The organism is Amycolatopsis sp. NPDC045836, from assembly GCF_056431745.1.
The window spans coordinates 241,135-297,115 of sequence record NZ_JBWKKF010000002.1 but is presented as its reverse complement, the minus strand read 5'-3'; the positions used below and the strand labels follow the sequence as shown (position 1 = coordinate 297,115).

The 55,981-nt window shown below is 72.0% G+C and carries 55 protein-coding genes and 1 riboswitch (2 of these 56 running past the window's edge); of the genes, 28 read left to right on the top strand and 27 right to left on the bottom strand.

The features are described 5' to 3' along the window. From AC07EG_RS04195 to thiE, 3 genes are all read right to left on the bottom strand, one after another. Positions 1 to 31: the beginning of an HIT family protein gene (locus AC07EG_RS04195; protein ID WP_478251536.1), read on the bottom strand. The gene continues 452 nt to the left of window position 1, outside the view; only the first 31 of its 483 coding nucleotides appear in the window; the start codon lies at positions 29 to 31; its stop codon lies beyond the left edge, outside the window. Next, positions 28 to 690: a (d)CMP kinase gene (gene cmk, locus AC07EG_RS04190; RefSeq protein ID WP_478251535.1), complete on the bottom strand. Its 663-nt coding sequence runs from the start codon at positions 688 to 690 to the stop codon at positions 28 to 30. Before cmk ends, AC07EG_RS04195 begins: the two co-directional genes overlap by 4 nt. Positions 691 to 1,046: 356 nt before the next feature. Next, positions 1,047 to 1,712 carry a thiamine phosphate synthase gene (gene thiE, locus AC07EG_RS04185; RefSeq protein WP_478251534.1) on the bottom strand — a complete coding sequence of 222 codons (666 nt, stop codon included), beginning with the start codon at positions 1,710 to 1,712 and terminating at the stop codon, positions 1,047 to 1,049. Positions 1,713 to 1,747: 35 nt separating this feature from the next. Further along, a riboswitch (TPP riboswitch) is annotated at positions 1,748 to 1,853 on the top strand. On the opposite strand from thiE, the gene thiO reads away from it, so the two are divergent. The 4 genes from thiO (at position 1,847) to AC07EG_RS04165 (ending at position 4,483) form a co-directional block, all read left to right on the top strand. Next, positions 1,847 to 2,935 (top strand): glycine oxidase ThiO, encoded by a 1,089-nt coding sequence (thiO, locus tag AC07EG_RS04180; RefSeq protein WP_478251533.1) that lies wholly within the window; start codon positions 1,847 to 1,849, stop codon positions 2,933 to 2,935. (Overlaps the previous riboswitch by 7 nt.) Further along, positions 2,935 to 3,135, top strand: a complete 201-nt coding sequence (gene thiS / locus AC07EG_RS04175) for a sulfur carrier protein ThiS (protein ID WP_478251532.1) — start codon at positions 2,935 to 2,937, stop codon at positions 3,133 to 3,135. Before thiO ends, thiS begins: the two co-directional genes overlap by 1 nt. 1 nt (position 3,136) lies before the next feature. Then, positions 3,137 to 3,901: a thiazole synthase gene (gene thiG, locus AC07EG_RS04170; protein WP_478251531.1), complete on the top strand. Its 765-nt coding sequence runs from the start codon at positions 3,137 to 3,139 to the stop codon at positions 3,899 to 3,901. Positions 3,902 to 4,045: 144 nt separating this feature from the next. Next, positions 4,046 to 4,483 (top strand): MarR family winged helix-turn-helix transcriptional regulator, encoded by a 438-nt coding sequence (locus tag AC07EG_RS04165; RefSeq protein ID WP_478251530.1) that lies wholly within the window; start codon positions 4,046 to 4,048, stop codon positions 4,481 to 4,483. A 480-nt stretch (positions 4,484 to 4,963) separates the two neighbouring features. Here the strand turns inward: AC07EG_RS04165 and AC07EG_RS04160 are convergent, their stop codons facing one another. From AC07EG_RS04160 to AC07EG_RS04145, 4 genes are read right to left on the bottom strand one after another with little or no spacing between them, the layout of a single operon-like run. After that, on the bottom strand, positions 4,964 to 5,086 hold the full coding sequence (locus AC07EG_RS04160; protein ID WP_478251529.1) for a hypothetical protein: 123 nt from the start codon (positions 5,084 to 5,086) through the stop codon (positions 4,964 to 4,966). 37 nt (positions 5,087 to 5,123) lie between these two features. After that, a complete protein-coding gene (locus tag AC07EG_RS04155; protein ID WP_478251528.1) occupies positions 5,124 to 5,924 on the bottom strand; it encodes an ion transporter in 801 nt (266 codons plus the stop codon). Further along, complete coding sequence (gene thiD / locus AC07EG_RS04150) at positions 5,921 to 6,757, bottom strand: bifunctional hydroxymethylpyrimidine kinase/phosphomethylpyrimidine kinase (protein WP_478251527.1); 837 nt, start codon at positions 6,755 to 6,757, stop codon at positions 5,921 to 5,923. Before thiD (AC07EG_RS04150) ends, AC07EG_RS04155 begins: the two co-directional genes overlap by 4 nt. 22 nt (positions 6,758 to 6,779) lie before the next feature. Further along, positions 6,780 to 7,250: a nitroreductase/quinone reductase family protein gene (locus AC07EG_RS04145; protein WP_478251526.1), complete on the bottom strand. Its 471-nt coding sequence runs from the start codon at positions 7,248 to 7,250 to the stop codon at positions 6,780 to 6,782. Between the two features lie 58 nt (positions 7,251 to 7,308). Between AC07EG_RS04145 and AC07EG_RS04140 the strand changes: the two genes are divergently transcribed. Next, positions 7,309 to 7,797, top strand: a complete 489-nt coding sequence (locus tag AC07EG_RS04140; RefSeq protein WP_478251525.1) for a MarR family winged helix-turn-helix transcriptional regulator — start codon at positions 7,309 to 7,311, stop codon at positions 7,795 to 7,797. Here the strand turns inward: AC07EG_RS04140 and thiD (AC07EG_RS04135) are convergent. Then, positions 7,768 to 8,589 (bottom strand): bifunctional hydroxymethylpyrimidine kinase/phosphomethylpyrimidine kinase, encoded by an 822-nt coding sequence (thiD, locus tag AC07EG_RS04135; RefSeq protein ID WP_478251524.1) that lies wholly within the window; start codon positions 8,587 to 8,589, stop codon positions 7,768 to 7,770. The genes AC07EG_RS04140 and thiD (AC07EG_RS04135) overlap by 30 nt on opposite strands. Then, positions 8,586 to 10,229: a phosphomethylpyrimidine synthase ThiC gene (gene thiC / locus AC07EG_RS04130; protein ID WP_478251758.1), complete on the bottom strand. Its 1,644-nt coding sequence runs from the start codon at positions 10,227 to 10,229 to the stop codon at positions 8,586 to 8,588. The genes thiD (AC07EG_RS04135) and thiC overlap by 4 nt, the downstream gene beginning before the upstream one ends. Before the next feature lie 272 nt (positions 10,230 to 10,501). Between thiC and AC07EG_RS04125 the strand changes: the two genes are divergently transcribed. Then, entirely contained in the window at positions 10,502 to 12,661 is a 2,160-nt protein-coding gene (locus AC07EG_RS04125; protein WP_478251523.1) for a glycoside hydrolase family 15 protein, read from the top strand. Between the two features lie 22 nt (positions 12,662 to 12,683). Here AC07EG_RS04125 and AC07EG_RS04120 read toward each other — a convergent pair whose 3' ends face one another. Continuing rightward, a complete protein-coding gene (locus tag AC07EG_RS04120) occupies positions 12,684 to 13,253 on the bottom strand; it encodes a peptide deformylase (RefSeq protein ID WP_478251522.1) in 570 nt (189 codons plus the stop codon). A gap of 130 nt (positions 13,254 to 13,383) precedes the next feature. On the opposite strand from AC07EG_RS04120, the gene AC07EG_RS04115 reads away from it, so the two are divergent. Both AC07EG_RS04115 and AC07EG_RS04110 read left to right on the top strand, forming a co-directional pair. After that, positions 13,384 to 13,689, top strand: a complete 306-nt coding sequence (locus tag AC07EG_RS04115; protein WP_478251521.1) for a DUF3263 domain-containing protein — start codon at positions 13,384 to 13,386, stop codon at positions 13,687 to 13,689. Next, complete coding sequence (locus tag AC07EG_RS04110; RefSeq protein ID WP_478251520.1) at positions 13,686 to 14,345, top strand: LytR C-terminal domain-containing protein; 660 nt, start codon at positions 13,686 to 13,688, stop codon at positions 14,343 to 14,345. The genes AC07EG_RS04115 and AC07EG_RS04110 overlap by 4 nt, the downstream gene beginning before the upstream one ends. A gap of 213 nt (positions 14,346 to 14,558) precedes the next feature. Here AC07EG_RS04110 and AC07EG_RS04105 read toward each other — a convergent pair whose 3' ends face one another. The 4 genes from AC07EG_RS04105 to moeA all read right to left on the bottom strand — a co-directional run bounded on the left by AC07EG_RS04105 (position 14,559) and on the right by moeA (position 19,946). Continuing rightward, the gene (locus AC07EG_RS04105; protein WP_478251519.1) at positions 14,559 to 16,838 is read right to left on the bottom strand and encodes an AAA family ATPase; all 2,280 of its coding nucleotides are present in this window, start codon (positions 16,836 to 16,838) and stop codon (positions 14,559 to 14,561) included. A gap of 10 nt (positions 16,839 to 16,848) precedes the next feature. After that, a complete protein-coding gene (pssA, locus tag AC07EG_RS04100) occupies positions 16,849 to 17,808 on the bottom strand; it encodes a CDP-diacylglycerol--serine O-phosphatidyltransferase (protein ID WP_478251518.1) in 960 nt (319 codons plus the stop codon). Continuing rightward, entirely contained in the window at positions 17,805 to 18,509 is a 705-nt protein-coding gene (locus AC07EG_RS04095; RefSeq protein WP_478251517.1) for a phosphatidylserine decarboxylase, read from the bottom strand. The genes pssA and AC07EG_RS04095 overlap by 4 nt, the downstream gene beginning before the upstream one ends. 222 nt (positions 18,510 to 18,731) lie before the next feature. Next, positions 18,732 to 19,946, bottom strand: a complete 1,215-nt coding sequence (gene moeA, locus AC07EG_RS04090) for a molybdopterin molybdotransferase MoeA (RefSeq protein WP_478251516.1) — start codon at positions 19,944 to 19,946, stop codon at positions 18,732 to 18,734. A gap of 74 nt (positions 19,947 to 20,020) precedes the next feature. Between moeA and AC07EG_RS04085 the strand changes: the two genes are divergently transcribed. From AC07EG_RS04085 to groL, 5 genes are all read left to right on the top strand, one after another. Then, the gene (locus AC07EG_RS04085) at positions 20,021 to 20,698 is read left to right on the top strand and encodes a TIGR00266 family protein (protein WP_478251515.1); all 678 of its coding nucleotides are present in this window, start codon (positions 20,021 to 20,023) and stop codon (positions 20,696 to 20,698) included. Positions 20,699 to 20,707: 9 nt separating this feature from the next. Further along, positions 20,708 to 21,301, top strand: coding sequence for an AIM24 family protein (locus tag AC07EG_RS04080; protein WP_478251514.1), 594 nt, complete (start codon positions 20,708 to 20,710; stop codon positions 21,299 to 21,301). Positions 21,302 to 21,396: 95 nt separating this feature from the next. After that, complete coding sequence (locus AC07EG_RS04075) at positions 21,397 to 21,603, top strand: cold-shock protein (protein ID WP_113694765.1); 207 nt, start codon at positions 21,397 to 21,399, stop codon at positions 21,601 to 21,603. Positions 21,604 to 21,681: 78 nt separating this feature from the next. Next, positions 21,682 to 23,178 carry a serine/threonine-protein kinase gene (locus tag AC07EG_RS04070; protein ID WP_478251513.1) on the top strand — a complete coding sequence of 499 codons (1,497 nt, stop codon included), beginning with the start codon at positions 21,682 to 21,684 and terminating at the stop codon, positions 23,176 to 23,178. 231 nt (positions 23,179 to 23,409) lie between these two features. Next, on the top strand, positions 23,410 to 25,038 hold the full coding sequence (groL, locus tag AC07EG_RS04065) for a chaperonin GroEL (RefSeq protein ID WP_478251512.1): 1,629 nt from the start codon (positions 23,410 to 23,412) through the stop codon (positions 25,036 to 25,038). A 468-nt stretch (positions 25,039 to 25,506) separates the two neighbouring features. Here groL and AC07EG_RS04060 read toward each other — a convergent pair whose 3' ends face one another. After that, complete coding sequence (locus tag AC07EG_RS04060) at positions 25,507 to 25,722, bottom strand: PspC domain-containing protein (RefSeq protein ID WP_478251511.1); 216 nt, start codon at positions 25,720 to 25,722, stop codon at positions 25,507 to 25,509. Positions 25,723 to 25,817: 95 nt separating this feature from the next. Here AC07EG_RS04060 and AC07EG_RS04055 point away from each other — a divergent pair, with 95 nt between their 5' ends. Further along, on the top strand, positions 25,818 to 26,612 hold the full coding sequence (locus AC07EG_RS04055) for a transporter substrate-binding domain-containing protein (RefSeq protein ID WP_478251510.1): 795 nt from the start codon (positions 25,818 to 25,820) through the stop codon (positions 26,610 to 26,612). Here AC07EG_RS04055 and AC07EG_RS04050 read toward each other — a convergent pair. Beyond that, complete coding sequence (locus AC07EG_RS04050) at positions 26,579 to 27,556, bottom strand: o-succinylbenzoate synthase (RefSeq protein WP_478251509.1); 978 nt, start codon at positions 27,554 to 27,556, stop codon at positions 26,579 to 26,581. The two genes, AC07EG_RS04055 and AC07EG_RS04050, sit on opposite strands and share 34 nt — an antisense overlap. Here AC07EG_RS04050 and AC07EG_RS04045 point away from each other — a divergent pair. Both AC07EG_RS04045 and AC07EG_RS04040 read left to right on the top strand, forming a co-directional pair. Continuing rightward, complete coding sequence (locus tag AC07EG_RS04045; RefSeq protein WP_478251508.1) at positions 27,555 to 30,365, top strand: AfsR/SARP family transcriptional regulator; 2,811 nt, start codon at positions 27,555 to 27,557, stop codon at positions 30,363 to 30,365. The two genes, AC07EG_RS04050 and AC07EG_RS04045, sit on opposite strands and share 2 nt — an antisense overlap. Positions 30,366 to 30,515: 150 nt before the next feature. Continuing rightward, entirely contained in the window at positions 30,516 to 31,487 is a 972-nt protein-coding gene (locus tag AC07EG_RS04040) for a zinc-dependent alcohol dehydrogenase (protein WP_478251507.1), read from the top strand. Here the strand turns inward: AC07EG_RS04040 and AC07EG_RS04035 are convergent. The 3 genes from AC07EG_RS04035 to AC07EG_RS04025 form a co-directional block, all read right to left on the bottom strand. Beyond that, positions 31,475 to 31,747: a helix-turn-helix domain-containing protein gene (locus AC07EG_RS04035; protein WP_478251506.1), complete on the bottom strand. Its 273-nt coding sequence runs from the start codon at positions 31,745 to 31,747 to the stop codon at positions 31,475 to 31,477. The genes AC07EG_RS04040 and AC07EG_RS04035 overlap by 13 nt on opposite strands. Before the next feature lie 213 nt (positions 31,748 to 31,960). After that, positions 31,961 to 32,854 (bottom strand): DUF72 domain-containing protein, encoded by an 894-nt coding sequence (locus AC07EG_RS04030; RefSeq protein ID WP_478251505.1) that lies wholly within the window; start codon positions 32,852 to 32,854, stop codon positions 31,961 to 31,963. A 35-nt stretch (positions 32,855 to 32,889) separates the two neighbouring features. Next, positions 32,890 to 34,527, bottom strand: a complete 1,638-nt coding sequence (locus AC07EG_RS04025) for a DNA repair helicase XPB (protein ID WP_478251504.1) — start codon at positions 34,525 to 34,527, stop codon at positions 32,890 to 32,892. 101 nt (positions 34,528 to 34,628) lie between these two features. Between AC07EG_RS04025 and AC07EG_RS04020 the strand changes: the two genes are divergently transcribed. Beyond that, positions 34,629 to 35,267 (top strand): TetR/AcrR family transcriptional regulator, encoded by a 639-nt coding sequence (locus tag AC07EG_RS04020; protein WP_478251503.1) that lies wholly within the window; start codon positions 34,629 to 34,631, stop codon positions 35,265 to 35,267. Here the strand turns inward: AC07EG_RS04020 and AC07EG_RS04015 are convergent. From AC07EG_RS04015 to AC07EG_RS04005, 3 genes are all read right to left on the bottom strand, one after another. Beyond that, a complete protein-coding gene (locus tag AC07EG_RS04015; RefSeq protein WP_478251502.1) occupies positions 35,264 to 35,836 on the bottom strand; it encodes a TetR/AcrR family transcriptional regulator in 573 nt (190 codons plus the stop codon). The two genes, AC07EG_RS04020 and AC07EG_RS04015, sit on opposite strands and share 4 nt — an antisense overlap. Positions 35,837 to 35,856: 20 nt before the next feature. Further along, on the bottom strand, positions 35,857 to 36,399 hold the full coding sequence (locus AC07EG_RS04010; RefSeq protein ID WP_478251501.1) for a hypothetical protein: 543 nt from the start codon (positions 36,397 to 36,399) through the stop codon (positions 35,857 to 35,859). Positions 36,400 to 36,512: 113 nt separating this feature from the next. After that, positions 36,513 to 37,487, bottom strand: coding sequence for an ABC transporter substrate-binding protein (locus AC07EG_RS04005; protein WP_478251500.1), 975 nt, complete (start codon positions 37,485 to 37,487; stop codon positions 36,513 to 36,515). 185 nt (positions 37,488 to 37,672) lie between these two features. On the opposite strand from AC07EG_RS04005, the gene AC07EG_RS04000 reads away from it, so the two are divergent. Together AC07EG_RS04000 and AC07EG_RS03995 are read left to right on the top strand one after the other, a co-directional pair. Then, positions 37,673 to 40,225 (top strand): sensor histidine kinase, encoded by a 2,553-nt coding sequence (locus AC07EG_RS04000; protein ID WP_478251499.1) that lies wholly within the window; start codon positions 37,673 to 37,675, stop codon positions 40,223 to 40,225. Beyond that, a complete protein-coding gene (locus AC07EG_RS03995) occupies positions 40,222 to 40,887 on the top strand; it encodes a copper homeostasis protein CutC (protein WP_478251498.1) in 666 nt (221 codons plus the stop codon). The genes AC07EG_RS04000 and AC07EG_RS03995 overlap by 4 nt, the downstream gene beginning before the upstream one ends. Here the strand turns inward: AC07EG_RS03995 and AC07EG_RS03990 are convergent. From AC07EG_RS03990 to AC07EG_RS03975, 4 genes are read right to left on the bottom strand one after another with little or no spacing between them, the layout of a single operon-like run. Next, the gene (locus AC07EG_RS03990; protein ID WP_478251497.1) at positions 40,873 to 42,045 is read right to left on the bottom strand and encodes an MFS transporter; all 1,173 of its coding nucleotides are present in this window, start codon (positions 42,043 to 42,045) and stop codon (positions 40,873 to 40,875) included. The genes AC07EG_RS03995 and AC07EG_RS03990 overlap by 15 nt on opposite strands. Before the next feature lie 35 nt (positions 42,046 to 42,080). Then, positions 42,081 to 42,908: an amino acid ABC transporter permease gene (locus AC07EG_RS03985; protein WP_478251496.1), complete on the bottom strand. Its 828-nt coding sequence runs from the start codon at positions 42,906 to 42,908 to the stop codon at positions 42,081 to 42,083. Then, the gene (locus AC07EG_RS03980) at positions 42,905 to 43,549 is read right to left on the bottom strand and encodes an amino acid ABC transporter permease (protein ID WP_478251495.1); all 645 of its coding nucleotides are present in this window, start codon (positions 43,547 to 43,549) and stop codon (positions 42,905 to 42,907) included. The genes AC07EG_RS03985 and AC07EG_RS03980 overlap by 4 nt, the downstream gene beginning before the upstream one ends. Before the next feature lie 55 nt (positions 43,550 to 43,604). Further along, a complete protein-coding gene (locus AC07EG_RS03975) occupies positions 43,605 to 44,537 on the bottom strand; it encodes a glutamate ABC transporter substrate-binding protein (protein ID WP_478251494.1) in 933 nt (310 codons plus the stop codon). Positions 44,538 to 45,292: 755 nt separating this feature from the next. Between AC07EG_RS03975 and AC07EG_RS03970 the strand changes: the two genes are divergently transcribed. From AC07EG_RS03970 to AC07EG_RS03945, 6 genes are all read left to right on the top strand, one after another. After that, on the top strand, positions 45,293 to 48,274 hold the full coding sequence (locus tag AC07EG_RS03970) for a sensor histidine kinase (RefSeq protein WP_478251493.1): 2,982 nt from the start codon (positions 45,293 to 45,295) through the stop codon (positions 48,272 to 48,274). A gap of 2 nt (positions 48,275 to 48,276) precedes the next feature. Continuing rightward, positions 48,277 to 48,756 carry a roadblock/LC7 domain-containing protein gene (locus AC07EG_RS03965; RefSeq protein WP_370468951.1) on the top strand — a complete coding sequence of 160 codons (480 nt, stop codon included), beginning with the start codon at positions 48,277 to 48,279 and terminating at the stop codon, positions 48,754 to 48,756. A 30-nt stretch (positions 48,757 to 48,786) separates the two neighbouring features. Continuing rightward, positions 48,787 to 49,578, top strand: a complete 792-nt coding sequence (locus tag AC07EG_RS03960) for a DUF742 domain-containing protein (RefSeq protein WP_478251492.1) — start codon at positions 48,787 to 48,789, stop codon at positions 49,576 to 49,578. Then, a complete protein-coding gene (locus tag AC07EG_RS03955; protein WP_113694746.1) occupies positions 49,559 to 50,167 on the top strand; it encodes a GTP-binding protein in 609 nt (202 codons plus the stop codon). The genes AC07EG_RS03960 and AC07EG_RS03955 overlap by 20 nt, the downstream gene beginning before the upstream one ends. A 107-nt stretch (positions 50,168 to 50,274) precedes the next feature. Next, a complete protein-coding gene (locus AC07EG_RS03950) occupies positions 50,275 to 50,691 on the top strand; it encodes a roadblock/LC7 domain-containing protein (protein WP_478251491.1) in 417 nt (138 codons plus the stop codon). 641 nt (positions 50,692 to 51,332) lie between these two features. Then, a complete protein-coding gene (locus tag AC07EG_RS03945; RefSeq protein WP_478251490.1) occupies positions 51,333 to 51,731 on the top strand; it encodes a DUF742 domain-containing protein in 399 nt (132 codons plus the stop codon). Between the two features lie 9 nt (positions 51,732 to 51,740). Here the strand turns inward: AC07EG_RS03945 and AC07EG_RS03940 are convergent, their stop codons facing one another. Then, positions 51,741 to 53,978: a helicase-associated domain-containing protein gene (locus AC07EG_RS03940; protein WP_478251489.1), complete on the bottom strand. Its 2,238-nt coding sequence runs from the start codon at positions 53,976 to 53,978 to the stop codon at positions 51,741 to 51,743. A 54-nt stretch (positions 53,979 to 54,032) separates the two neighbouring features. Between AC07EG_RS03940 and AC07EG_RS03935 the strand changes: the two genes are divergently transcribed. The 3 genes from AC07EG_RS03935 to moaC form a co-directional block, all read left to right on the top strand. Then, the gene (locus tag AC07EG_RS03935) at positions 54,033 to 54,230 is read left to right on the top strand and encodes a hypothetical protein (RefSeq protein WP_478251488.1); all 198 of its coding nucleotides are present in this window, start codon (positions 54,033 to 54,035) and stop codon (positions 54,228 to 54,230) included. A 98-nt stretch (positions 54,231 to 54,328) separates the two neighbouring features. Then, complete coding sequence (locus AC07EG_RS03930; protein WP_478251487.1) at positions 54,329 to 55,723, top strand: NAD-dependent malic enzyme; 1,395 nt, start codon at positions 54,329 to 54,331, stop codon at positions 55,721 to 55,723. Then, positions 55,720 to 55,981 carry the 5' portion of a cyclic pyranopterin monophosphate synthase MoaC gene (moaC, locus tag AC07EG_RS03925; protein ID WP_478251486.1) on the top strand. It continues 224 nt past the right edge of the window, so 262 of the gene's 486 nt are visible here — the first part of the coding sequence; it begins with the start codon at positions 55,720 to 55,722; the stop codon falls past the right edge of the window. Before AC07EG_RS03930 ends, moaC begins: the two co-directional genes overlap by 4 nt.

Below are 55,981 nucleotides of genomic sequence, written 5' to 3'. Positions count from 1 at the left end.
GGGTCAAAAACGGTGTGTCGTTGCCGATCATGGAACCGCTACACCCCGCTCCCGGCAGACCGCGGCCATCTGCCCCACCACCTGGCCGACCGACAGGCAACTGGTGTCTATTTCGACGGCGTCCTCGGCGGGCACGAGCGGGGCGACCGGCCGCGACATGTCGGCCCGGTCGCGCCGGATGACCTCCGCCAGCACCTCTGCGTAGCTGCCCCGGCCTTCCTGCTGCACCCGCCGTTCCGCGCGGACCTCCGGTTTCGCCGTCAGGAAGAACTTCGCCGGTGCGGTGGGGAAGACCACGGTGCCGATGTCCCGTCCCTCGACCACGCAGCGGGATTGCGCCCCGGCCCACTGGTGGATCAGTTCGGTGATCCGGCCGCGCAGTTCGCCGATCTTGGCCACCGCGGAAACGGTGAGGTCGACCGCGTTCGTTCTCAGCTCCTGTGGTCTGTACCGGGTCGACGCGAGCAGATCGCTGGTGCGGTTCTCGTCGATCAGCCGGTCGCACAGGCCGACCACCGCGGACCGGTCGTCCACCGGTACCCCACGGCGGAGCACCTCGTAGGCCACGATGCGGTAGGTGCGTCCGCTTTCCAGGTACCGCAGGCCGAAGGTGTCGGCCAGGGCCAGGCAGGTGGTGGTCTTGCCGGCCGCGGCGGGTCCGTCCACCGCGACGACCACGGTTTTCGACATGGTTGTTCCTCCGCGCGTAGAATGGCTTTCCGGTGAAGGGCCGAAGATTACCAGGGAATTTCCGGAAATCTGCCGGAAAACGCGCACCCATGGTGCGGTGTGAATACCAGTCGACCGTGCGATCAAGTGACCCAGTGTCGAGGTTCGGCGAGATCAACTCCGGCACACCTCACTCACAGGTGGGGTGTGCGGTCCGGCTGTGTCCGGTCACCCGACCGAGTATGGGGGATCAGCGCCGGTGCGACGAGCTTTTTCTCGGCTGCTACGCCATTCAGCCGTGCGTGCTGAAATGCCGGGCCGCGTGCGACTGGCGGTGAGTTTCCGCCGCCCTCGGTCAGGTGAAAGTTCTGCGTGGTTTACGCGAGTGCCGTTTTCAACGCGCGTGCCGCCGCCGCCGGGTCGTCGGCTTCGGTGATCGCCCGGACCACGACGATCCGGGTGGCACCGGCTTCCAGGACCTCGGGCAGGCGTTCGAGGTCGATGCCGCCGATGGCGAACCACGGGCGGGCGGTGCGCAGCGCGGCGGTTTCCCGCACCAGGTCCAGGCCCGGCGCTTCCCGGCCCGGTTTGGTGGGGGTCGGCCAGCACGGGCCGGTGCAGAAGTAGTCCACGCCCGGTTCGGCGGCGGCCGCGCGGGCCTGGGCGCCGGAGTGGGTGGAGCGGCCGATGGCGATCTCGTCGCCGAGGACGCGGCGGGCCAGCGGGACCGGGATGTCGTCCTGGCCGAGGTGCAGCACGTCCGCGCCGGCGGCCAGGGCGACGTCGGCCCGGTCGTTCACCGACAGCAGCGCGCCGTGCCGGGCGCACGCCTCGGCGAACACCTCCAGCGCGGCCAGCTCCGGCTTCGCCTCCAGCGGCGCACCGCTGGTCTTGTCACGCAGCTGCACGACGTCCACCCCGCCGGCCAGCGCCGCGTCGAGGAACTCCGCGAGGTCCCCGCGTGCCGACCGCGCGTCCACGCACAGGTACAGCCGTGCGTCGTCGAGGCGCTTCCTGATCTCGTCACCACTCAGCCCAGGCATGTGCGCGACGGTACCCGGCGGCGGTGTTACGGTGGGATCGTCCGCACGGGAGCCCGGGGCACGGGCTGAGAGGGAGCTGCCGCTCCGACCGTGGAACCTGATCCGGGTCATGCCGGCGCAGGGAGCGTGATCCCATGAAGCGAAAGCACCGCGTCACCGTGGTCGGCGGCGGCGTCGTCGGGCTCGCCATCGCCTGGCGCGCGAGCACGGCGGGCCACCAGGTCACCCTGGTCGACCCCCGGCCGGGCCGGGGTGCGTCCTGGGTCGCGGGCGGCATGCTCGCCCCGGTCACCGAGGCGTGGCCCGGCGAAGAGGACGTGCTCGCCCTCGGCGAGGAGTCGCTGCGCCGCTGGCCGGAGTTCGCCCGGCGCCTCGGCGGTTGCGGGCTGTCCGAGAAGGGCACCCTGGTCGCCGCGCTGGACAGCGCCGACCTGGGCGTCATCGACCAGCTCGCGGGTTACCTGGCGAACGCGGGCCGCGAAGCCGAGAAGCTGACCAGCCGCCAGCTGCGGCGGCTCGAACCCGGGCTGGCCGGTTCGATCCGCGGTGGGCTCGCCGTGCCGGGTGACCTGTCCGTGGACAACCGGGCGCTGCTCGACGCGCTCGGCTCCGGGCTGGACACCGTCCGCGAAGCGGTCGTCGAGCTGGGCCCGGAGACCGTCCGGACCACCGGGCGCACGCTGACCAGCGACGTCGTGGTGCTCGCCGCCGGGGCGTGGAGCGCCCGCCTGCACCCGGCGCTGCGCACCGCCGTCCGCCCGCTCAAGGGCGAGATCCTGCGCCTGCGTGCCCGGCGGACCACGCTGCCGCCGCCCGCCCACACCGTGCGGGCCTTCGCCGAGGGGCGGCCCGTCTACCTGGTGCCGCGGGCCGGTGGTGAGCTGGTGCTCGGCGCGACCCAGTACGAGGCCGGTTTCGACGAGGCCGTGACCGCGCGGGGGGTGCGTGAGCTGCTCGACGGCGCCGAACGCGTCTTCCCGGCGATCGCCGAGTACGAACTGGCCGAAACCGCGTCCGGCCTGCGGGCGGCCAGCGTGGACAACCTGCCCTTCATCGGCAGGCTGCCCGACGGGGTGTTCGCCGCGACCGGGCACCACCGCAACGGCCTGCTGATGGCGCCGATCACCGCCGACGCGGTGCTCGCCGCGCTCGACGGCGCACCGCCGCCACCAGGGGTGGCCGCGGCCGACCCGGCCCGGCTCCGGGAGAAGGAGAGTGTCTGATGCGGCTTGTGGTCAACGGCGACGAGCGGCAGTTCCCCGACGGCACCACCGTGCGGGACCTGCTCGGCGCGCTCGGGATCCAGGAGAAGGGCGTCGCGGTGGCGGTCGACGCCGCGGTGGTCGCCCGCCGCGACTGGGCGGAGTTCGTGCCGGCGGACGGCAGCTCGCTCGACATCCTCACCGCGGTCCAAGGAGGCTGACATGACCGAAACCGGCGACCAGCTGCTCATCGGCGAGCACAAGCTGACCTCCCGGCTGATCATCGGCACCGGCGGCGCGAGCAGCCTGGCCGCGCTGGAGCGCGCGCTGGTCGCCTCGGGCACCGAGCTGACCACCGTGGCGATGCGGCGGGCCGATGCCGAAGGCGGCTCCGGCGTGCTGGAGTTGTTGCGGCGCTTGGGGATCAAGCTGCTGCCGAACACCGCGGGCTGCCGCAGCGCGGCCGAGGCGGTGCTCACCGCGCGCCTGGCCCGCGAGGCGCTGGAGACCGACCTGATCAAGCTCGAGGTGCACGCCGACGACCGCACGCTGCTGCCCGATCCGCTGGAAACGCTGGACGCCGCCGAGCAGCTGGCCGCCGACGGCTTCACCGTGCTCGTCTACACCAACGACGACCCGGTGCTGGCGCTGCGGCTGGAGGAGGTCGGCTGCGCCGCGGTGATGCCGCTCGGCGCGCCCATCGGCACCGGGCTGGGCATCCGCAACCCGCACAACATCGAACTGATCGTGTCCAGGGCCCGCGTGCCGGTGGTGCTCGACGCCGGTATCGGCACCGCGTCGGACGCCACGCTGGCGATGGAACTGGGCTGCGACGCGGTGCTGCTGTCCACCGCGGTCACCCGCGCGCAGGACCCGGAGCGCATGGCGCTGGCGATGCGCTCGGCCGTCGCCGCCGGGCGGCTGGCGCGCGGTGCGGGCCGGATCCCGCAGCGGTTCTGGGCGCGGGCTTCCTCGCCTCCCCGCTGAACTTCCCCGCTGAGCGGAAGCGCTCCATCACAAATCCGGCGGGTTCACGCGGAACCACGGGTCGCGGCACGTATGGTTGACGGCACTTTCGACCACTCGGGGCTGACCCGCGCCACACCTTACGTGCGCGGTAAGGAGCGTGAGGTGACCACGTCGCCGTCTCAGGACGTGTCCGGCCGGCTTTTCCTGGCCGTGGGCAGGCTTTCCCGCTCGCTGCGGCAGGCGGGCGCGCCAGGCCCCGGCCACGGGGCGATCTCCGCGCTGGCCACGCTGGTCAACTACGGGCAGCTGCGCCTCGGTGATCTCGCCGCCAAGGAGGGGGTGGCCGCGGCGACCATGTCGCGGATAGTGGCCGCGCTGGTGGAGGCCGGGTACGTGCGCCGGGAGTCCGATCCGGTCGACCGCCGCGCCTGGCTGGCCACCGCCACCGAGGAGGGCGAGCGCATGGTCTCCGGCGTCCGGTCCACCCGGGTGCAGGAGCTGAACCGGCGGATCGACCGGCTCTCGCCGGTCCAGCGGGAGCAGCTGATCGCGGCGCTGCCCGCACTGGAGGCCCTGCTCTCCGACGACGAGGACAACTAGCTGCTGCGGTCAGCTCGGAGCACGGTCCCGGTCCGCCCCGGCGGCAAGGGAGTCGGCGTCATCGGTCGGCGCATCCACGGCCGCGGTACCGAGCAGCCCACACCTGGAACACCAACGTCATGGCCCAGCGGCCGGAACGCAGGGGGCGAAGGTGGCGAATTCGAGTGGATCGCCGTTCGGGGCGCCGTGGGTGAGCCAGAGCCGATGGTGTCCCCGTCGATCGAGGTCGCGAAGGGCAGCAGTCCGGCGGAAGCGGGCCGGGGTGGTTGCGGGAAGTCCTCCGGGTAGCCGAGGTGCGGGGACTCGTGGCTGACGAGCAGGTCCTGGACCTCGGGCGTCAGCCCGTGCGAGGCCAACGCCGGGAACACGCGCAGCCAGCCGTTCCAGAGGCCGCTGCCGTAGGTGGACAGCAGGGCGTGGTAGGCGGCGGAGGGCAGCCGTGGTCCGGGGGCGTCGCCCCAGTGCGCACTTCGCCGTTCTTCAGGCGATGAGCGCGTCCAGCACGGGCAGGCCGAGGTCCCGCCAGCCCTCGCTGCCGTCGAACACGACCACCGGCCAATGGTCCGGGGCGCCGGAGTGTTCGGTGAAGCGGGAGAGGTCCACGCGCGCAGACTGGCACGGCCCACCGGCAGTTCCGGTGCTAGCGGTCGCGACCCCGCAGTTCGGCGATCTCGGCTCGCAGCGCACGCAGTTCGTCGAGGATTTCGCGGTTGGCGGCGGCCTGGGCCTGTGCCTGCGCTTCCTCCTCCTCGCGGATTTCGTCGCGCAGCTCGTCCTCCATCGCGCTGACCACCACCGCGATGAACAGGTTCAGCACGGCGAAGCTGGAGATCAGGATGTAGACCACGAAGAAGATCCAGGCCGCGGGGGCCTGGGCCATCACGTCGTCGGCGATGTCCGGCCACGCTTCGCCGGTCATCACCTGGAACAGGGTGAACAGCGAGGTGCCGAGATCGCCGAAGTGCTCCGGGGTGATCCCGCCGAACAGCTTGGTCGCCATCACCCCGGCGACGAAGACGACCAACCCCAGCAGCGCGGCGATCGAGGCCATGCCGGGCACCGCGGAGAGCAGCCCGGTGACCACCTTGCGCATCGACGGCACCACCGAGATCAGCCGCAGCACGCGCAGCACCCGCAGGGCCCGCAGCACGGCGAACGGCCCGGTGGCCGGCACCAGCGCGATGCCGACCACCACCACGTCGAACAGGTTCCAGCCGTCCCTGAAGAACGCCCCGCGGAACGCGTGGAGCTTCGCGAGCAGCTCGGCCACGAAGATGCCGAGCGCGAGGTGGTCCAGGGTGTGCAGCAGGGTGCCGTACTCGGCGACCACGCGCGGTGAGGTCTCCAACCCCAGCGTGACCGCGTTGGCGACGATCACCGCGATGATGAAGTTCTGGAACCGCCTGCCGTCGACGAACGCCCCCACCCGCTCACGGGTCACGCGCGGTCCTCCGGCGCGAGCCGCCAGAACGCCGAAACCGGGCCCACCTTCGCGCCCATCGGGTAGGAGTTCGCCACGGCGTTGCTGACGAACCACTTGCCGAACTCCGCCGCCTCGACCACCGGCATGCCGCGTGCGAGACCGGCGGTGAACGCCGAGGCCATCGCGTCGCCGGCGCCGTGCGTGTGCGGGGTGGAAAAGCGCGGGCCGGGCAGTTCGACGAAGTCCTCGCCGTCGAAGAGCAGGTCGACGCACTCCGGATCGCTGACCAGGTGCCCGCTCTTGACCAGCACGTAACGCGGTCCGAGCGCGTGCAGGGCGACGGCCGCGTCGCGCATCCCGTGCCGGTCGGTCACGTCGAGGCCGGTGAGCAGCCGCACCTCGTCGAGGTTGGGCGTGAGCACGGTGGCGCGGGGCAGCAGCAGGTCACGCAGGGCCTCGAGCCCGGCCGGGTCGAACAGCGGGTGCCCGTGCATGGACGCGGCGACCGGGTCGACCACGAACGGGATGCGCCGGTCGCGGCCGATCTCGGCGGTGTCGCAGGCGGCGGCGACCGCTTCGATGATCCCGGCGGACGCGAGCATGCCGGTTTTGGCCGCGCCGACCCGCATGTCGGCGGCCACCGCCTCGATCTGCCCGGCCACGATGTGCGGCGGGATGTCGGTGCGGTCGTGCACGCCGAGCGTGTTCTGCACGGTGACCGCGGTCACCGCGACCAGCCCGTGCACCCCGCAGGTGAGGAAGGTGCGCAGGTCGGCCTGCAGTCCGGCGGCCCCGCCGGAGTCGGAACCGGCGATGGTCAGCGCGGCAGGCGGGCTGGTGGCTTCCGTCATGCCCTCCAGTGTCCCGCCCGGGTCAGGGCCGCGGCGAGGGGGTGAGCCGGATGACCGGGATGATCCGGTCCGTTTTGCGTTGGTAGCCGAGGAATCCGGGGTGGGCGGCGGTCACCTCCGCCCAGACCGCGGCGCGGCGCTCGCCTTCGAGCTGCTCGGCGGTGACCGGGATCCGCTCGCCGCCGAGTTCGACGGTCACGCGGTCCGGGTGCTTGGCGACGTTGTAGTACCAGGACGGGTGGCGGGCCGCACCGCCGGCGGAGGCGATCACGAGCCAGCCGTCGCCGTCGGGGAAGTAGGCGAGCGGGGTGGTCCTCGGCTGGCCGGACTTGGCCCCGACCGCGGTCAGGTAGAGCACGTCCATGCCGCGGAACTTGTCACCCCGCTTGCGGTGCCGGTCGATCAGCCGCCGCCGCAGCCGCTTCATCACCCAGAGCATCGCCCGCGTGCCACGCGCGCCGCGGGTGCCGTTCTCCGTCATCACGATTTCCATGACAACTATCGTAGCTACAATCGTTAGGGCGTCAATCGGCCCGCGTTAGACTGGTCCGGTGAAGGTGGACAGCGACGCGGCCCGGGCCTGGGGGAACCTGCACCAGCTCCACGGCGCGCTCCGGCGCCTGCTCGACCAGCGGATCGAGGGCGAGGCGGGGTGCTCACTGGCCGATCACGACCTGCTGACGGCCCTGCGGGGCGCGCCGGACCGGCAGTTGCAGATGCTCACCCTGGCCGACCGCCTCGGCGTCACCCGCGGTGGGCTGACCCGGATCGTCGACCGCCACGTCGACCGCGGCTGGGTGCGGCGCGACCGGCCGGAGCACAACCGCCGCGAGGTCTACGCCGTGCTCACCGACGAGGGCGGCCGGGTGCTCGACCAGGCACGCGTGGTCTACCTGCGCGTGCTGTCCGAGACCCTGGCCGAGCACCTCGACGCCGACGAACTGGCTGCCTTCCAGCGGTGCAGCGGAAAGCTGCTGAACCAACTGGCCGGCTCGGGCTGCTGCCCGGGACTAGTCCCCGCTGAGCCGCCAGAACGGTGAAACCGGGCCGACGCCGGCGCCGAGCGGGTACGCCTCGGCCACCGAGCGTTCGATGAACCGCTTGCCGCCCGCCACCGCGTCCGGCACGCTCAGCCCCTTCGCCAGCCCGGCGGTGATCGCCGAAGCCAGGGTGTCGCCGCCGCCGTGGGTGTGCGGGGTGTCGTGCCGCGGCCCGCTCAGCTCGATGAACCGGACGCCGTCGGAGAGCAGGTCGGTGCACTCCGGGTCGTGGTAGAGGTGCCCGCCCTTGACCAGCGCCCACTGCGCGCCGAAGGCCAGCAGGGCACCGGCCGCCTCCCGCTGGCTCTCGCGGCCGGTCACCTCCACCCCGGTGAGCAGCCGGACCTCGTCCAGGTTCGGCGTGACCAGGCTGGCGCGGGGGAACAGCTCGGTGCGGATCGCCTCGAGCGCTTCCTCGCGCAGCAACGCGTCCCCGTGCATGGAGGCGGCGACGGGGTCCACCACGAACGGGGTCGGCGTGCCCCGTCCGATGTGGACCTCGTCGAGCGTCTTCGCCACCGCCCGGATGATCTCCGCGGTGGCCAGCATGCCGGTCTTCGCCGCGTGCACACCCATGTCCGAGGCCACCGCCTTGATCTGCGCGGTGACCACGTCGGCCGGGATCTCGCTGAACCCCTGCACGCCGAGGGAGTTCTGCACGGTGACCGCGGTGATCGCGGTCATGCCGTGCACCCCGTTGGCGAAGAACGTGCGGAGGTCGGCCTGGATGCCCGCGCCACCACCGGAATCGGAGCCGGCGATGGTCAGCGCGGTGCGCGGCGTGTTGGTCACGGCTGCTCGACCACCGGCAGGTAGACCTTGCCGTGCTCGCTGAACTCCGCGGACTTCTCCCGCATCCCGGCTTCGATGGCCTCCACAGTGGACAGACCGTGTTCCTCGGCGTACCTGCGCACGTCCTGGGTGATCCGCATGCTGCAGAACTTCGGCCCGCACATGGAACAGAAGTGCGCGGTCTTGGCCGGTTCGGCGGGCAGCGTCTCGTCGTGGAACGAGCGGGCGGTGTCCGGGTCCAGCGCCAGGTTGAACTGGTCGTTCCAGCGGAACTCGAAGCGGGCCTTGGACAGCTCGTCGTCCCACTGCTGGGCGTACGGGTGACCCTTGGCCAGGTCGGCGGCGTGCGCGGCGATCTTGTAGGTGATCACGCCGGTCTTCACGTCGTCGCGGTTCGGCAGGCCGAGGTGCTCCTTCGGGGTGACGTAGCACAGCATCGCCGTGCCGTACCAGCCGATCTGGGCCGCGCCGATGGCCGAGGTGATGTGGTCGTACCCCGGTGCGATGTCCGTCGCGAGTGGACCGAGGGTGTAGAACGGGGCCTCGCCGGTGAGCTCCTCCTCCAGCTCCACGTTCTCCTTGATCTTGTGCATCGGCACGTGGCCGGGGCCCTCGATCATCACCTGCACGTCGTGCTCGCGGGCGATGTGCGTGAGTTCGCCGAGGGTTTCCAGTTCGGCGAACTGCGCGCGGTCGTTGGCGTCGGCGATGGAACCCGGGCGCAGGCCGTCACCGAGGGAGAAGGTGACGTCGTACTGGCGCAGGATTTCGCACAGTTCGGCGAAATGCGTGTACAGGAAGGATTCCCGGTGGTGCGCCAGGCACCACGCGGCCATGATCGAGCCGCCGCGCGAGACGATGCCGGTGACCCGGCGCGCGGTCAGCGGCACGTACCGCAGCAGCACCCCGGCGTGCACGGTCATGTAGTCCACGCCCTGCTCGCACTGCTCGACCACGGTGTCCCGGTAGACCTCCCAGGAGAGCTTCTCCGGCTCCCCGTTGACCTTTTCCAGCGCCTGGTAGATCGGCACGGTGCCGACCGGCACGGGTGAGTTGCGCAGGATCCACTCGCGGGTTTCGTGGATCCGCTTCCCGGTGGACAGGTCCATGATCGTGTCGGCACCCCAGCGGGTGGCCCAGACCATCTTGTCCACCTCTTCCTCGACCGAGGACCACACGGCCGAGTTGCCCATGTTCGCGTTGACCTTGACCAGGAAGTTCTTGCCGATCACCATCGGCTCGCTCTCCGGGTGCCTGCGGTTGGCCGGGATCACCGCCCGGCCGCGGGCCACCTCGTCGCGCACGAACTCCGGCGAAACCCGTTCGCGGGCGGCGGCGAACTCCATCTCCCTGGTGATCACCCCCGCCTTCGCCCAGCCGAGCTGGGTGTTGTGCTCGCGGCCGTCGGCCCAGCCGGCGCGCAGCCGGTACAGTCCACTGTGGACGTCGATGGTCACGTCGGGATCGGTGTACGGGCCCGAGGTGTCGTAGACGTCGAAGTGGTCCCCGGTGGACAGTTCGATCCGGCGGGCCGGGACGCGGAGCCCGGATTCGGTGCTGTGGTGGACCTTGTGCGAGCCGGTGATCGGCCCGGTGGTCACGCTGGGCGCGACGGCGGCGTCATTTTCCAGTGTCGTCAACGACATTCACTCCCTACGCCGGCATTACCCGGTCAGGTTCATGCGGTCGGCGGCACCGGGTCCCGGAGAAAAGGACACCAGCCACCCTCTCAGCCCGCCAAGGCGCGAGCTCCCGCGGTTGCGGTGTTCGGTTGTCCCCCGACCATGCCATGCCGACCGCCGGATTGCCAAGGGGGGTGCTCGGTCGGAAACTCACCTGGATGGTGCTCGCGCGGCGAATCGGTACCGAGCAGAATGGGCGCGCTTCTGTAACGGTGCAGATTGGGGTGAGCATGCGCAGGTCGTTGAGCTACGCGTTGGCGGGGGTGCTGGCCGCGGGAGCGTTACCGGCGGTGGCCGCGGCGGAACCGGCGGGCGGAGCCGCCCCCGGCGGGCCGGGCGCCCACCCGCTTTGGCTGCCCGCGGGGAAAACCGGGTTCGGCGGGTCCCGCGACCAGGCGAGCAACGTCTGGTTCACCCTCCACAGTGGTCAGTTGTCCGACGTCTACCACCCGGACCTGTCCACGCCGAGCATCCGGTCGCTCGGCTTCGTGGTGACGGACGGTGAGAGCTTCGCCGCCACGGACGCCGACGCGAAGTTCGAGCAGGTGCGCCGGGTGGACGGCCTCACCTACGAGCAGACGGTCACCGACGAGAGGAAGCGCTGGAAGCTGCGCAAGACCTACGTCACCGACCCGAAGCGCGCCAGCGTGCTGGTCGACCTCGACTTCACCTCGCTGACCGGCGAGCCGTACCAGCTCTACGCGGTGCTGGACCCGGACCTGACCAACAACGGCACCGACGACTCGGCGAGGACCGAGGGCGACACCCTGGTCGCCACGGACGGTGAAGTGACCTCCGCGCTGGCCGCGAACCCGGCGTTCACCAAGACCAGCAACGGTTTCTCCGGCACCTCGGACGGCGCCACCCAGCTGCTGAAGACCTACCGGCTGAAGCGCTACGACACGGCGGGCGAGGGAAACGTCGTGCAGACCGGGCAGCTGGCCGCCGACGGGCTCGGGTCGCGGCGCGCGACGCTGTCGCTGAGCTTCGGCGACCAGGCCGCCGCCACCGCGAAGGCGTCGCTCGGCACCGGGTTCGGCCCGGCCCGCCGGGCGAACGAGGCCGGCTGGCGCGGCTACCTGCGTGGTCTCAAGGGGGTGCCGCCGTCGGTGGCGGGCAACCGGGACCTGTACGAGGCGTCGATGCTGATGCTCGCCGCCGGCGAGGACAAGCAGAACCCCGGCGCGTTCATCGCGTCACCGAGCATGCCGTGGCAGTTCGGCGACAACGGCCCCGGCTGGCTGCCCTCGGGCACCTACCACCTGGTGTGGCCGCGTGACCTGTACCAGATCGCCACCGGCATGCTGGCCGCCGGCGACCGGGGCGCCGCCGAGCGGTCGATCGAGTACATGTTCACCAGGCAGCAGCAGCCCGACGGGCACCTCGCGCAGAACACCGACGTCGACGGCACCCCGTACTGGACCTCGATCCAGCTCGACGAAACCGCGTTGCCGATCGTGCTGGCGCAGCAGGTGGGCATCGACGCGTCGCTGTGGCCGAACGTCCGCAGGGCCGCCGACTTCCTGATCGACTACCGCGGTCCGGACGGCCAGGCGTCGCCGTGGTCGCAGCAGGAACGCTGGGAGGAGCAGGACGGGTACTCGCCGTCCACCATCGCGTCGGTGATCGCCGGGCTGGTGTGCGCGGCGGAACTGGCGAAGGGGCACGGCGACGCGGCCGCCGCCGAGCGGTACCTGGCCAAGGCCGACGAGTTCAAGGGCGAGCTCGCCCAGTGGACCGTGACCACCAACGGCCCGCTCTCCGACGACCCGTACTTCGTGCGGTTGACCAAGGACGGCAACGCGAACAACGGCACGGTCTACAACCTGGGCAACTCCAGCTACGACGCCGACCAGCGCGCCGTCGCCGACGCCGGGTTCCTCGAACTGGTGCGCCTCGGCATCTACGCACCCGACGACCCGGTGATCCGCAACAGCCTCGAAGTGGTCGACGCGGAGATCTCGTTCACCACGCCGACCGGCCAGTTCTGGCACCGCTACACCGGTGACGGTTACGGCGAGCGCGCCGACGGCTCGCAGTGGGAGATGAACCTGCCGCCGGGTTCGCGGCAGACCTTCGGCAGGCTGTGGCCGCTGCTCGCCGGTGAACGCGGGGAGTACGAACTGGCCGACGGCGAGCTGGGCGCGGCGAAGCGGCGGCTGCGCGACCTCGGCCGGGTGGCCGGGACCGGCGACACCATGCCCGAGCAGGTGTGGGACGAGAACGCGCCGTCGGGTCAGCCGGGCTTCCCGACCGGCAAGGGCAACCAGTCGGCGACGCCGCTGGCCTGGACGCACGCGCAGTACGTCCGCCTGGCGTGGTCGGTGCAGGAGAAGAGGGTGGTCGAGCAGCCCGCCGTGGTGCGGTGCCGCTACCTCGGTCCCTGCTGAGCCGGGTCGACCCCGGGGACGCTCAGTCCTCGGGGTCGTGCTCCGGGTCCGGCAGCCACGAGTTGCCCGGAACGCCCCATTTGTTCCGCTTGAGCATGCGCTTGGCCTCACGGGCGTACCGGCCGACGAGGCGGTCCAGGTAGATGTACCCGTCCAGGTGGTCGGTCTCGTGCTGCAGGCAGCGCGCGAAGTAGCCGGTGCCCTCCACCTCGATGGGGTTGCCGTCGAGGTCCTGGCCGGTCACCTTCGCCCAGCTCGCCCGGCCGGTCGGGTACGACTCGCCGGGGGCGGACAGGCAGCCCTCCCAGTCGTCGTCCGGGTCCGGCATGGTCTCCGGGACCTCGGAGGTCTCCAGCTTCGGGTTGACCACCACGCCCTTGTGCTGCACGCCCTCGTCGTCGTGGCAGTCGTAGACGAAGATGCGCAGGTCGAGGCCGATCTGGTTGGCGGCGAGGCCGACCCCGCGCGCGGCGTACATGGTCTCGAACATGTCGTCGGCGAGGGTGCGCAGCTCGTCGTCGAACTTGTCGATCTCACGCGTGGGCTGGTGCAGCACGGGCTCGCCGGCGATCACGATGGGGTGCACGGTCACGGTGCGGGAGCTTACCGAGGGCTCCGGCGTGACGCGCCGGGTGTGATGCCGGGCCGGACGGCTACGCGCGTGATCTAATGGGCGCCGCGGAAACGACAACCGTGTGTTTCGGGAAGGCGAGGGCCCACAGATGGACGCCGCGGAGTCGATGGCTCGCCGTCGCCGTCCGCCGGACGCCGACGCCGGGCTTTCGCCGCGCGAGCAGGAGATCCTGGCCTTCGAGCGGCAGTGGTGGAAGTACGCCGGGGCGAAGGAACAGGCCATCCGCGAGCTGTTCGCCATGTCGTCCACGCGGTACTACCAGGTGCTGAACCAGTTGATCGACAAACACGAGGCGATGCAGGCGGACCCGATGCTGGTCAAGCGCCTGCGCAAGACGCGTGCCGCCCGTCAGCGGACCCGCGCGGCACGACGGTTGGGGATAGATCTGCCATGAGCCTGTTCCAGGGGCGGCCGCTGCGGTTGGCCGGCTTCGTACTCATCGGCCTGGCCCTGGTGGCCGCGGTGACCGGCGGAGTCGTTTCGCTGAACGGCGGGGACAACGGCGGCGACACCGCCGCACCGTCGCCGACCGCCGAGCCCGCGCCGCCGCCGGGGGAGACCGGCGGCCCGCAGGACCCGCCGCCCGCGTCGCCACCGGCGCCGACCCCCGGTGCGCCGCCGCCTTCGTCGCCGGGCGCGCCGCCGCCGGGTGACCCGAACGCACCGCAGGACCCGGTCCCGCCGACCGGCCAGCCGGTGCCGGTGCCGCCCGGTGGCACGCCGGAAGAGCACCAGGCGTCGGCCAAGTGGGTCACCGTGCGGGTGTACAACAACAGCACCATCCACGGCCTGGCCGCCCGCGCCGGCGACGACTTCCGGGCGCAGGGCTGGAACGTCGCCGAGACGAGCAACTACGCGGGCGGCATCATCCCGACCACCACCGCGTACTTCCGCCCGGGCGTCGCGGACGAGGAAACCGCCGCACGGGCCCTTGGCGCCGCCTTCGGGATGCGGGTCGAACCCCGCTTCGAAGGCATCGCCCACTCCAGCGGCGGCGTCATCGTCATCGTCACCAACGACTACCGGGGCGCGAACACCAAGGGCAAGTGAGCCGTTGCGGCTCCGGCCCCGAGCCGCGCGCTCAGTCCCCTGGCTGAGTGCGCGTGGAGGTGCCTTGCGGTGGTGGTCGGAGTCGTCCAGCAGCAACTCGTGCACCGCGTCGAACACACCCGCTTCGGTCCAATCCCGCAGCCGTCGCCGGACGGCGTGCCCAATCTCGATCAACTACAGCCGGCGGGCACGCCGACCATTCGAAACGAGTTGTCAGGTGGGGCGATTGCTGGCGTAGGCGTTCAAGGCGGCCAGCTGGGCCGGGTCCAGGGACGGGCGGACGGCACCGCGGGCCTGCTCCAGGTGGGCGGCGGTGACCTCGGTGGCGTCCAGCGACTCGCGCATGGCGGTGAGGGCGGCTTCCCGGATGAGGGCGGCGCAGTCCGCGGCGGAGTAGCGGTCCAAAGTGGACGCCAGCGCCTCGAGGTCCACGTCGGCGGCCAGCGGGGTGTTCTTCGAGCTGGCCCGCAGGATGGCGGCTCGGGCACCGGCGTCGGGCGGGGGGACGTAGACGAGGCGTTCCAGGCGGCCGGGGCGGAGCAGCGCCGGGTCGACCAGCTCCGGGCGGTTCGTCGCGCCGAGCACCACGACCTCCCGCATCGGCTCCACGCCGTCCAGCTCCGTCAGCAGCGCGGCGACCACCCGGTCCGACACCCCCGAGTCGCTGGACTGCCCGCGTCGTGGTGCCAGTGCGTCGATCTCGTCCAGGAACACCAGTGACGGCGCGGCTTCGGCGGCCCGCCGGAACAGCTCCCGCACCGCCCGCTCCGACTCGCCGACCCACTTGTCCATCAGCTCGGCGCCCTTGACCGCGAACACGTTCAGCGCCCCGGTACCGGCGAGCGCCCGCACCAGGAAGGTCTTGCCACCACCCGGCGGCCCGTACAGCAGCACGCCCCGCGGGGGCGCGACACCGAGGCGGGCGAAGGAATCCGGGTAGCGCAGCGGCCACAGCACCGTCTCGGTGAGCGACTGCTTCACCTCGGCCATGTCCCCGACGTCCTCCAGCGTCAGCCCGCCGGTGGCCAGGTTGTCCGAAGTGGACATCGAGATCGGCCGCACGCTGGTGACCGCGTCGAGCAGGTCCTGCGCGCCGATCACCGGCTCGTCGGTGTCCCGCTGCCGCAGCGCGGCCCGCAACGCGGCCTCGCGGCGCAACGCGATCAGGTCCGCGGCGACAAAACCCGGGGTGCGCTCGGCGATCGCGCCGAGCTCCACGTCCCCGTCGAGCGGCACGTCGTGCAGCAGGATGCGCAGCAGCTCCGTGCGCACCTTGGCGTCCGGCAGCGCCAGCGACAGCTCCCGGTCGAGCAGGTCACCGGCCCGCAGCCGCGGGTCGACGGCCTCCGGGTGCGCCGTCGTGGCGACCAGCGCCACGTCGGGCCGGGCGAGCGCGCCGCGCAACTGCTCCAGCAGCACGGTGGCCACCGGTGGCGGGGAAGACGCGGGCAGCAGCGTGTCGATGTCGGTGATCAGCAGCACGGCCGGGGTGGGCCCACCGGCGGTGCGCTCGATCGCCTCGTTCAGCCGGGCCGCCGCCGCGTTCGCTTCCAGCACGGCGATGTTCGGCGCGGCCAGGGTGACCACGCGCACCTGTTCGGCCTGCCCGACCGAGCGCACCAGCGTGGTCTTGCCGACGCCCTCCGGCCCGGAGACCAGCACGCCGAGCCGGGCGGAGGTGCCCAGTTTCGCCAGCAGTTCGGGACGGCGGAAGGCGAGTTCGAACCACTCGGCCAGCCGCCGGGCGCACGCCGCCGCACCGGCCAGGTCGGCGATCGGCGGCACCGGCTCCTCGTCGGCCTCCTCGACCACCTCGGCGTCGATGAAGTCGTCCACAGTGGACTGCGGGGCGGCCGTGGCCACGGTCATCGCGGTGCCGGGGGCGGAGGACCCCGCCGGCGGCGGCGGCACCGCGTCGCCGGTGCGCGCCCCGTCCCGCCAGGCGACCACAGTGGACGGTCCGACCGCAACCGGACCGGATGGCTCGGCGGCGGTGACGGTCAGCAGTTCGCTGGTCCACGTGCCGCCGATGGCGTTGGACAGCTTGCTGCGCACCGCGGACACGTCCGCGCCGGGCGGCGGCGCGAGGTCCTGCGGCAGCAGGGAAACCGCGTCCCCGACGGTGAGCACCTTGCCGATCAGCGCCAGCCGCACGGTGGCGGGCGGCAGCGAGGCGCTGGCCAGCCGCGAACCGGCGACGGTGACCGACCGGGCGGCGGCCACCTCGGCCGGGGCCACCACCACCTCCGCGCCCTCGGTCACCCCGAGGTTCGACATGGTCACGTCGTCGACCAGCACCACCCCGGGCGGACCGTCGCCGTCGGACGGTGCGGCCAGCGCCGCGCTCACGCGCGCCCCGGTCAGGTGCACCGCGTCCCAGGCCCGCAGGCCCAGCGCGTCGAGCACCTCCGGGTGCAGGCGGACCACCCCGCGCCGGGTGTCGGTGGCGGACGGGCTGTGGCGGACGGTCAGCGTGATCTGCGGCGAACTCACGCCACGAACCCTAGTCGGCCCGGCCCGGTCCGCGCCTCAACCCGAGGCTGCGCCAGCTGCGCCCGCGATCCCGGCGACGGCCGCGCGGGCCCCCGCCGGGCTCGTGCCCGCCGTTGCGGCGCACGGCGCGGCGTGCGGCCCCGGCCACCCGCCGCCGCAGCGGCCGCCGCAGGCCGAGCCGCCGCGCGCTGCGGGCCCGGCGGATCGCCCGGCGTTCGCGGGGCGGCACGCTCCAGGCTTCGGGGTGCCGGGCCAGCCAGCGGTAGCGGCGCACCGCGTAGGGCACGTGCACCAGGTACAGCAGCAGCGCGATGGCCAGCGCGAGCAGCGGGTACAGGATGATCATCGCGGCCAGCACGCCGACCAGCACCAGCAGCGGGCCGACCGCCTTCGGGGCCACCTTGACCGTCTTGAGCGACAGCGTGGGGATCCGGCTGATCGCCAGCGCGGCCACCGCGACCGTCCAGCCCAGCACCACCGGCTGCGCGGTCCACCAGCCCTCGCCGAACTGCAGGGTGATGGTCAGCGGCAGCAGCACCAGCAGCCCACCGGCGGGGGCGGGCACGCCGACGAAGAATTCGGCCGCGTACGGCGGCTGCTCGGTGTCGTCGAGCAGGGTGTTGAACCGCGCCAGGCGCAGGATCATGCACACCGCGAAGACCAGCGCCGCCAGCCAGCCGATGCGCTCGCCGTCGGCGTGCCAGACGTAGAGCACCAGCGCCGGGGCCACGCCGAAGGAGATGCCGTCGGCCAGGGAGTCCAGCTCGGCACCCATCTTGGAGGTGGCGTCGAGCAGCCGGGCGATGCGGCCGTCGAGGCTGTCCAGCACCGCGGCGATGCCGATCGAGGCGATCGCCATCGCGTGGTTGCCGGTCAGCGCGAACTGCACGGCGGACAGCCCGGCGCACAGCGCCAGCACGGTGATCGCGTTCGGCAGCAGCCGAACCCCCGGATTGGTCCGGACGGTCACGGGAGTTCGGCGAGGACCGTCTCGCCGCCGATCGTGCGCTGGCCCTTGCTCACCAGCACCCGGCTGCCCGGCGGCAGGTAGGTGTCCACCCGCGAGCCGAAGCGGATCAGCCCGTAGGTGTCGCCGGCGGTGACCTTCTCGCCGTCGCCGACCTCGCACAGGATCCGGCGGGCGACCAGCCCGGCGATCTGGGTGACGACCAGTTCGTGGCCGTACTCGGTGCGCAGCAGCAGGGAGTTGCGCTCGTTGTCGTCGCTGGCCTTGTCCAGGTCGGCGGAGAGGAACTTGCCCGGCCGGTACGCGACCTTCTCCACCACACCGGTGGCGGGCACGCGCTGGACGTGCACGTCGAACACGGACAGGAACACGCTCACCCGCATCCGCGGCTCGGCGGGCAGGCCCAGCTCCGGCGGCGGGGTGGCTTCCTCGATCAGCGACACCAGGCCGTCGGCCGCGGCCAGCGCGAGCCCGGAGCGGGCCGGCGGGACGCGGGCCGGCTCGCGGAAGAACGCGGCGGTGGCCACCGTGCCCAGCCCGGCGAGCAGGCCGAGCGGCTTGGAGAAGCGGCGCAGCACCAGGGTCGCGGCGAGCCCGCCGAGCACGAACGGGCGCCCGGCCCGGTGCATCGGCGGCACGGTCTCCCGCGCCAAGGTCAGCGCGTGCTTGATCGGGTTGGCTGGGACGTTGCTGCCAGCGCTCATCTCTGCTGAATCCCCGGGGTCGTGGTCGGCGGGGCGGTTCGCCCGCGCGAATGGTGTGGCCACGCTACCGCCCGAGTCGGTCCGGCCGGTTACCGACCGGGTACGTGCACCCCCCGACGAGTGCACGCGCCCGGTACCACCGGCTGAATACCCGCGGAAGCCGGATTGTATTCCACGCAGTGGCAGTATGGACACCCTTGGTGCGGGGTCGATGACCGAAAGTCACAGCAGGAGGACGTTCACCTCGGCGCCCTGGGGGGCTTCCGTGACGTCCTCCGGCAGCACGATCAGGCAGTTCGCCTGGGCGAAGGCGGCCAGCAGGTGCGAACCCGGGCCACCGCGCGGGCCGACCTCGCCGGTCACCTCGCCGTCGTGGTGGGAGTAGAAGCCCCGCCGGAACTGGGCTTTCCCAGCCGGTGAACGCAGCGGCTCGGTCAGCTTCGCGCGCACCCTCGGACGGTCCACAATGGAGTGCCCCATCGCGGCGAGCACCGCCGGCCGGACGAAGACCTCGAAGGAGACCAGGCTGCTCACCGGATTCCCGGGCAGGGTGAACACCGGCACCCCGTGCCACCGGCCGAGCCCCTGCGGCCCGCCCGGCTGCATCGCCACCTTCCGGAATTCGACGCCCGCGCCGGTCAGCGCGTCCTTGACCACCTCGTAGGCACCCGCGCTCACCCCGCCCGAGGTGATCAGCAGGTCCGCCGAGGCCAGCCGCGGTTCGATCACCGCGCGGAACTCGGCCACGTCGTCGACCACGCTGCGGATGGTCTCCACCTCGCAGCCGAGCGCCCGCAGCGCCGCGACCAGCATCACGCTGTTCGACTCGTAGATCTGCCCGTGCTTCAACGGCGCGGGTGCGGTGACCAGTTCGGTCCCGGTGGACACCACGAGCACCCGCGGCGGGGTGAACACCGCGAGCGCGTCCAGGCCGACCGCCGCCGCGAGGCCGATCTGCGCCGGGCCCAGCAGGGTGCCGCGGGTCAGCGCCACCGTGCCCCGCTGCACGTCCTCGCCGGTGCGGCGCAGGTGGTTGCCCGGTGGCACGGCGGCGAACACGCGCACGGTTTCCGCGCCGCCGTCGGTCTTCTCCACCATCACCACGGTGTCGGCGCCGGGCGGCACCGGCGCGCCGGTCATGATCCGGTGCGCGGTGCCGGGGCGCAGCGGTGGCGAATCCACCCGGCCGGCCGGGATGTCCTCGGCGACCGGCAGTTCGACCGGGTTGTCCTCGCTCGCCCCGGCCACGTCGACCGCCCGCACCGCGTAGCCGTCCATCGCGGAGTTGTCGAACGGCGGCAGCGAGACGCCTGCCGTGACGTCCTCGGCGAGGATCAGCCCAGCGCAGTCGGCCAGTGGCAGCCGCACGGCGGGCCTCGGGCCGAGCAGTGCGGTCACTTCGGCGCGGTGATGTTCGACGGAGATCACGCGGACCATCCTCCCCGCAGGCGCCCGTCGTGCAAGACTCTCCCCGCCGCACGGCGAATCAGCTGATGTCACGGAGGGGTTCCATGCAGGTCAATGTCCGCCAGCAACCGTCGTTCGCGGTGGCCAGGCTGATGCTCGCCCCCGGCGAGCCCGCCCAGGTCGAAGCCGGCGCGATGATGGCCACCAGCTACGGCGTGCAGGTCCAGTCCAAGGCGCAGGGCGGCATCATGAAGGGCCTCGGCCGGGCCTTCCTCTCCGGCGAGTCCTTCTTCATCTCCACCTTCACCGCCCCGCAGAACGGCGGCTGGGTGGACGTGGCGGCCAACCTGCCCGGCGACATCCAGGTGATCAACCTCGACGGCCGCACCGGCTGGTGCGTCACCAAGGGGTCCTGGCTGGCCTCCTCGCACGCGGTGACCACGGAGACCCGCTGGGGCGGCTTCGGCAACCTGGTCGGCGGCGAGGGCGGTTTCCTCACCCACGCGCACGGCCAGGGCCAGCTGGTGGTGGCCTGCTACGGCGCGCTGGAGACGGTCACCCTGCAGCCGGGCGAAGTGGTCACCATCGACTCCGGGCACGTGGTCGCCTACGCCGACACCGTGCAGACGCAGACCCGCAAGGTGGCCACCGGCATCATGCAGTCGATCAAGAGCGGGGAGGGCCTGGTGTTCGACTTCGCCGGACCGGGGCAGGTGCTCACCCAGACCAGGAACCCCTCGGCGCTGGCGGCTTGGGTCGTCGCCCAGGTGCCGCAGCGGTAAGGCGCGGACATGCGGGTGCACACGCGGCACACGCCCGCCTTCGGGGTCGCCAGGGTGGTGCTGGGGCCGGGCGAAGCCGTGCAGGCGGCCGCGGAATCGTTGCTGGCCAGCAGTTTCGGCGTGGCGCCCAGCGCGCCGTCGCGCAAGGGCGGCCCGGTGGTGTTCACCGCGCCCGCCGAGGGCGGCTGGGTCGACCTGGCGCCGAAGCGGGCCGGTGACGTCTACCCGCTGGAGTTCGACGGCACGCAGGGCTGGTCGGTGGCCAAGGACGCGGTGCTGGCCCGGCCCGCCGGGGTCCGGCGGGACCAGCACTGGCCCGCGTTGCAGTCGTTGTTCGGCGGTGACAGCGGTTTCCTCGACCACTACGGCGGGGTCGGCCCGCTGATCCTCGGCTGCGCCGGTCCGGTCGAGGTGTTCAGCCTCGACCCCGGCGAGATCGTCACGGTGACGCCCGGTTTCCTGGTGGCCTACCCGGACGGCGTGCAGGTGCGGCTGCGTGCGGTCGACCCGTCCGGACCGCAGTCGGTGCGCACCGGCGAGGGGCTCGCCCTCGATTTCGCCGGCCCCGGCCGGGTGCTGGTGCAGGCCCGCAGCGCGGTGTGATTTTGCGACGAATTGACCATTGCCGGGCCCCGTTGTTCCGGTAGCGTGATTTCACCTCACCCTTCGCTTCGGCGCGTGGCACAAGGAGGACGGGCGTGGCGGTCGGCACGGTCAAGTGGTTCAACTCGGAAAAGGGCTACGGCTTCATCGAGTGCTCGGACGGTCCCGATGTGTTCGTGCACTACTCGGCGATCCAGGCCGACGGCTTCCGCACCCTGGACGAGGGTGACCGGGTCGAGTTCGAGGTGCAGTCGGGCCGGGACGGCCGCAGCCAGGCGGCCGACGTGCGCAAGGTCTCCTGAGCCCCTTTCACCTGGTGAAAACCGCCGAGACGCCGAACCGGGAGCGGCTCGGCCCGGCCGGGCATTAGGCTGCACGGCGTGACAGGCGATGTGTCGGGGGACCTCACCGGTCGCCGGCTGGGCAACTACCGCATCGACGGGGTGCTCGGCAAGGGCGGCATGAGCGTGATGTACCGGGCCACCGACGTGCGACTGGGTCGCAAGGTGGCGTTGAAGGTGATCGGCGAGCACCTCGGCGCCGACGCCGAGTTCCGCGAGCGGTTCGTGGACGAGGCACGCAGCACCTCGGCGATCGACCACGCGAACGTCGTGCCGCTGTACGACTTCGGCGAACTCGACGGCATGCTCTACATCGCCATGCGCCTGGTCGACGGCAAGGACCTCGCCGGGCTGATCAACGGCGCGCCGATGGTCCCCGACCGCGCGCTCGGCCTGCTCGAACAGGTCGCCGACGCACTGGACACGCTGCACGAGCGCGGTCTGGTGCACCTCGACGTCAAACCGGCGAACGTGCTGGTCACCAGCCGCGAATCGGCCCGCGAGCACGTCTACGTCGCCGACTTCGGGCTGACCAGGCGGGGCGCCACCGGGCACCGGACCCGCGGCGGCGACTTCCTCGGCTCGCCCACCTACGCCGCGCCGGAGCACCTGCGCGGGGAACCGCTGGACGGGCGCACCGACCAGTACGCGCTGGCCTGCGTGCTCTACGCCTGCCTGACCGGCAGCCCGCCGTTCAAGGGCGACGTGCCCGCGGTGATCAAGGGGCACCTGCAGGGCGAACCGCCGTCGGTGTCGCGGGTGGTCGCGTTGCCGCCCGCCATCGACGAGGTGGTCCGCAAGGGCATGGCGAAGAGCGCCGGCGACCGCTACGGCAGCTGCGTCGAGCTCATCGCCGCCGCCCGCCGGGCGCTGGAGCACGCGCAGCCCGGCCCGCCGTCCCACCCGGTGCCGGTCGGCCCGCCGTCGGCCCCGCAACCGGTTGCCGTCAGCTCGGCGGCCCAGCAGAGCGCACCCCAACAGCGACCACAGGGCGAGGGGGCCCGGATGCACCCGTACGGACAGGGCGGTCCTCAGCAACCGCCGCAGCAGCAACCGCCGCCCGGCTACGGGCCACCCCAGGGCGTGCCGCCGGGGTCACCCCCGCCGGGCATGCCGCCGCCGGGCCTGCCCTACGGCGCGCCGCCACCGGGTTACGGCGGCCCGCCACCCGGGATGCCGCCGCAGGGCCTGCCCCCGCAGGGTCCCCCGCCCGGGTACGGTCCGCCGCCCGGCGACCCGATGCGGTTGCGGCCGCCGTCGCCCGCGGGCATGTCCCCGTGGGAGGAGAAGAAGAGCAGCAAGGCGTGGCTGGTCTGGCTGCTCGTGGGCCTGGTCGTGGTGGCCGGTGGCATCGTCCTCGTCCTGGTGCTGACCAGCGGTGACGACAGCACCGGCGGGGAAGCGCCGACCGATCGCGGCACCAACCAGCCCGCCCCGTCCATCCCGGTCGGCGAGGGCCCGGCCACCGGCGAGCCGGGGGAGACCGGCGGCAACCGGCCGCCGCCCACTTCCATCCCGATCAAGCCGGGCGGCTGAGCAGGGCTTCTTGCACTCGCCCCGGGAGAGTGCTAAACAGGCATTAGCACTCGGGATGCCTGAGTGCCAGCCGGGTGGTCACACGACCGCCCGTCTGCGAGGTCGGGACGGTGAGGCCGGGCCGGGAAACCGAGCCGGTCGTCCGTCGCGGGCACCGAACCTGGCCGAGGAAGTGTTCCTGCCGCCCCCCGCGTGAGGCGGCGGCGCCCAATACCGGAGGACCACACCGCAATGGCCAAACTGATCGCGTTCGACGAGGACGCCCGCCGCGGTCTCGAGCGCGGCCTGAACACCCTCGCCGAAGCCGTCAAGGTGACGCTCGGCCCGCGTGGCCGCAACGTCGTGCTCGAAAAGAAGTGGGGCGCGCCGACGATCACCAACGACGGTGTCTCCATCGCCAAGGAGATCGAGCTCGAGGACCCGTGGGAGAAGATCGGGGCCGAACTCGTCAAGGAAGTTGCCAAGAAGACCGACGACGTCGCGGGTGACGGCACCACCACCGCCACCGTGCTCGCCCAGGCCCTCGTCCGCGAGGGGCTGCGCAACGTGGCCGCCGGTGCCGACCCGATCAGCCTCAAGCGCGGCATCGAGCAGGCCGTCGAGGCCGTCATCGAGCAGCTGCACAAGGCCGCCAAGGACGTCGAGACCAAGGAGCAGATCGCCGCGACTGCTTCCATCTCGGCCGCCGACCGCACCATCGGTGAGCTGATCGCCGAGGCGCTGGACAAGGTCGGCAAGGAAGGTGTCGTCACCGTCGAGGAGTCGAACACCTTCGGGCTCGAGCTCGAGCTGACCGAGGGTATGCGCTTCGACAAGGGCTACATCTCCGGTTACTTCGTGACCGACGCCGAGCGCCAGGAAGCCGAGCTGGAGGACCCGTACGTCCTGCTCTACGGCTCCAAGATCTCCAACGTCAAGGACGTGCTGCCGCTGCTGGAGAAGGTCATCCAGTCCGGCAAGCCGCTGCTGATCATCGCCGAGGACGTCGAGGGCGAGGCCCTGGCCACCCTGGTCGTCAACAAGATCCGCGGCACCTTCAAGTCCGTGGCCGTCAAGGCCCCCGGCTTCGGTGACCGCCGCAAGGCCATCCTGCAGGACATCGCGATCCTGACCGGTGGCCAGGTGATCTCGGAGGACGTCGGCCTCAAGCTGGAGAACGCCGACCTGTCGCTGCTGGGCCGCGCCCGCAAGGCGGTCATCACCAAGGACGAGACGACCATCGTCGAGGGTGCCGGTGACGCCGACCAGATCCAGGGTCGCGTGAACCAGATCCGCGCCGAGATCGAGAACTCGGACTCGGACTACGACCGCGAGAAGCTGCAGGAGCGGCTGGCCAAGCTGGCCGGCGGCGTGGCCGTGATCAAGGCCGGTGCCGCCACCGAGGTCGAGCTGAAGGAGCGCAAGCACCGCATCGAGGACGCGGTGCGCAACGCCAAGGCCGCCGTCGAAGAGGGCATCGTCGCCGGTGGTGGCGTCGCGCTGCTGCAGGCCGCCGAGGCCGCCTTCGCGGGCCTGAAGCTCGAGGGCGACGAGGCGACCGGCGCGAACATCGTCAAGGTCGCCGTCGAGGCTCCGCTCAAGCAGATCGCGATCAACGCCGGCCTCGAGGGCGGCGTTGTGGTGGAGAAGGTCAAGGGCCTGCCGCAGGGCCACGGCCTGAACGCCGCCACGGGTGTCTACGAGGACCTGCTCGCCGCCGGCGTGCCGGACCCGACCAAGGTCACCCGCTCCGCGCTGCAGAACGCCGCCTCCATCGCGGCGCTGTTCCTGACCACCGAGGCTGTCGTCGCGGACAAGCCGGAGAAGGCCGCTGCCGCTCCGGCCGACCCGTCCGGCGGCATGGGTGGCATGGACTTCTGAGTCCAGCCAAGCGCTAGTCCCGAAGGCCCGGTCCACGCTCCGCGTGGGCCGGGCTTTTCGCTTGCCAGGACCGGCTCCGCCCCGTCACCGCAGCCGCCCACCACAACCGGCGGCCCACCTCCCCAACCGCAGCGGAAGTACCCCCGCCCCCAGGCCAGCCGCAGCCGGGTCCCACCCAGCAACCGGCCGCCCACCTCCACCCGCCAACCGCCGCCGGGCCACGCCGCGGAAGAACTGCCCAACCTCCCAAGCCCGGCGGCCGCCGGGCCACGCAGCGGAAAGTGCGCCCAGCCCCACTCACCGGCCGCAGCCGGGCCCGCACAGCAGGACCAGCCACCCCGTCCTCAACCGGACCCGGGCTGGGCAACAGGAGCACCGCCCAGACCCCCCCACCCCGCCCCGGTCCACAGCCAAAAACACGGCCTTCGCCGTAGTCACACTGAAAAGCCGGGGCGGGCACCCCACCGATCAAGCCGTGTCCTCCGGCATCAGCACCCAGCACGCCCCGTAGATCAGCACCGGCGTCCCCACCCCGAAGACGGTGGCGGCGACCAGCAGGATGCGCAGGATCGCGGCGTCCACGCCGAGCACGCGCGCCCAGCCGCCGCACACGCCGGCCACCATCTTGTCGGTCGAGCTGCGGCGGAGCTTCTTGGTCTCCGGCTGGTACACGTTGTTCGTCATGCGTCCATGGTGGAAGAACGCCGGCGCGCCGACATCAGGGAACAGCCCTGGCCCGACCCGGAACCGGCGACCCCGAGATGTGGTTGGCTCCGGATATGACGGTTCGGAAAACGGCGCTCTGGCTGGTCGCGCTGGCCCTGCTCGGCATGGGCACGGCGAGCGCGGCAGCCCCCGCAGGCCACTCCCGCAGCGACCTCGACCGCGTGCTCGCCCGCGGTGAGGTGAAGGTGTGCAGCACCGGCGACTACCGCCCGTTCACCCACCGCGACCCGGCCACCGGCCGGTGGAGCGGTATCGACGTCGACATGGCGGGGGACCTCGCCGACCGCCTCGGGGTGCGGCTCACCCTCGTGCCCACCACCTGGAAGACGCTGGTCGACGACCTCGGCCGCACCTGCGACCTGGCCATGGGCGGCATCTCCATCACCCTCGACCGGGCCAAGCGCGCCTTCTACACCGCGGCCTACGTCGAGGACGGCAAAACCCCGATCACCCGCTGCGAGAACGCCGGCCGCTTCCAGACGCTCGAGCAGATCGACCAGCCGGGTGTGCGCGCCGTGGTCAACCCCGGCGGGACGAACGAGCAGTTCGCCGACGCCAACCTCAAGCGGGCGACCATCGTGCGGCACCCGGACAACAACACCATCTTCACCGAGATCATCGAGGGCCGCGCCGACCTGATGATCACCGACGCGATCGAGACCCGCTGGCAGGCCAAGCAGCACCCGGAGCTGTGCTCGGTGCACCCCGACCAGCCGTTCACCTTCGCCGAGAAGGCGTACCTGCTGCCGCGCGGTGACGTGGTGCTGCAGGAGTGGGTGGACCAGTGGTTGCACCTGGCCCGCAACGACGGCACCTACGACCGGTTCGCCGCGCCCTGGATCGGCTGAACCCGCGCCAGCCGGTCGAGCCACCAGGCCCGCCGGGTGTCGTCGGCCCGGACCACCTCGAACCGGTCCGGCTCGGGCGCCCGGCGCGGCACCGGCAGGTAGCCGTCCACAGGGGACAGCGGGGTGGAGGTGACATCGTTGACCAGCAGCGCCGCCGTGCCGAGCCCGCAGGCGAACTCCAGTGACGGCAGGGCACCGGCCAGCGCGAGCCCGGCGGCCAGGCCGACGCTGCTCTCCACCGCCGAGGACACCACGCACGGCAGGCCGCACGCCTCGGCCACGCGCAGCGCCCGCCGGACTCCGCCGAGCGGCGCCACCTTGATCACCGCCACGTCGGCCGCACCGGCCACGGCCACCTTCAGCGGGTCCTCGGCCCGCCGGATCGACTCGTCGGCGGCGATCCGCACGTCCACCCGGCGCCGGACGGCGGCCAGCTCCTCGATCGTCCGGCACGGCTGCTCGGCGTACTCCAGCCCGCCCGCCGCGCGGTCGAGTTCGCGGATAGCGGACACCGCCTCGTCGACCGTCCACGCCGTGTTGGCGTCGACCCGGATCGCGCCGCCCGGTCCGAGCGCCGAGCGCACCGCGGCCACCCGGTCGCAGTCCTCGGCCAGCGTGGTGCCCTGGCCAGCCACTTTGACCTTCGCCGTCCGGCAGCCGGAGGCGGCGACCAGGTCGTGCGCGCGTTCCGGGGAGAGCACCGGCACCGTCGCGTTGACCGGGATCCGGTCGCGCACCGGCTCAGGCCAGCCACGATCACCGGCTTCCACCGCCGCGGCCAGCCATGGCACGCTCTCCGCGTCGGAGTACTCGGCGAACGGGCAGAACTCGCCCCAACCGGCTTCTCCTCGCAGGAGCACGCCTTCCCGGGTGGTGATACCGCGGAAGCGGTGGCGCATCGGCGCCGCGTAGACCAGGACCGACGACGGGGACGGGGAGGGCATGGACCACATGGTGGCAAACCGGGGACCGGCGCTCGAGTTCGGCGTGCTCGGCCCGGTCGAGGTGCGCGCGGGCGGGGCACCGGTGGCGGTCGGCGGCAGCAAACCGCTGATCGTGCTGGCCGGGCTGCTGCTGCGGGCGAACCGGGTGGTCTCGGTCGAGGAACTGTCGTGGTGGCTGTGGGACAGCGACGAGTCGCGCTGGTCGAAGGGGGCGTTGCAGACCTACGTGCTGCGGGTGCGCCGCGCGCTGGGCGAGCACGCCCGCATCCGCACCGAACGCGGCGGGTACGTGCTGGAGGTGGCGCCGGAGGCGCTGGACCTCGGCCGGTTCCGGGCGCACGCCGAACTCGGCAGGCAGGCCGCCGAACGCGGGGAGCTGCGCCAGGCCGCGAACGCGTTCACCGAGGCGCTGGCGCAGTGGCGCGGGCCCGCCTTGTCCAATGTGGACTCCGATGCGCTGGTCCGCGACGAACTCGGCCAGCTCGAGGACGAACGGCTCGGCGTGCGCGAGCAGTGGGCCGAGGTGATGCTGGGGCTCGGTGAGCACCACGCCGTCGTGCGCCAGCTGATCGCGCCGGCCAGGGCGAACCCGCTGCGGGAACGCCTGCACGAGCAGCTCATGCTGGCGCTGCACCGGTCCGGGCGGCAGGCCGACGCGCTGGCCGTGTACCGCTCGATCAGCACCGCGCTGACCGAGGAACTCGGGCTGGAACCCGGTCCGTCGCTGCGGCGGGTGCACCAGGCCGTGCTCGCCGGTGAACCGGGCTCGCACACCCGCCAGCGCGGCGAAACGCTGGTGCCGCGCCAGCTGCCCGGTGACTTCGCCGGGTTCATCGGCCGCCACCAGGCGCTGGTCAGGCTCCGCGAACTCGTGCGGGCCGGATCGGCGCCGATCGCGTCGATCGAGGGCATGGGCGGGGTCGGCAAGACCACGCTGGCCGTCCACTTCGCGCACGAGGTCGCCGACCGCTACCCCGGCGGCCAGCTCTACACCGACCTGCGTGGTTACGGCCCCGGCACACCGCTCGAACCGGCGGCCGCGCTGGAGATGATGCTGGGGGCGATGGGGGTGCCCGCCGACGACCTGCCCGCCGGACTGGCCGAGCGGTCGGCGTTGTGGCGCACGCACACGGCGAGCCGCCGGGTGCTGGTGCTGCTGGACAACGCCGGCAGCACCGAGCAGGTGCGCCCGCTGCTGCCCGGTGCCGGCAGCCTGGTGCTGGTGACCAGCCGGTCGCGGCTGCGGTCGATGGCCGCGGTGCACGGCGCCCGCCGCATCCCGCTGGAGGAACTGCCGGTCGCGGACGCGATCGAGTTGCTCGCGGGCATCGTCGGCCACGGTGCGGTGCGGGCCGATCCGATCGCCGCGCGGGAGTTCGTCGCGCGCTGCGGCCGGTTGCCGCTGGCCATCCGGATCCTGGCGGTGCGGGCGGCGCAGTTCCCCGAGGTGCCCCTGGCCGACTTCGTCGCCGACTTCGACCGCGAGCAGGACAAGCTCGACTCGTTCGACCTCAACGACGGTGACGAAACCGATCTGCGGGCCGTGTTCGCCCGCTCCTACCACGCGCTGGACGAATCGTGCGCCCGCCTGCTGCGCCTGCTCGGGCTGCCGGAGGAGGAGCAGGACTTCACCGCCGCGTCGGCCGCCGCGCTCGCCGGGATCGGCCTGCGGGAAGCGCGGATGAACCTGGACCGGCTGGCGTCGGCGCACCTGATCGCCGAGCCGCGGCCGGGCCGGTACCAGTTCCACGACCTGATCCGCGAGTTCGCCGCGGACCTGTGCCGCCGCGTGGAGACCGAGGCCACCCGCACCGCCGCGCTGAACCGACTGCTGAGCTGGGCGATCGACAGCGCGCTCGACGCCGCCGGTCACCTCCGGCCCGGCCGCCGGTACGACCTCATCCCGGCCCGCGGCCTGGTCCCGCACGAGACCTTCCCGGACCGCGCGTCCGCGTTGGCCTGGCACGACGCCGAGGTCGGCAACCTCGCCGCGCTGGTCCGGCTGGCGAACCGGATCGGCGCGCACGACCAGGCGTGGCAACTGGCCTGGGTGCTCCAGTCCTACTTCGTCGTCCGCACCCCGTTGCACACCTGGAAGGCGGTGTTCGACGTGGCGCTGGCGTCCGCGGAGACCTGCGGTGACCGGCGCGGGCAGGCGGGCATCCTGAGCGGGCTCGGCGTGCTGCACGGGGTGGCGCGGGAGGAGCCGGAGGCCATCCGCTACCTGCTGCGGGTGCTCGAAATCCAGCGGGAGATCGGGGACCGCGAGGGCGAGGCGCGGGTGCAGTACAACCTGTCGATGGCCTACCAGAACACCGCCGAGCCGCACCGCTCGCTGGAGCACGGCGAAGAGGCCATCCGGCTGGCGCGTGAGCTGGGCGTGGCCTCGCTGGAGGCGAACAGCCTGCAGGCGATGGCTGACACGAACACCCACCTCGGCCGCCACGCCAGCGCGCTCGAACTGGTCGACGCCGCACTGGACATCTGGCAGCGGATCCAGGAGGCCGACAGCCAGCCGTTCCTGGTGCACAGCCGCGGCCGGGCGCTGCTCGGGCTCGGCCGCACCGAGGAGGGCATCGCCTGCGTGCGCCAGTCGATCGAGATGTTCACCGCGCGCGGCGAGCTGTACGAAGCGGGCGACGTGCTGGCCCAGCTCGGCACCGTCTACCTGCACCTCGGCGATCGGGAGGAGGCGCGGGCCCACTGGCTGCGGGCGGTGCACGTGCTGACCGAGAGCGGGCACCCGTTCGCCGAGGACGTGCGGGCCAAGCTCGCCGGGCTGGTCGGTACGGACATGCCCACGCGCTGACCCCCAGTAGTGCAGCGCGTGGACACTCCTCACCCGTACGTGTACTCAAGCGCATTCCGCTCACTGCGCGCTGACTCCTCGCTGTCATCGGCTGATCATGGCCTTCACCTGCGCTAACATTCCGCGTGCGCACAGTGCACGGGAGGTGGGATGAGGGCCGTCGTGCTGACCGGTCCCAGCCGGCTCGAAGCGGTCGAGCTGGACCCGCCGGAGTGCGGTCCCCACGAGGTGCTGCTGAGCATGAGCGCGCTCGGCCTCGGTGACCGGGACGTGGCGGCGTTCCGCGGGCGGCGGCCGGTCGGGGCGCTGCCGTGGGTGCTGGGCAGGCAGGGCGTGGGGGAGATCGCCGCGATCGGCGAGCGGGTGACCCGGCCGTACCGGCTGGGGCAGCAGGTGGTGGTCGAACCCGACTACTGCTGCCGCGGTTGCCGTGCCTGCGCCGCCTGGTTCTCCTCCGCCTGCGCCGAACGGGAGTCCATCGGCCTGGACCGGCCGGGGCTGCTCGCCGAGTTCGCCGCGGTGCCGGCGCACTTCACCTGGCCCGCGCCGCGTGCGGTGCCGTGGGAGGACCTGGTCTGCGTGGAACCGCTGGCCGAGGCGGTGGCCGCGGCCCGGCGGGCGGCGGTGCAGCCGCGGCAGCGGGCGCTGCTGCTCGGGGTGGACACCCGGGGCCTGTTCCTGTGCCTGGTGCTGCGGGCACGCGGGCTGGAGGTGATCGTGCGGGAGCCGGTCACCGAGCGGCTGGACCTGGCGTGCACGCTGGGCGCGTCGCCGTGGACCGAGGGCGACGACGAGTTCGACGTGGTGTTCGACAACTCCGGCAAGCGGGCCGTCCTGGCCGAGGGCGTCGGCGGGCTGCTGCCCGGGGGCACGGTCGTGCTGCTCACCGGGGCCGCGGCGCCGCTGGACAACGCGGACGTGCTCAAGCGGCAGCTGATCGTGCGGGGTTCACACGGCTACGACCACCCGACCGACTTCCCGGCCGCGGTGGACGCCCTGGCCGGCGGCGAGTTCGAGCCGGGCAAACTGGCGCGGACGCGGTACTCGCTGCAGCGGGCGAACCGGGCGTTCGAGGAGGCGGCGGTGAGCGTGGCCAAGCCCTGGCTGTCCTACGACTGGTGATCCTCGGCCAGCTTGGACTGGCCCGCCAGGTACGCGCGGCCGAACTCCATGGTGCGCGGGGCGAGCCGGAAGACCCGGTGGTGGCGGGTCAGGTACCCCAGCTCGGTCAGCGTGAGCAGCAGCCGGCGCGCGGTGGCCCGGTCGAGGCCGGTGGCCCTGGCCGCTTCGCTCAGGGTCAGCTCGGGTTTGTCCGCGCTGAACGCGTGCAGCACCGCCATGGCTCTGGCGACGGACCGGACGAAGTGTCGGCCGTGGGACATCGGGTACGCCCTTTTCTGACCAGCCGTGCGTATCGCGAACATTCTACGACCCCGAGGCGATCTCCGCCCTCGTCGATCCGAGGAAGATGCCGGTAAAGGCGACAGGCAGCCGCGATGAACGCTGTCAGTGGATGAGTGACGTGCGGGCGTAGCCAACGCGACGGATCCTGACGCAGCCCCGCAGCCACTCCTCGGTGACCAGCGCGTCCGGTATCACGCTTCCGGCTCGGTGGTCAGGTCGAGGCCGAGCAGTTCGCCGAGTTTGGTCGCGTCTCGCGGGGCCTTCACCTTCATGTCGTTGTCGAAGTAGACGTAGACGTCGAGGTCCTGCTGGTGCCAAGCGCGGACCTTGCGCGCCCAGTCCTTGAGCACCTTCGTCGAGTAGCCGCTCGCGTAGAGCTCCTCGTCGCCGTGGAGGCGGACGTAGACGAAGTCGGCGGTGACGTCCTCCAGGTACGGCCAGGTGCCCGCGCTGTCCGCGACGACCAGCCCGATCCCGTGCTTCCGCAGCAGGTCGATGGCCTCTTCCGAGACGAAGCTCGGGTGCCGCACCTCCAGCGCGTGCCGCAGCGACATGCTCTTCCCCGCCCGTCTCCCAACACCACCCTCAACGGAGCGCTCCGCGCCGTTCTCCCCCGCAGGAGCATGCGCCTCGCCCTTGAGCTTGTCGTCGTGGTCGCGGGCCAGGGCGGCGGCGGCTCGGGTGGTGCGTGGCAGGGTGTCGAAGAACGACGTGAGCCGGTCGGCGTCGAAGGCCAGGCGCGGCGGGAGTTGCCACAGGAACGGCCCCAGCTTGTGCTCCAGCGCCAGCACCCCGCTGGCGAAGAAGTTCGCCAGCGGCGTGTGGACGTCCCGCAGTTGCTTCATGTGCGTGATGAACCGGCCGCCCTTGACCGCGAACACGAAGTCGTCCGGGGTGTCGGCGAACCAGTTCCGGTACCGCTCCGGCCGCTGCAGCGAATAGAACGAGCCGTTCAGCTCGGCCGAGTTGAACCGGTGCGACAGGTACTCCAGCTCCCGCCGCTGCGGCAGGCCCTTCGGGTAGAACTCGCCCCGCCACGGCCCGTACCGCCAGCCCGAGGTGCCGATCCTGATGTCCGCCGTCACCTGCGGGGCGTAACCCGGCGGCCCGCACCCGAAACTCAGCGCAGGTCGTCGGCGTCCCGGATGGTGTAGGCGTACCCCTGTTCGGCCAGGAAGCGCTGCCGGTGCGCGGCGTACTCGGTGTCGACGGTGTCCCGCGCGACCACCGAGTAGAAGTGCGCCTGGCGCCCGTCGGCCTTCGGGCGCAGCAGCCTGCCGAGCCGCTGGGCCTCCTCCTGCCGCGAGCCGAAGGTGCCCGAGATCTGGATGGCCACCGACGCCTCCGGCAGGTCGATGGAGAAGTTGGCCACCTTCGACACCACCAGCGTGTCGAGTTCGCCGCGCCGGAACCTGTCGAACAGCTCCTCGCGCTCCTTGTTCCTGGTCGCCCCCTGGATCACCGGCGCGTCCAGTTCGGCGCCGAGCATCTCCAGCTGGTCCAGGTAGGCGCCGATGACCAGCGTCGGCTCGCCGCGGTGGCGGTCCACAATGGACTTGATCACCGGGGTCTTGGTGTCCGCCGTGGAGGCGATCTTGTACCGCTCCTCGGGTTCCGCGGTGGCGTAGCGCAGGCGCTCGTTGTCGGTCAGCGTGACCCGCACCTCGATGCACTCCGCGGGCGCGATCCAGCCCTGCGCCTCGATGTCGCGCCACGGCACGTCGTACCGCTTCGGCCCGATCAGCGAGAACACGTCGCCCTCGCGGCCGTCCTCGCGCACCAGCGTCGCGGTCAGCCCGAGCCGCCGCCGCGACTGCAGGTCCGCGGTCATCCGGAACACCGGCGCGGGCAGCAGGTGCACCTCGTCGTAGACCACCAGGCCCCAGTCCCGCGTGTCGAACAGCTCCAGGTGCTTGTACTCGCCCTTCGACTTGCGGGTGACCACCTGGTACGTCGCGATGGTGACCGGCCGGACCTCCTTCTTCTCCCCGGAGTACTCGCCGATCTCGTCCTCGGTCAGCGACGTCCGCGCCACCAGTTCGCGCTTCCACTGCCGCCCGGCCACGGTGTTGGTCACCAGGATCAGCGTGGTCGCCTTGGCGTGCGCCATCGCCGCCGCGCCGACCAGGGTCTTGCCCGCCCCGCACGGCAGCACGACCACACCGGAGCCGCCCTTGAAGAACGCCTGCGCGGCCTGGCGCTGGTACTCGCGCAACTGCCAGCCGTTCTCGTCGAGGTCGATCGGGTGCGCCTCGCCGTCGACGTACCCGGCCAGGTCCTCGGCCGGCCAGCCCGCCTTGAGCAGCATCTGCTTGAGCCGCCCGCGCTCGGACGGGTGCACGACCACCGTGTCCGGGTCCAGCCGGGCGCCCAGCATCGGGCTGATCTTCTTGCTGCGGGACACCTCCTCCAGCACCGCGCGGTCGGTGGTGGTCATCACCAGGCCGTGTGCCGGGTGGTTGGTGATCTGCAGCCTGCCGAAGCGGGCCATCGTGTCCACCACGTCGATCAGCAGCGGCTGCGGCACCGGGAAGCGCGAGTAGGTGGTCAGCGCGTCGACCACCTGCTCGGCGTCGTGGCCGGCGGCACGCGCGTTCCACAGCGCCAGCGGCGTGACGCGGTAGGTGTGCACGTGCTCGGGGGCGCGCTCGAGTTCGGCGAAGGGCGCGATCGCGATCCGGGCGTCCTCGGCACGCGGGTGGTCGACCTCGAGCAACACGGTTTTGTCGGACTGGACGATCAGCGGGCCATCGGTCACGTCCTCCTTTATACGTTCCCCGGGTTCCGCTGAGCTGAAGACTCCGCGGTGCGGGCCGTTGTTCCCACGTCAGCGGTGGCGCGGCTGGCTACCATGGACGAGTGGTGGAACAGCTGGGGCTCCGCGAGCGAAAGAAGCAGCTGACGCGACGGCTCATCTCCGACACCGCGATCGATCTGTTCCTCGCTTCGGGGTTCGATTCGGTTTCGGTGGCCGAAGTGGCCGACGCGGCAGAGGTCTCCAAGCGCACGCTGTTCGCCTACTTCCCGACCAAGGAAGACCTGGTGGTCCACCGGTTCGCCCACCACGAGGACGAGAACGCCCAGGTGGTGCGCAGCCGCACGGCCCGCCAGACACCGCTGATCGCGTTGCGCGCGCACTTCCTCGACGGCCTGCTCCGGCGCGACCCGGTCACCGGCCTCAACGACGACCCGAACCAGATCGCGCTGTACGCGATGGTCACCGCCACGCCGAGCCTGGCCGCGCGGCTGCTCCAGTTCTACGAGGGCAGTGAGAACGCGCTGGTCGCCGAGCTGGTCGGCAACGACGGCGCGGACGAGCTGATCGCCCGGCTGGCCGCCGCGCAGATCGTGGCCACCCAGCGCACGCTGCTGATGGACAACATCCGCCGCCTGACGAACGGCGCCCGCGCCTCGGACGCCTACCCGGACGCGGTCGCCGACGCCCGCAAGGCGTTCAAGCTGCTGCGCAGCGGACTGGCCGAGTTCGGCCTCGGTTAGCGCCCGGCGAGCAGCGCGCGCCCGGCGCCGATGAGCGCGTCGGCGCGGGACGCCGGATCGGTGCCGAGGTAGCCGCCCACCATCGCCCCGTCACGCAGGATCATCAGCTGCTCGACCACCGTGCCGCGGTTCTCGACGCCCAGCTCCGTGAGCAGGCCGTCCAGGAAGGTGGCGAACCACGCCCGGTGGTCGGCGATCACCCGGCGGACGGGGTGGTCCGCGTCGGCGTACTCGGCGGCGGCGTTGATGAACGGGCAGCCGCGGAACCCCGGTGCGCAGCTCGCCGCCGAGATGCCCTCGGCCATGGCGACGAGCGTGCCCGAGGCGTCCCCGGTCCGGGCGCGGAACTGCTGCAGCATCTCGCGTTCGACCGCGGCCCGGCCTTCGAGGTAGGCCACCACCAGGTCGTCCTTGGTGGGGAAGTGCCGGTAGAAGGTCACCTTGCTGACACCGGCCTCGGCGATGAGCCGGTCCGCGCTCACCGCGCGGATGCCCGCCGCGTAGAAGTGCTCGTCGGCCGCGGCGAGGATGCGGTCCCGTACCGGTGGCTGCCCGACTGCCTGCGACATCGCCCCAGGTTAGCCGCCGGTCAGGACCGGCCGAGGCGCAGTGCCGAGACGAGGAAGAAGATCCCGCCGAGCAGCGCGTAACCGGCGATGTTGCGCAGGGTCGCCCCTTCGGCCGCGGCCTGCAGGAAGAACGACGCACCGGCGAGCACGGAGATGCCCCCGCTGGCGATCATCGCCCACTGGCCGCCGAGCCCGCGGCGGCCGACCCCCACCACCAGCTGCACGAGACCGGCGACCACGGCCCAGGCGCCCCACACGCGCAGGACCGCCGGGATGCCGGAGGTGACGGCGACGGCCAGGCCGACCGCGGTGAGCGAGCTGATCGCGATGTTCAGGTACAGCCCCAGCACCGGGCCGCCGGTCCGGGACGAGCGGGCGTCCACGATCGCGGCGGCCACGTCGAACAGCGGGTACAGCACGAGCAGCACCGCGCTCACCGGTCCGATGCTCGATGCCAGCGCGAACGTCAGCCCCGCCCAGACCAGCGCGAAGCCGAAGCGGGCGAAGTACAGCTTCCGGAGCGTGGCGGTGATCCCGGCCTGCGGTGGGGCGACTGCGGTCATGGCGGTTTCCTTCGCTTCGAAGTGGTAGACGTACTAGTTCGTCTACCTGTGGCACCGAGAGTCCCGGGTGGCCGCCTCGACGGCAAGTGCCTGTGTCTCAGCTCACAAGGTGATCAGGGGGTGGCGGGGAGCATCCCCTGCACGTCCAGGCGCTGCTTCAGCACGCCCGCGCTGTGCATGAGGTCGGCGACCCGTTGCAGCCGCACCCCGCTCAGCGAGCTGGGGTAGCTGCCCAGCGAGACCAGGGCGGCGGTGTTCGCGTTGATGCCGGCGAACGACGGCAGCGCCTGCCGCACGGTCGCCGGGTCCGCCGCCTTCTGCTGGGCCTGCCCGAGCAGCGACCGGAACAACGCCATCGTGCGCGGATTGGCCTGGGCGAACACGGCGTTGGCCGCGTAGGCGGAGACCGGGAACTCGAGCGTGGCGCCGCGGGCGGTGTCGGCGAGCACCTTCGCGCCGAACTCCTGCTGCGCCAGGGTGATCTGCGGCTCCACCAGCCAGGCGGCGTCGGCGTCGCCGTCCCGCAATGTGGACATCATCTGGTCCGCGCCACGCTGGGTGAAGCGGATGCGGCCGGCGTCCACGCCCGCGGTGGCCAGCACCGAGCGGCTGGTCAGCGTGCCGAGCCCGTCCAGGGTGTCCACCGCGATGGTCGGCGAGCGCTTGGCCGCCGGGGTGTCGTAGGTCGAGCCCGGCAGCGTCACCAGCGCCATCGTGCCGGGGCCCGCGGTGTACGCCTCGCCCTGGAGTTGCAGTGCCACACCGTTTCCGGCGGCTTTGAACAACGCGACGTCGCGGCCGAAGGCCACGTCGAGGTCGCCGGCGGCGAGCTTGCCGAGGCCGTCTTCGGCGTTGCCCTGCTCGACCAGTTCCACCTTGAGCCCGGCCCGGGTGAACAACCCCTCGGCCACCGCCATGCGAAGCGGAGCGCTCTCGATCGGGTTACCCACACCAACACGGAGAGTGTCACGTTCCGGCGCGGCCGGGGTGGCCTGCGGGTTCGGCGCGAAGGCCGAGCAGCCACCGAGCGCGACCGCGAGCACGACGACCAGCAGCGCCGGGAAAGCTCGCCGCGCTCCGCTGCCCATCTTCGCCCCTCGTGGCCGGTGTGTGCCGCTTCTGTTTGGAGCTTAAAGGCTTCTGCCCATACCATCGCCGCAAGGGCGGTGCTGGCGGACAGCTACCATCGGACTACGCGAGTCGTGCACTACTCTCCAGTAGGTCACCGGCGGCTGGCCCGCGTTCGAACGAGCTGGGTGGAAAAGGAAGCCAGGTGAACCGTCGCGGAAAGGAACCCCGAAAGGGTTATGCGGCGGATTCCACCTCTGCGCAGAGTTTGACGGGTGGCCGGTGGCGGCTGCGCAACTGGCGGCTGCGCACGAAGCTGTTCGCCGTGCTGCTGATCCCGACCATCGCGGTGATCACGCTGGTCGGCCTGCGGGTGCGGCTCGACCTCGGTGAGGCGGGCCGGTTGGCCGAGGCGGCCACCCGGGTGAAGGTGGACACCGCGCTCGCCGAGCTGACCCACCGGCTGCAGCGCGAGCGCGACCTCACCGTCCGCTTTGTCGCCACCGAGCGGAAAACCGGGCTCGACGAGCTGCGCGGGCAGCGCGACAAGGTCAACGAATCGCTGGGGGCGTTCGAACGCGTGCTCAGCGATACCGAATCCTCGCTGGCGCCCGGCGTGGCCGCGGATTTCCGGCAACTGCGCGATCAACTGGGCGGGCTGACCGGCCTGCGCTACGCCGGGGAGTTCTCCAATTTCCCGCCGGATTCGGTGCTGCGCTCCTACAGCGACCTGATCACCAGCACGCTCACCGTCGGTGATCAAGCCGCAGCCGAGATCAGCGATCCGGGACTGGCGCGGTCGCGGCTGGCGGTCAGCGCGCTGGCCAAGGTGAAGGACACCATGTCGGTCAAGCGCGCGGTGCTCGCCGAGGCGCTGGCGCAGGGCTCGCTCAGCGCGGACCGCACCCGCGCGCTGCTCGGCGCGGAAGCCGGATTCGAGGCGGCGCGGGAGGATTTCCGCCAGTTCGCCACGCCGGAGCAACGCCGGATGTACGACGACACGGTGCTCGGCATGGTGGTCGACAACGGCAACAACATGGTCGAGTCGGTGCTCCGGCGGTCCGAAGCGGACCAGCCGCTGACCGGGCTGGATCCCATCCAGTGGGACATCGCGTCGACCTACACCATCAACCTGGTGCGCCAGGTCGAGGACGCGCTGCAGCAGTCCAGCCAGTCCCGCACCGACGCGCTGGCCGCCGACGCCAGGGCCTCGGCCATCCGCGACTCGGCGATCGTGCTCGGCGTGGTGCTCTTCGGCGGGGTGCTGGCGGTGATCGTGACGCGCTCGCTGCTGCGGTCGCTGCGGATCCTGCGCCGCAGCGCGCTGGAGGTCGCCGAGCACCGCCTGCCCGCGGCCGTCGAAGGCATCCTCACCGATCCCGAACCGCCGTACCCCGGTTCGCCGTCGGCGCCGCGGATCGCGCCGGTCCCGGTGTTCAGCAAGGAGGAACTCGGCCAGGTCGCCAGGGCCTTCGACGCGGTGCACGGCGAAGCGGTGCGGCTGGCCGGGGAGCAGGCGCGGCTGCGGGAGAACGTCAACTCGATGTTCGTCAACCTCTCGCGCCGCAGCCAGGAACTGGTCGAGCGGCAGCTGTCCGTGCTGGACCGGATGGAAGCCGACGAACAGGACCCGGAGATCCTCGGCGGCCTGTTCGAACTGGACCACCTCGCCACGCGGATGCGGCGCAACAGCGAGAACCTGCTGGTGCTCTCGGGCACCGACCCGGCGCGTGAGGTGGCGGGCCCGGTCAGCGCGGACGAGATCATCGGCGCGGCGCTGTCGGAGGTCGAGCACTACCAGCGCATCGAACTGCCCGCGGCGCCGGAGCTGACCGTGCGCGCGGAAGCCGTGAGCGACCTGGTGCACGTGATCTCGGAGCTGCTGGAGAACGCCACCGCGTACTCCCCGCCCGCCACCACGGTCTCGGTGGACAGCAAGGTGCTCGTCGACGGCGGCTGGCAGATCGACATCGTCGACCGCGGCAGCGGCATGGCCGAAGCGGAGGTGCGGCGGACGAACGCGCGGCTGGCCGAACCGCCCAAGGTGGACGTCGAGGTGTCCCGCCGGATGGGCCTGTACGTGGTGGCGCGGCTGTCCAAACGGCACGGCATCGACGTGCGGCTGGCGAACCGGCGCACCGGTGGGATGACCGCGACGGTGGTCGTACCGGCGAACCTGGTGAGCGTGACGGCACCGGTGTCGCTGCTGCCGCCACCCGAGCCACCCCCGCCGGTACCGCCCGCCGAGGTGGTCGTGGTGCCCCCGGCACCCGAGCCGCGGTACGAAACCCAGCCGGAGCCCGAACCGGAACCCGAACCCGCTCCCGAACCGGAGCCGCAGCCCGAGCCGGTCTGGCCGGACGAGGCGTACGACGAGCCCTACCAGCCGAGCTGGCCCGAGGTCGACCCCGAACCGCCGGAGCCGCGCCGGCCGATCGAACCGCCGAGGGCGCCGGTGCACGAGATCGAGCCGCCCGACTGGCCGACCGAGGACGAGGTCGAGCTGGTGGACGAGGCGGGCATCGACGGGCCGACCGAGCGCATGCCCGCCTACGCGGCGGTGCTCACGCAGTGGTTCAGCGACGAGCAGCACGCGCCGGGTGCACCCCCCGCGCGGCACCGGCGGGCCAGCGCCGAGCAGGCGGTGCTCACGCTCAGCCCGGACGCCGTGCGCGGCCGGATGGCCAGCCTGCAGCACGGCGTGGAGCGCGGCCGCTACGTGCGCGACCGGCAACGCGAGGAAAGGGGGCACGGGTGAGCCTGCTGGAAGTGATCGTGCTCGACGCGGCCGACGCCGAACAGGCGCAGCTCGGCGGCGCCGACCGGGTGGAGCTGGTCACCGACATGGCACTGGACGGGCTCACCCCGCCCGACGCGGTGGTGCGCGAGGTGCTCGCCGCCACCGACCTGCCGGTCCGGGTGATGCTGCGGAGCACCGGCTCGTTCCTGGCGGCGAACCTCGACGGACTGCGGCAGCGGGCGGCCGAACTGCTGGCGCTGGGTGCCGAGGAGTTCGTCTTCGGCTTCCTCACCCCGGACGGGACCGTCGACGGTCCGTCCACCCGCGCGCTGGTGCGTGAGCTGCACGGGGCGAAGTGGACCTTCCACCGCGCCGTCGACCACGCGCGTGACGTGCGCACCGCGTACGAACGGGCCGCGCGCCTCGGCTGCGACACCATTCTCACCGCCGGGCACGCCGACGGCGTCACCGAAGGCATCGAGGTGCTCGAACGGCTCGCCCAGCACGGGGAACCACCGGTGCTGCTGGCCGGCGGTGGCCTGCGGGCGAACCAGGTACCGCGGCTGCGCGAGGCCGGGGTGCGGGCCTTCCACGTCGGTTCCGGGGTGCGGCCGGGTGGCTGGGCGGAGTCGGTGGACGCGGCCGCCGTGCGCCGGTGGGCGGAGCTAGTCCACGGCTGAGCCCCGCCGCGGCACCAGCAGTCCGGCCGCGGTCAGCGCGGTGAGCGCCCCGCCGAACCACAGCACACCGGTGGGGCCCAGCGAGTCCACCCACAGCCCGCCGAGCAGCGCGCCGGCCGAGATGGACACCTGGAACGCGGTGACGAACAGGGAACCGGCGACCTCGCGGCGGTCCGGAACCGCCCCGGCCAGCCAGATCTGCAGGCTGACCGGCACCGCGCCGTAGGCGGTGCCCCAGAGCAGCAGCAGCGCGACCAGGCCGGGCAGCACCCCGCCGGCCACCGGCAGGAGCAGCAGCGAGCCCCCGAGCACGGCCGCGGCGACGATCAGCGTGCGGCGTGGCCGCCGATGGGCGGCCGTGCCGCCGAGGAAGTTGCCCGCGAACCCCGCGCCGCCGTAGGCCAGCAGCAGCGCGGTGCTCGCCGCCTGCCCGAGGCCGCCGGTCTCCCGCAGGATCGGGGTGATGAAGGTGTACGCGCTGAAGTGGCCGATGACCAGCAGGAACACCGCGACGAAGCTGATCCGGATCTCCGGGTGGCGAAACAGCGAGAGCAGGTCGCCGAGCTTCGTGGAGCGGGTGGCGGGCAGCGCGGGCAGCAGGAACGCCTGCGCGGTGAGCACACCCAGCGCCACCACGCCGACCACACCGAACGCGGTCCGCCAGCCGGCCAGGTCACCGAGCAGCTTGCCGGCGGGCACCCCCGCCACGGTCGCGGTGGACACCCCGGCGAAGATCGTCGCGGTGGCCCGGCCGATCAGCGGTTCCGGCACCAGCCGCACGGCGATGCCACCGGCGATCGCCCAGAACCCGCCGACGCTCAGCCCCACCAGGGTGCGGGCGGTGAGCAGCACGGTGAAGTCGGTGGCGACCGCGCTGACCAGGTTCGCGCCGACGAGCAGCGCGCTGAGCCCGGTGAGCACGAGCCGCCGGTCGACCCGGCCCGCCGCGACCACCAGCGCCGGTGCCGCGACGGCGGCGACGAACCCCGGCACGGTCAGCGTCAGCCCGACCGTGCCCTCGGACACCCCGAGCGTCACGGCGATCTGCGGGACCAGCCCGACCGGCAGGAGTTGCGAGGTGACGATCGAGAACGTCCCCACCGTCACCGAGAGCACGGCGAGCCAGTACTTCAGCGGAGTTGCCTGCTGCACGTCCACCGGCGCAGGCTAGGCAACCCCGCTAAAGCCGCCGGTCAGATGATTCCCGGGTCGGCGGGCGCGGCCACGTGGCCGACCCGGCGCTCCCGCCGTTCGAGCCAGCGCCCGAGCCGCGAAAGGCTGAAGTTGACCACGAAGAAGATCAGCGCCACCACCAGGTAGGTCTGGATCAGGTACCGGTTGTACGAGGCCAGCTGCTTGCCGATGGTGATCACCTCGGCGAAGCTCAGCACGTAGCCGAGCGAGGTGTCCTTCACCGTGCCCACGGACTGGCTGATCAGCGACGGCAGCACGTGCCGCAGCGCCTGCGGCAGGACGACGTGCCACATCGCCTGCCACGGCCGCAGCCCGAGCGCCGCCGCCGCTTCGCCCTGCCCGGCGTCCAGCGACAGGATGCCCGCGCGGAAGACCCCGGCCAGCTGCGCCGACCGGTTCAGCGTCAGCGGCACCACCAGCTTCCACAGCGTCGGCAGGTCCAGGCCGTACCGCGGCAGCGCGAACAGCATCATGAACACCATCAGCAGCGCCGGGACCACCCGGAACACCTCGATGTAGGTGCGCGCGGGCAGCCGGATCCAGCGCCGCCGCGACAGCCTGCCGAAGGCGAGCAGCAGGCCCAGCGGCAGGGCCAGCACCAGCACCAGCCCGGCCGCGAGCAGCGTGCCGCCGAGGCCGTTGAGCAGGTACTGCCACATCGGCCAGGTGCCGTACGGCTGCCACTTCCGCGGGTCGAGCTGGCCGTTCACGCCGAACTTGTAGAGCGCGAAGGCGAGCGCGGCCACGCCGAGCACCACGGCGGCCGCGGTGGCGATCCGGATCCGGCGCCTGCCCCGTGGCCCCGGTTCGTCGAAGAGCACGTTCACCGGTGGATCACCAGCTTCTTCTCCAGCTTGGCGGTGACCAGCGAGATCAGCAGCGCGAGCAGGCCGTAGACCAGGCCGGCGCCGATGTAGACCGGCAGCGGGTCGGAGGTGATCACGTTGACCGCGTTGGCCGCGGCGGTCAGTTCGAACAGGCCGGTGCCCGCGGTCAGCGCGGTGTTCATCAGCAGCCCGATGGTGATGTTGCACAGCGGCTGCAGCACCGAGCGCAACGCCTGCGGCAGCACCACGCTGGTCTGCGTGCGGAGGAAGCCGAGGCCGAGCGCCCTGGCGGCTTCGGCCTGCCCCTTCGACACCGAGTTGATGCCCGAGCGCAGCGCTTCGGCGTAGTAGGCCGCCGAGTACAGCGACAGCGCGAGCACCGCGCAGAAGAACAGTTCGAAGTTGATGGCGATCTCGGGCAACGCGAAGATGATCAGGATCAGCCAGAGCAGCAGCGGGATGTTCTGGAAGACCTCCACGTACGTGATGGCGAACGCACGCAGCGGCTTCACCGGTGACACCCGGCACGAAACCACGAGCAGCGCGACGAGCATCGCGCCGGCGAAGGAGAGCGCGGTCAGCTCGATGGTGGTGAGCACACCGCGGCCGAAGTCGGGGAGGTGGTCGAGGAAGACGTTCATCCTGGTGGGCCTGTTCCGGCGGACGGGAGCGGGGGAGCTCCCGTCCGCCGCGAGGTCACGAGCCGGCGACCGAGCCGATGGCGGGCGGCGCCGGCACGCCGCCCGGGATCACCGTGCCGAGCGATTCCTCGTACGCCTGCTGCCAGAGCCCGGCGTCCTGGATCTTCTTCAGCCAGTTGTTGATGAACTTCTTGAACGAGTCGTCCCCGTGCTTGATGCCGATGCCGTACGGGTCGGAGCCGAAGGTGCCGGAGGCCAGCTGGATCTTGTCGTTCAGCTTGGTCTCGCCGGCGATCACCGGCAGGTCCTTCACCCAGGCGTCACCGCGGCCCTGCTCCAGCGCCTGCACGCACTCGGGGTCGGTGTTGAAGGAGATCTGCTGCGCCTGCGGGGCCAGCTCCTTGACCACCCCGGCACCGGTGCTGCCGGTGGCCACCAGCACCTTCTTGCCGTTGAGGTCCTCCGGCCTGGCGATGTCCGGCTTGCCCTTCAGCGTGGCCACCGCCTGGCCGGAGATGAAGTACGGGCCGGCGAAGGCCACCTTCTCCGCGCGCTTGGCGGTGATCGAGTAGTTCTGGATGACCGCGTCCACCGTGCTGTTCTGGATCAGCGCTTCCCGGATCTGCGGGGTGGTGGTGATGATCTTGCGCTTGGGCTCGCCGAGGATGTACTTGGCGAGCAGCTTGCCGAGCGTGGCGTCGAAGCCCTCGGCCTCCCCGGTGGTCGGGTTCTGCTGGGACATCAGCGGTGTCTCCAGCGAGGCGCCGATGAACAGCTCACCCCGCTGCTTGATCGCCTGGGCGGTGGGGCTGGCCGCCAGTTCGGCCTCGGTGGCCACCGGCGCGCGGTCGAGCATGCTCTGGGCGGCGTTGTCGTTCGCCCCCGGAACCGCGTCGGTGCCGCCGGAGCAGGCGGTGGTGGCCGCTCCCAAAGTGACGACCGCGCACAGCAGCGCGATCCTCCTGCGCGTCGAAGACGCCTTGGCCATGGTTGATGTGTTCCTTTCCCGGCGAGCGACGAGCAGCCGTGCACCGGTCCGAGCGGTGCGACTACGGAGTGCTACTTCTGGTAGCACGTGGCGTTCCGAAGTTCACCCAGTGGCGCGAAGCGGACACACGGCGCTTGGGCCGAAGAATGGTTCAGTCCTCCGGGGTGCGTCAAGCAGCCGTGATCCTCCCCGCGCACCGCGAAGACTAGGGAAAACACTGTTTCCACAGGTCCGGGGCGGGCTCCCAGATGCTGGGAAACGCTGATCGATGCGTAAATTTAACCCGAAGATCACCAGGTCGGCGGAAAGATCACGGCCAACCGGACCAGTGGATTTCGATCGCTTGACAGTTGCTCCGTTCGCTGGAGTGACGCAGGTCGCCCTGCTTCCGTTTCTCGCTCGTTATCGATACCCTCTAGCCCCAATCGGGTGACCGGTGTCATGGGCCCGGCTTGGGGCGGCTTCCGTTGCCGGCAAACCCAGCCGGGCCGATCGGGCTGCCCGGCCTCCCGGCGCGTGGGAACCTGGTTGCCACCGGACGGATGTAACGCCAAACGGGAAGGAACTCCTCGGTGCCCCAGCTCACGAGCGGGGAGCACGGTCGCAAGGCGGTGTCCTCGGCGCACCCTCGTGTCGCAGAAGGTAATGAAGCGGCTACACAGGACGGCCCGAACGGAGTAAGCACGTCGCGGGCCGGCGCCTCCCTCAACCCGCCGCCGGGGGAGCGGCGAACCCGTGGGCTGCGTAACTGGCGGGTGAGCAACAAGCTCATCGTGGTCTTCCTGCTGCCCACCGTCGCCGCGTTGTTCCTCGGTGGCCTCCGCGTCTACAACGGCTTCGAGGACATCGGTGTCTACGACCGCGCCGAGCAGCGCATCGAGCTGAGCAAGAAGGTCGCCGCCACGGTCGACGAACTGCAGTCCGAGCGCGAGACCATGTCGGCCTGGATCGTCTCCGGCCGCCCGTCCGGCCGCGGTGAGCTGGACGACCAGATCGCCAGGACCGACCGCGCCGCCAGCACGCTGCGGGAGGCGCCCGAGGTCGACGGCATCGACGACCCGGTGACCACCGCGCTGTTCGGCCAGGCCACCGCCCGCCTCGACGGCCTCGGCCAGCTGCGGGTCTCGGCGAACGACGCCTCCTTCGCCGCACTGGCCGCGCTCGAGTCCTACGCCGGGGTCATCGACGCGCTGCTCGCCGTCTCCGACGAGTTCGGCGCCGACGTCACCGACAAGGGCCTGCAGGACCGGCACGACGCGCTGGCCGCGCTGTCGCACGCCAAGGAGTACTCGGCCCAGCAGAACGCCTTCCTGCGCAACGCGGCGATCCGCGGCAGCTTCGAGCCCGCGGAGCTGTCCAGCATCAACACCGCCGAGGCGAACCTGGTCTCGCAGATCGACGCCTTCACCAACGTGGCCACCCCGCAGGCCAGGCAGGACTACTCGAACACCATCACCGGTGAGCTGGTCTCCCGGCGCTTCCAGTACCAGCAGCTGGCGCTGCTGCGGGCCGAAGCGAAGATCAACGTGGCGATCGACCCCGGTGCGGTGGCGCAGTCCTCGGCGGCCACGCTGAACCTGATCAGCCAGGTGGAGAACCGGCTGCTGGACGAGGCCGGGTCGTACACCAGCGGGCTGGCGGGCACCGAGCAGCGCACGCTGATCCTGGTCGCGGCCGGCATCCTGGCCGGGCTGCTGATCGCGCTGACGCTGATGTTCGTGGTCGCCCGCTCGATGCTGGTACCGCTGCGCAGCCTGCGCACGAACGCGCTCGAAGTGGCCGAACGGCACCTGCCCGCCGCGGTCGAGAAGATCATGTCGGAGTCGGACCCGAAGGCCGCCGCCGAACGCGCCATCGACCCGGTGCCGGTGCACACCACCGAGGAGATCGGCCAGGTGGCGCGGGCCTTCGACGTGGTCAACGCCCAGGCCGTGCGACTGGCCGCCGAGCAGGCGATGCTGCGCGAGAACGTCAACGGCATCTTCGTCAACCTCTCGCGGCGCTCGCAGCGGCTGGTGGAGCGCCAGCTCGGCGTGATCGACCGGCTGGAGGCCGACGAACAGGACCCGGACCACCTCGCCAGCCTGTTCGAGCTGGACCACCTCGCCACCCGCCTGCGCCGCAACGGCGAGAGCCTGCTGGTGCTCTCCGGCGCCGGCCTGGCCAAGTCGGTGCCGCGGCCGGTGCCCGCCGCCGACGTGATCGGTGCCGCGGTCTCGGAGATCGAGCAGTACTCGCGCGTCGAGGTCGGGGTCATCCCGGAAGTGGCCGTGCAGGGCCTGACCATCCACGACCTGGTGCACGTGCTGGCCGAGCTGCTGGACAACGCCGCCTACTTCTCCGAGCCGGAGACCAAGGTGACCGTGCGGGCGGTGCTGACCCGCCGCCGCGCGCTGTCCATCCAGGTCACCGACAAGGGCGTCGGCATGTCCGAGGAGCAGATCGCCGAGGCCAACCGCCGCCTGGCCGACCCGCCCGACCTGGACGTCTCGGTGACCAGGCGGATGGGCCTGTACGTGGTCGCGCGGCTGGCCCAGCGCCACGGCATCGAGGTGCAGCTGCGCGAGAACGAGGACATCGACGGCGGCATCATCGCCAGGGTGGTGGTCCCGCCGCAGCTGCTGACCAGCGTGCCGGCCACCGAGCGCCCGCGGTCGGACTCCTCGCTGCCGCAGCTGGCGCCGATCGGGCACCAGCCGCCGAGCGAACTGGGCGCGGACTCGCTCACCTCGCCGATGACGCTGGCGCCGCCCACCCCGGCCGCCCCGCCCGAGACGCCGGCGGAGACCAGCCGCCCGCAGCCGCCGGTGCCGCCGGTGCCGTCGGTGTCGTCCAAGCCGCCCACCGGTGGCCTGGTGCCGCTGGACCAGCCGATCAGCCTGGACGACCTGGTGCACGGTTCGTCCAGTGCGGCGGGCCCGTTCCTCAGCGACGCCCCCGAGCCGCCCGCCCCCGTGGACGACCTCGGCTTCCCGGTCGACGAGTTCGACGAGACCGCCAACCCGACCGTGACCGGCGGCCCGGTGGCCAACGGCGCCGGCCCGGCGGCCACCAACGGGCACGGTCCCGAGCAGCCCTTCCCGCTGTCCCTGCCCACCCGCGAACCCACCTTCGTACCGCCCGTCGGCCGGGCCGAACCGGACACCCCGGCCGATGGCGAGCGCAGCGCCCTCGAAGACGATGTGCCGACTCGCCGACTGCCGATTTACCAGTCCGTGCTCTCCCGGTGGTTCAGTGAAGCCGAGGACACCGGATCGGAAGAGACCGGCTGGCCCGCGGACTCACCGGAGGGGGCCGCGGCCGCGCCGGAGGGGCGAGAGGGAGCGGGCGTGACCGAAGGTGGATGGCAGAGCGCCTCGGACGAGGGGTGGCAGGCCGCGCAGTCGCTGCTGGAGGACAAGAGCGAGGAGGTCACCGAGGCGGGCCTGCCCAAACGCGTGCCAAACGCGTACCTGGTCCCCGGTTCGGTGACGGGGGAGTCGACGGACCAGCGCGCTTTCACCGATAATTCCTCCGCGTCGCCGGAGTCGGCCCCAGCGGCGGCGGGTCTGCCGTCGCTGACCAGGTCGGCCGCGGTGGCGAGGAGCCGGATGGTCAGTTTCCAGCGGGGTTACCAAAGCGGCAGGCATGCCGTCCAGGAGAATCCGGAGGCCGGTAACACGGAGCCGGAGACGTACGCGGGCGCCGCAGAGGGCGGCGCGGCGGGACGACCTACTGAACCAAGCGCGAAGGAGTGAGAGTGACACGGGCGGGGTCAGTGCAGCCGGGCGGGCAGGCGCAGCCGGGCAAGGCGGTGCAGCAGCCGGGGGCCGGCCAGCAGGGCAGTTTCGCTTGGCTCATCACCGATTTCGTGCACCGGGTACCCGGTGCCGCGCATGCGGTAGTGGTCTCGGCGGACGGGTTGTTGCTGGCGGCCTCACGAGGGCTGCCGAAGGACCGGGCGGACCAGCTCGCGGCCGTGGCTTCCGGGCTGACCAGCCTGGCTCGCGGCGCGGCGAAGGTGTTCGACGGAGGAGCCGTCGCGCAGACGGTCGTCGAAATGGCCAACGGGTTCATGTTCCTGATGTCGGTGTCGGACGGTTCGTGCCTGGCGGTGCTGGGTGCGCCGGACAGTGACATCGGGCTGGTCGTCTACGAGATGACCCTGCTGGTCGAGCGGGTGGGCCAGCAGATGACCCCGGAACTGCGCGCTCAGCTGCAGGGCGCGGCCCGCCGCTAGGGCGGGGCGCGGGACACAGAGGAGATAACCGTGGACTCGGGGCGCTCGAGAGGCGAACGTCGGTTCGACGACGACTTCTCCGGTGCGCGTTGGCCGAATGAGTTCGACAACTCGAATATTTCGGACAGCCGTGGGGGCGAGGTCGCCGGGGAGGACTGGAAGAGTTTCCGGGATCGGATAGACCGCGAGTGGCGGTCGAGACGAGGTGGCGAGGAACCGCCACCGGAGCCGGTGGCGGCCGATCCCGCGTCCTGGCTCGATCCGGCGGATCCGCCGTCCACGCGCGGCCCCGCCGAGTTCAACGTCGACGACTTCCGCGACCGCCTGCTCAGCGGGCCGGTGTCGGAGTTGTACGGCGTCGGCGGTGGTTCCCTGCGGGACGCGGCAGGCGGGTTCACCGCCTTCGGCGGGCCCGACGAGCCGGAGCCGGAGCAGTTCATCCCGTCCGCGCGCCCGAGCACCCCGCCGGAGGAACCGGTGGAGACCTCCGGCCTGGTCCGGCCGTACTTCCGGACCGGCGGGCGGACCAAGCCCAGCTACGACCTGGCCATCGAGGCGCTGATCTCGACCAGTGAACGGGGCAGGCTGATCGACTCGGTCCGGGTGCCCGAGCACCGGTCGATCTGCGACCTGTGCCTGGACACCCGGTCGGTGGCCGAGATCGCCGCGCATCTGCGGCTGCCGCTCGGTGTGGTGCGGGTGCTCATTGGTGATGTCGCCGGTCTCGGGCTGGTTCTCGTGCACAGCGGGAACACGGTGGTGGGAGACCGGCCGAGTATCGAGTTCATGGAGAGGGTGCTCAGTGGGCTTCGGAGAATTTAGCTCCGACGCGAACACGTCGGCCGCCGCGGGACCGACCTCGTCGGCGAAGATCGTGGTGGCGGGCGGGTTCGGTTCGGGAAAGACCACACTGGTCGGTGCGGTCTCCGAGATCGACCCGCTGACCACCGAGGCGTCGATGACCGAGGCCAGTTCCGGGGTCGACGACGTCTCGGCGACGCCGAACAAGACGACCACCACGGTGGCCATGGACTTCGGCCGGATCACCCTGGACTCGGACATCGTGCTGTACGTGTTCGGCACGCCGGGTCAGCACCGGTTCTGGTTCATGTGGGACGACCTGGCGCTCGGCGCCATCGGCGCGGTGGTGCTGGTGGACACCCGGCGGCTGTCCGACGCGTTCCCGTCGATCGACTTCTTCGAGAACCGGAAGCTGCCGTACGTGGTCGCGATCAACTGCTTCGACCGCCTGCTGCACCACCAGATCGAGGACGTGCGGCACGCGCTGACCATCTCGCCGTCGGTGCCGATCATGGCCTGCGACGCGCGGGAGCGGGAGTCGGCCAAGCAGGTGCTGATCTCGGTGGTCCAGCACGCCATCCAGCACGACACCGCGCTGCGGGCGGGCTGAAGTTCCCCCTGTTCACCGCGGGGCGGGGTCGAACCCTGCCCCGAACGCGAATACGCTGGTCGGAAATCGCTCGCGCCGCGTGGTCGCCGGAGCAAGGAGGGACAGTGATGGCTACCGCCCCGACCGGTGGGTTCGGCTGGCTGGTCACCGACTTCGTGCGCAGGGTGCCGGGGGCCGCCCACGCCGTGGTGGTGTCCGCGGACGGCCTGCTGCTCGCCAGTTCGGACGGGCTGCCGGTGGACCGGGCGGAGCAGTTGTCGGCGGTGTCCTCCGGGCTGGTCAGCCTGACCCAGGGCGCGGCGCGGTGTTTCGAAGCGGGAGTGGTGAACCAGACGGTGGTGGAGATGGAGCGGGGCTACCTGTTCCTGATGTCCATTTCGGACGGTTCGAGCCTGGCCGTGCTGGCCGCGCCGACCAGTGACATCGGCACGGTGGCGTACGAGATGACCCTGCTGGTGGACCGGGTCGGCCAGCAGCTGACCCCCGAGCTGCGTGCGCAGCTGCAAAGCGGGGTACGCGGCTGAACATGGGCAACCCTGGGAAGTTCTGGCGCGATCCCGAGCCGGTCAGCGCCGACTGGGACGCACTGCACGCCGGCAGCGATCGCGAGGGCTTGGACTCGCCGAGCCGGTTCGACATCGCGAAGTACACCACGGGGCAGTTCGCGCGCCCGGCCTGGCCGGCCCACGAACCCGACCCGGCCCCGGCGCCAACACGACGGCGAGCCGCCCCGATGCACGGGGGACCCCCGGAAGGCGTTCCGAGGCGGCGGCGGGCCGCGGAAGTCGCGCCGAGCTACGGGATGCCTTCGGAGTCGGAGGTCGCTGCGGGGTACGGGGAAGCCGCCCCGATGCACGGGGGGCCCCCGGAAGGCGTTCCGAGGCGGCGGCGGGCCGCGGAAGTCGCGCCGAGCTATGGGATGCCTTCGGAGTCGGAGGCCGCTGCGGGGTACGGGGAAGCCGCCCCGATGCACGGGACGCCTTCGGAAACCGCGCCGGGGCACGAGGTGCCCTGGGATCCGGAAGCGGTGAGGTACGGGACAGCCGCCGAAGTCGCGCCGGCGCGAACCTTCGCCCCGGAACCGGATTCCGCGCCGATGCACGGCGGGCCCCCGGAACCCGCACCGATGCGGGCGTTCGCCCAAGAACCCGCCCCCATGCGGGCGATGGCCCCCGTCCGCCCGGCCGCGCGACCGCCCGCGCCGGTCTGGCCCGCCGGGCGGGCGTCGCGTTCGCTCGTGCGGCCCTACGCCCGTACCGGCGGTCGCACCCATTCAGCGCACGACCTCGCGCTGGAAGCACTGATCTCCACCACCGACCAGGGCCGGGCGCAGACCGCCTCGCTCCCCACCGAATACCGCCTGATCTGCGAACTCTGCCACGACACGCATTCGATCGCGGAGATCGCCGCCTACCTGCGCCTGCCGCTGGGCGTGGTGAAGGTCTTCGTCGGGGACCTGGCGGACGCGGGCCTCGTGCTCATCCACCAGTCCAGTCTCATCCAGGGCGACCCCTCCGCCAGGGAGTTCATGGAACGCGTCCTCCAGGGCCTGCGGGAGCTCTGACGGCCGGGGTCAGTCCTCCACCAGGGCCGCTGAAGTGATGCGGTGCAACGGATACCGTTCGTTGTCCGTGCTCTCCAGCACCCCGCCACCGACCCGCGCCGGGGTGACCACCCGTTGCGCCGCCGTGCCGTGGGCGTCGACGAAACCGATCCAGACCTCACGCCGTTCCCGGGTGGCCTCGGCGAGCAGGGCGAGCGTCACCGAGGTGTCGGCCCCGCCGCCACCCGGGGCGTGCACCGCGGTGCCGCGCCGGGTGCCCGCGGCCCGGTCGCCGGCCCGCAGGTTCGTCACGATCGACGCGATCTGGTCGCCGCCCGGAGCGCTGGGCTCGGCGTGCGCGCGCCGCCGGGTCCGCGCCGGGATGCGGCGGCCGCGGTTGCGGTTCAGGTCGACCACCCGCCCGTCCGGGCCTTCGGCGGCCGGGGCGAAACCGGCGGCACGCAGGCCGTCGAGCACCTCGGCCAGCGGGTACGAGCTGATCAGCACCGTCGGCGCGATCTTGCGCAGGTCCAGCTGCTCGGCCGCCGGGTTGCCGAGGACCTCGGCGAGCAGCACCTCGTCGTCGCAGCGCAGGAACGAGCCCGCCACCCCGCCGCGCAGGCGGCCGTGCCGCCGGGCCACGTCGTCGATCAGGTAGGTCAGCGACTGCGGCACCGGCGTGGCCGACCGCTCGCCGAACAACGCGTGCAGCTCCGCCGCCGTGCGCCCGGTGTCCAGCGCACGCCGCACCGAGGTCTCGGTGACCCGGTAGACGGTGGCGTGCCCGGCGGATTCGATGTCGGCCACCGCGGTGATCTCGGTGGCCAGGTCGGCCTCCAGCGGTCCCGGCGCGACCACCGTGAGGTCCGCCTGCACCAGCACGTGGTTCACCGGTGCCGGCAACGCGTCCGCCATCGCGACCGTCGCGTTCGGACGGTCGTCTGCCAGCAGCATGCCGGTGGCGGTGGTCAGCGCGCCGAGCGCGACCAGGCCGAGCGCGGTCGCCTCGGCCATGGTCCAGCGCACGTTCTCGTCCCGGAACCGCCCACCCCGCCGCGGTGCCCGCCAGGCCAGTGCGGCGACCAGCTCCTCGACGCTCTTCACCCCGGTGCCCGCGGGCAGTCCGGCGAGCGCGGCGAGCACCCGGCGGCGCCCGGCGGGGGCGAGCGGGCGGCGCAGGTCCTCCGACAGCGGGGCCAGCGGCTTGTCCTTCGCGTCGCGCTGACCGGCGAGCCCGGGCGAACGCGGCAGGTCCAGCCACGCCTGCGCCAGGATCGCCCAGCGGGCCGCCGGTTCGGAGGCGAGCCAGCTGTCGGCGAGCACGGTCGGCACCCACTCGGGGGTGCCGCCCTGGTCGTCGCCAGCCAGCCCGGCGCCGACGGCGACCTCCGCGACCAGCGTCGCGCGCTGGTCGTCGACGTCGAGTTCCTTCGCCAGCCGCCGCAGCTCGCGCACGCCGAGCCCACCCGACTTGAGCACCGGCGGCGGTTGCGCCGACCACAGCGCGATCAGCCGTTCGGTGTGCCGCAGGAACTCCATCGCCTCCCCGGCCGCCGCCTGGTCCACAGTGGACGGCTGGTGCGGGTGCGTCGGCAGCTCCGGCTCGGTCAGCCGCGCGGCGCTGAACGCGTGCCCGCCCCGCAGCAGGATGCCGAGCTCGCGGGGGAGTTCGACGGTGGTGTCGTCGCGGCGCAGCAGCAGGCCCCTGGCGAGCAGCTTCTGCACCGGGGTGGTCGCCTCGTCGAGGGAGACCAGCACGCCGGCGTCGCGCGTGTTGCCGATCGGCGGCCCGGCGGCGAGCTTCTGCAGCAGTGCCCGCTCGGCGTCGGTCACCTCGTCGACCGCGGCGGCCAGGTCCACTCCGGCCAGTGCGCCGGACGACGCGCCCAGCCCGGCGGGGAACGGGCCCAGCGCCTCCCTCGCCGTCGGCGGCACGCGGAGCGCGTCGTCCTCGCCCCAGGCCAGCGCGCGGTCGCGGAGCCGGTCCAAACCGGACTTCGCGGGCAGCCCGAGCAGCGCCTCGACCTGGGTGCGGGTGACCGCCCCGGTGTCGGCGCCCGCCAGCAGCAACGCGTCGAGCACGGCCAGGGTGAAGGTGTCCAGGTCCTCGCAGGCGCGGGAGATCGAACCGGGGGTGCCCGCCCTGGTGGCGAGCACCGTGCTGTTCGACGGCGGCGGCGTCGCGAGGTCGCGCCTGGTCCGCAGCAGCGCGGCCAGCGTTCCGTCCGGTCTGGAGCGCAGCCAGTCCGCCAAGGAGGTTCCGGGCATCCGCTCCAGGATACCCGGGGTCACCTGGCACACTGGGCGACGCGAGTTCGAACCATGGAGGACGACGTGGCGAAGGCCAAGACCGGTAAGAAGAACGGCATCGACCCCACCTGGCCGCACGCGGCCGAGGGCGAGCACCCGGTGTCCGAGCTGGCCGCGGACCGCCAGGGCGCGCTGTCGCCGTTCGGCGACGTGACCTTCCCGCTGGACTCGGTGCCCTACGTGCACCCCGAGACCGAGATCAACAAATAGCGGTTACCGGCTGGTAAACCGGCAGATCGCCAGTGTCGGCGATCACGGGACTAGGGTTTGTGCACCACTGTTCCAGCGCAGATCGCGGGGGTACTCCCATGCCGGTTCCCGGTCCCGGTTATTCGATCACCGTCCGAGTCGAGGCGCCGTCTTCGGCGAGCGCGGCGGGGGACCTGACCAGCGCGGTCGGCCGTGTCGGCGGGGTGCTCACCGCCTTCGACGTGGTCGAGTCGCACCCCACCTCGATCGTGGTGGACATCAGCGCGAACGTGCTCTCGGCCAACCACGCGCAGGACATCACCGAGGCGCTCGACGCGCTGCCGGGGGTCCGCGTGCGGAAGTTCTCCGACCGCACCTTCCTGATCCACCTCGGCGGCAAGATCGAGGTCACGCCCAAGGTGGCGCTCCGCAACCGTGACGACCTCTCCCGGGCCTACACCCCCGGGGTGGCGCGCGTCTGCCAGGCGATCGCGGCCAATCCCGAGGACGCGCGGCGGCTGACCATCAAGCGCAACACCGTCGCCGTGGTCACCGACGGCTCGGCCGTGCTGGGGCTGGGCAACATCGGCCCGGCCGCCGCGCTGCCGGTGATGGAGGGCAAGGCGGCGCTGTTCAAGAAGTTCGCCGACGTGGACGCCTGGCCGGTCTGCCTGGACACCCAGGACACCGAGGAGATCATCCGCACGGTCAAGGCGCTGGCCCCGGTGTACGCGGGCATCAACCTGGAGGACATCGCCGCGCCGCGCTGCTTCGAGATCGAGGCGCGCCTGCGCGAGCTGCTCGACATCCCGGTCTTCCACGACGACCAGCACGGCACCGCGATCGTGGTGGTCGCCGCCCTGCGCAACGCGCTGCGCGTGGTCGGCAAGCGGATCGAGGACTGCAAGATCGTGGTCAGCGGGGTCGGCGCGGCCGGCTCGGCGATCATCCGGCTGCTGCTGCGCAAGAAGCCGGCCGACATCGTGGCCGCCGACATCGACGGCATCGTGCACTCGGCCCGCGGCAACCTCGACGACAACCTGACCGAGATCGCCGCCGCCACCAACAAGGACGGCATCTCCGGCACCCTGCACGACGCGCTGGTCGGCGCGGACGTGTTCATCGGGGTGTCCGCGCCGAACCTGTTCGGGGCCGAGCAGGTGGCCACCATGAACGAGGACGCGGTGGTGTTCGCGCTGGCCAACCCGGACCCGGAGATCGACCCGCTGGAGGCCCAGCGGCACGCCGCGGTGGTGGCCACCGGCCGCAGCGACTACCCGAACCAGATCAACAACGTGCTCGCCTTCCCCGGTGTCTTCCGCGGCCTGCTCGACGCGCACGCCCGGCACATCGACGACGAGATGCTGCTGGCCGCGGCCGACGCCATCGCCGACGTGGTCGACGGGGAGCGGCTCAACGCCTCCTTCATCGTGCCGAGCGTGTTCGACTCGGCGGTGGCACCCGCCGTCGCGGAAGCCGTGAAGAACGCGGCGCGGGTAGTCTCCCGCGGGTGAGCGAACTTACGCACGTCGACGCGGCGGGCGCGGCTCGCATGGTCGACGTCTCCGCCAAGGAAGCAACGGTCCGGGTCGCCTGCGCCAGCGGTGTGGTGCGCACCACCGCGGAGGTGGTCGGGCTGCTGTCGTCGAACGGGCTGCCCAAGGGTGACGCCCTGGCCACCGCCCGGATCGCCGGCATCATGGGCGCCAAGCGCACGCCCGAGCTGATCCCGCTGTGCCACCAGCTGGCGTTGTCCGGGGTGGAGGTCGAGT

Bases quoted from the DNA above. Each gene is read 5' to 3' on its own strand.
- AC07EG_RS04095 (WP_478251517.1), bottom strand. From the start codon at position 18,509: ATGAGCGCTGGCAGCAACGTCCCAGCCAACCCGATCAAGCACGCGCTG.
- thiO (WP_478251533.1), top strand. From the start codon at position 1,847: ATGAAGCGAAAGCACCGCGTCACCGTGGTCGGCGGCGGCGTCGTCGGG.
- AC07EG_RS03980 (WP_478251495.1), bottom strand. From the start codon at position 43,549: ATGAACGTCTTCCTCGACCACCTCCCCGACTTCGGCCGCGGTGTGCTC.
- AC07EG_RS04015 (WP_478251502.1), bottom strand. From the start codon at position 35,836: ATGTCGCAGGCAGTCGGGCAGCCACCGGTACGGGACCGCATCCTCGCC.
- thiS (WP_478251532.1), top strand. From the start codon at position 2,935: ATGCGGCTTGTGGTCAACGGCGACGAGCGGCAGTTCCCCGACGGCACC.
- AC07EG_RS03940 (WP_478251489.1), bottom strand. From the start codon at position 53,978: ATGCCCGGAACCTCCTTGGCGGACTGGCTGCGCTCCAGACCGGACGGA.
- thiE (WP_478251534.1), bottom strand. From the start codon at position 1,712: ATGCCTGGGCTGAGTGGTGACGAGATCAGGAAGCGCCTCGACGACGCA.
- AC07EG_RS04050 (WP_478251509.1), bottom strand. From the start codon at position 27,556: ATGCCCTCCCCGTCCCCGTCGTCGGTCCTGGTCTACGCGGCGCCGATG.
- AC07EG_RS04115 (WP_478251521.1), top strand. From the start codon at position 13,384: ATGGACGCCGCGGAGTCGATGGCTCGCCGTCGCCGTCCGCCGGACGCC.
- AC07EG_RS04045 (WP_478251508.1), top strand. From the start codon at position 27,555: ATGGACCACATGGTGGCAAACCGGGGACCGGCGCTCGAGTTCGGCGTG.
- AC07EG_RS04005 (WP_478251500.1), bottom strand. From the start codon at position 37,487: ATGGGCAGCGGAGCGCGGCGAGCTTTCCCGGCGCTGCTGGTCGTCGTG.
- AC07EG_RS04035 (WP_478251506.1), bottom strand. From the start codon at position 31,747: ATGTCCCACGGCCGACACTTCGTCCGGTCCGTCGCCAGAGCCATGGCG.
- AC07EG_RS03950 (WP_478251491.1), top strand. From the start codon at position 50,275: ATGGCTACCGCCCCGACCGGTGGGTTCGGCTGGCTGGTCACCGACTTC.
- AC07EG_RS03975 (WP_478251494.1), bottom strand. From the start codon at position 44,537: ATGGCCAAGGCGTCTTCGACGCGCAGGAGGATCGCGCTGCTGTGCGCG.
- moeA (WP_478251516.1), bottom strand. From the start codon at position 19,946: ATGGTCCGCGTGATCTCCGTCGAACATCACCGCGCCGAAGTGACCGCA.
- groL (WP_478251512.1), top strand. From the start codon at position 23,410: ATGGCCAAACTGATCGCGTTCGACGAGGACGCCCGCCGCGGTCTCGAG.
- AC07EG_RS03935 (WP_478251488.1), top strand. From the start codon at position 54,033: ATGGAGGACGACGTGGCGAAGGCCAAGACCGGTAAGAAGAACGGCATC.
- AC07EG_RS04040 (WP_478251507.1), top strand. From the start codon at position 30,516: ATGAGGGCCGTCGTGCTGACCGGTCCCAGCCGGCTCGAAGCGGTCGAG.
- AC07EG_RS04010 (WP_478251501.1), bottom strand. From the start codon at position 36,399: ATGACCGCAGTCGCCCCACCGCAGGCCGGGATCACCGCCACGCTCCGG.
- cmk (WP_478251535.1), bottom strand. From the start codon at position 690: ATGTCGAAAACCGTGGTCGTCGCGGTGGACGGACCCGCCGCGGCCGGC.
- AC07EG_RS04110 (WP_478251520.1), top strand. From the start codon at position 13,686: ATGAGCCTGTTCCAGGGGCGGCCGCTGCGGTTGGCCGGCTTCGTACTC.
- AC07EG_RS04085 (WP_478251515.1), top strand. From the start codon at position 20,021: ATGCAGGTCAATGTCCGCCAGCAACCGTCGTTCGCGGTGGCCAGGCTG.
- AC07EG_RS04055 (WP_478251510.1), top strand. From the start codon at position 25,818: ATGACGGTTCGGAAAACGGCGCTCTGGCTGGTCGCGCTGGCCCTGCTC.
- thiD (WP_478251527.1), bottom strand. From the start codon at position 6,757: ATGACGGAAGCCACCAGCCCGCCTGCCGCGCTGACCATCGCCGGTTCC.
- AC07EG_RS04145 (WP_478251526.1), bottom strand. From the start codon at position 7,250: ATGGAAATCGTGATGACGGAGAACGGCACCCGCGGCGCGCGTGGCACG.
- AC07EG_RS03930 (WP_478251487.1), top strand. From the start codon at position 54,329: ATGCCGGTTCCCGGTCCCGGTTATTCGATCACCGTCCGAGTCGAGGCG.
- AC07EG_RS04125 (WP_478251523.1), top strand. From the start codon at position 10,502: ATGCGCAGGTCGTTGAGCTACGCGTTGGCGGGGGTGCTGGCCGCGGGA.
- thiG (WP_478251531.1), top strand. From the start codon at position 3,137: ATGACCGAAACCGGCGACCAGCTGCTCATCGGCGAGCACAAGCTGACC.
- AC07EG_RS03945 (WP_478251490.1), top strand. From the start codon at position 51,333: ATGGCCCCCGTCCGCCCGGCCGCGCGACCGCCCGCGCCGGTCTGGCCC.
- AC07EG_RS04060 (WP_478251511.1), bottom strand. From the start codon at position 25,722: ATGACGAACAACGTGTACCAGCCGGAGACCAAGAAGCTCCGCCGCAGC.
- AC07EG_RS04080 (WP_478251514.1), top strand. From the start codon at position 20,708: ATGCGGGTGCACACGCGGCACACGCCCGCCTTCGGGGTCGCCAGGGTG.